Source organism: Metamycoplasma canadense, from assembly GCF_000828855.1.
Lineage (GTDB): Bacteria > Bacillota_I > Bacilli_A > Mycoplasmatales > Metamycoplasmataceae > Metamycoplasma > Metamycoplasma canadense.
In genome coordinates this window covers 346,029-403,699 of sequence record NZ_AP014631.1, presented here as the reverse complement: position 1 = coordinate 403,699, position 57,671 = coordinate 346,029, and the positions used below count along the sequence as shown (strand labels likewise).

Annotated in this window: 40 protein-coding genes and 5 tRNA genes (2 of these 45 cut by a window edge); 12 read left to right on the top strand and 33 right to left on the bottom strand. The window is 22.7% G+C overall.

From position 1 onward, the window contains the following. The 4 genes from topA to prfA form a co-directional block, all read right to left on the bottom strand. Positions 1-1,696, bottom strand: the 5' portion of a protein-coding gene (topA, locus tag MCAN360_RS01575) for a type I DNA topoisomerase (RefSeq protein WP_045433809.1). Its footprint begins 140 nt before the window's first position; the window shows 1,696 of its 1,836 coding nt (coding positions 1-1,696); the start codon lies at positions 1,694-1,696; its stop codon lies off the left edge, out of view. Between the two features lie 99 nt (positions 1,697-1,795). Then, positions 1,796-2,902 (bottom strand): molecular chaperone DnaJ, encoded by a 1,107-nt coding sequence (gene dnaJ, locus MCAN360_RS01570; protein ID WP_045433806.1) that lies wholly within the window; start codon positions 2,900-2,902, stop codon positions 1,796-1,798. A 35-nt stretch (positions 2,903-2,937) separates the two neighbouring features. After that, positions 2,938-3,654 (bottom strand): peptide chain release factor N(5)-glutamine methyltransferase, encoded by a 717-nt coding sequence (gene prmC / locus MCAN360_RS01565; protein WP_045433803.1) that lies wholly within the window; start codon positions 3,652-3,654, stop codon positions 2,938-2,940. A gap of 1 nt (position 3,655) precedes the next feature. Beyond that, positions 3,656-4,735 (bottom strand): peptide chain release factor 1, encoded by a 1,080-nt coding sequence (prfA, locus tag MCAN360_RS01560; protein WP_045434405.1) that lies wholly within the window; start codon positions 4,733-4,735, stop codon positions 3,656-3,658. An 82-nt stretch (positions 4,736-4,817) separates the two neighbouring features. Here prfA and MCAN360_RS01555 point away from each other — a divergent pair. Further along, positions 4,818-4,892 (top strand) — tRNA-Thr (locus MCAN360_RS01555). 117 nt (positions 4,893-5,009) lie between these two features. Here the strand turns inward: MCAN360_RS01555 and MCAN360_RS05425 are convergent. The 5 genes from MCAN360_RS05425 to MCAN360_RS01530 form a co-directional block, all read right to left on the bottom strand. Then, positions 5,010-5,084: transfer RNA gene (locus MCAN360_RS05425), tRNA-Trp, on the bottom strand. A 36-nt stretch (positions 5,085-5,120) separates the two neighbouring features. Continuing rightward, positions 5,121-5,345 (bottom strand): acyl carrier protein, encoded by a 225-nt coding sequence (locus MCAN360_RS01545; protein WP_045433800.1) that lies wholly within the window; start codon positions 5,343-5,345, stop codon positions 5,121-5,123. Positions 5,346-5,353: 8 nt separating this feature from the next. Continuing rightward, a complete protein-coding gene (locus MCAN360_RS05420; RefSeq protein WP_045433797.1) occupies positions 5,354-5,893 on the bottom strand; it encodes an MHO_1590 family protein in 540 nt (179 codons plus the stop codon). Further along, on the bottom strand, positions 5,894-7,027 hold the full coding sequence (locus MCAN360_RS05415; protein WP_045433794.1) for an MHO_1580 family protein: 1,134 nt from the start codon (positions 7,025-7,027) through the stop codon (positions 5,894-5,896). It abuts the gene before it with no gap. After that, positions 7,011-7,319 carry an MG284/MPN403 family protein gene (locus MCAN360_RS01530; RefSeq protein WP_045433792.1) on the bottom strand — a complete coding sequence of 103 codons (309 nt, stop codon included), beginning with the start codon at positions 7,317-7,319 and terminating at the stop codon, positions 7,011-7,013. Before MCAN360_RS01530 ends, MCAN360_RS05415 begins: the two co-directional genes overlap by 17 nt. 157 nt (positions 7,320-7,476) lie before the next feature. On the opposite strand from MCAN360_RS01530, the gene MCAN360_RS01525 reads away from it, so the two are divergent. Beyond that, a complete protein-coding gene (locus MCAN360_RS01525) occupies positions 7,477-8,202 on the top strand; it encodes a pseudouridine synthase (protein ID WP_045433789.1) in 726 nt (241 codons plus the stop codon). Positions 8,203-8,239: 37 nt separating this feature from the next. Here the strand turns inward: MCAN360_RS01525 and MCAN360_RS05410 are convergent, their stop codons facing one another. The 5 genes from MCAN360_RS05410 to efp form a co-directional block, all read right to left on the bottom strand. Next, complete coding sequence (locus MCAN360_RS05410; RefSeq protein ID WP_045433787.1) at positions 8,240-13,885, bottom strand: MGA_1079 family surface serine endopeptidase; 5,646 nt, start codon at positions 13,883-13,885, stop codon at positions 8,240-8,242. A 66-nt stretch (positions 13,886-13,951) separates the two neighbouring features. Then, on the bottom strand, positions 13,952-14,560 hold the full coding sequence (locus tag MCAN360_RS05405; protein WP_148310077.1) for a hypothetical protein: 609 nt from the start codon (positions 14,558-14,560) through the stop codon (positions 13,952-13,954). A 166-nt stretch (positions 14,561-14,726) separates the two neighbouring features. Next, positions 14,727-16,577 (bottom strand): transketolase family protein, encoded by a 1,851-nt coding sequence (locus MCAN360_RS05400; protein ID WP_045433782.1) that lies wholly within the window; start codon positions 16,575-16,577, stop codon positions 14,727-14,729. Continuing rightward, the gene (locus MCAN360_RS01505) at positions 16,567-16,878 is read right to left on the bottom strand and encodes an MMB_0454 family protein (protein ID WP_045433779.1); all 312 of its coding nucleotides are present in this window, start codon (positions 16,876-16,878) and stop codon (positions 16,567-16,569) included. The genes MCAN360_RS05400 and MCAN360_RS01505 overlap by 11 nt, the downstream gene beginning before the upstream one ends. A 2-nt stretch (positions 16,879-16,880) precedes the next feature. Beyond that, complete coding sequence (efp, locus tag MCAN360_RS05395; RefSeq protein ID WP_045433776.1) at positions 16,881-17,438, bottom strand: elongation factor P; 558 nt, start codon at positions 17,436-17,438, stop codon at positions 16,881-16,883. Between the two features lie 172 nt (positions 17,439-17,610). Between efp and nadE the strand changes: the two genes are divergently transcribed. After that, entirely contained in the window at positions 17,611-18,378 is a 768-nt protein-coding gene (gene nadE / locus MCAN360_RS01495) for an NAD(+) synthase (RefSeq protein ID WP_045433773.1), read from the top strand. 219 nt (positions 18,379-18,597) lie between these two features. Then, positions 18,598-18,930, top strand: a complete 333-nt coding sequence (locus MCAN360_RS01490) for a coiled-coil domain-containing protein (RefSeq protein ID WP_045433771.1) — start codon at positions 18,598-18,600, stop codon at positions 18,928-18,930. A 782-nt stretch (positions 18,931-19,712) separates the two neighbouring features. Here the strand turns inward: MCAN360_RS01490 and MCAN360_RS05390 are convergent. Both MCAN360_RS05390 and MCAN360_RS05385 read right to left on the bottom strand, forming a co-directional pair. After that, positions 19,713-19,883, bottom strand: a complete 171-nt coding sequence (locus MCAN360_RS05390; RefSeq protein ID WP_158423319.1) for a hypothetical protein — start codon at positions 19,881-19,883, stop codon at positions 19,713-19,715. A 269-nt stretch (positions 19,884-20,152) separates the two neighbouring features. Next, on the bottom strand, positions 20,153-21,865 hold the full coding sequence (locus tag MCAN360_RS05385; protein WP_045433769.1) for a hypothetical protein: 1,713 nt from the start codon (positions 21,863-21,865) through the stop codon (positions 20,153-20,155). 753 nt (positions 21,866-22,618) lie between these two features. Between MCAN360_RS05385 and MCAN360_RS05380 the strand changes: the two genes are divergently transcribed. Both MCAN360_RS05380 and MCAN360_RS05830 read left to right on the top strand, forming a co-directional pair. After that, positions 22,619-22,804 carry a hypothetical protein gene (locus tag MCAN360_RS05380; protein ID WP_045433767.1) on the top strand — a complete coding sequence of 62 codons (186 nt, stop codon included), beginning with the start codon at positions 22,619-22,621 and terminating at the stop codon, positions 22,802-22,804. A 416-nt stretch (positions 22,805-23,220) separates the two neighbouring features. After that, positions 23,221-23,364, top strand: coding sequence for an IS3 family transposase (locus MCAN360_RS05830; protein WP_102032227.1), 144 nt, complete (start codon positions 23,221-23,223; stop codon positions 23,362-23,364). Between the two features lie 41 nt (positions 23,365-23,405). Here MCAN360_RS05830 and MCAN360_RS01475 read toward each other — a convergent pair whose 3' ends face one another. Then, positions 23,406-24,122, bottom strand: a complete 717-nt coding sequence (locus MCAN360_RS01475) for a variable surface lipoprotein (RefSeq protein WP_045433765.1) — start codon at positions 24,120-24,122, stop codon at positions 23,406-23,408. A 573-nt stretch (positions 24,123-24,695) separates the two neighbouring features. Here MCAN360_RS01475 and MCAN360_RS05825 point away from each other — a divergent pair. Beyond that, positions 24,696-24,809 carry an IS3 family transposase gene (locus MCAN360_RS05825; RefSeq protein WP_084111381.1) on the top strand — a complete coding sequence of 38 codons (114 nt, stop codon included), beginning with the start codon at positions 24,696-24,698 and terminating at the stop codon, positions 24,807-24,809. Between the two features lie 202 nt (positions 24,810-25,011). Here MCAN360_RS05825 and MCAN360_RS05375 read toward each other — a convergent pair whose 3' ends face one another. The 6 genes from MCAN360_RS05375 to MCAN360_RS01445 form a co-directional block, all read right to left on the bottom strand. Then, positions 25,012-33,729 carry a hypothetical protein gene (locus MCAN360_RS05375; RefSeq protein WP_045433763.1) on the bottom strand — a complete coding sequence of 2,906 codons (8,718 nt, stop codon included), beginning with the start codon at positions 33,727-33,729 and terminating at the stop codon, positions 25,012-25,014. 1 nt (position 33,730) lies between these two features. Beyond that, positions 33,731-40,015, bottom strand: a complete 6,285-nt coding sequence (locus MCAN360_RS05370; RefSeq protein WP_045433760.1) for a coiled-coil domain-containing protein — start codon at positions 40,013-40,015, stop codon at positions 33,731-33,733. Between the two features lie 131 nt (positions 40,016-40,146). Beyond that, the gene (locus tag MCAN360_RS05365) at positions 40,147-42,393 is read right to left on the bottom strand and encodes a hypothetical protein (RefSeq protein ID WP_045433757.1); all 2,247 of its coding nucleotides are present in this window, start codon (positions 42,391-42,393) and stop codon (positions 40,147-40,149) included. 20 nt (positions 42,394-42,413) lie between these two features. After that, positions 42,414-42,635 carry a hypothetical protein gene (locus tag MCAN360_RS01455; protein WP_045433754.1) on the bottom strand — a complete coding sequence of 74 codons (222 nt, stop codon included), beginning with the start codon at positions 42,633-42,635 and terminating at the stop codon, positions 42,414-42,416. Positions 42,636-42,815: 180 nt separating this feature from the next. Further along, a complete protein-coding gene (gene tig, locus MCAN360_RS01450; RefSeq protein WP_045433752.1) occupies positions 42,816-44,234 on the bottom strand; it encodes a trigger factor in 1,419 nt (472 codons plus the stop codon). A gap of 42 nt (positions 44,235-44,276) precedes the next feature. Further along, positions 44,277-44,987, bottom strand: coding sequence for a hypothetical protein (locus tag MCAN360_RS01445; protein ID WP_045433749.1), 711 nt, complete (start codon positions 44,985-44,987; stop codon positions 44,277-44,279). Between the two features lie 180 nt (positions 44,988-45,167). Between MCAN360_RS01445 and eno the strand changes: the two genes are divergently transcribed. Continuing rightward, positions 45,168-46,544, top strand: coding sequence for a phosphopyruvate hydratase (gene eno, locus MCAN360_RS01440; RefSeq protein WP_045433746.1), 1,377 nt, complete (start codon positions 45,168-45,170; stop codon positions 46,542-46,544). A gap of 39 nt (positions 46,545-46,583) precedes the next feature. Here eno and rplA read toward each other — a convergent pair whose 3' ends face one another. From rplA to MCAN360_RS01410, 6 genes are all read right to left on the bottom strand, one after another. Next, the gene (rplA, locus tag MCAN360_RS01435; RefSeq protein ID WP_045433743.1) at positions 46,584-47,276 is read right to left on the bottom strand and encodes a 50S ribosomal protein L1; all 693 of its coding nucleotides are present in this window, start codon (positions 47,274-47,276) and stop codon (positions 46,584-46,586) included. Continuing rightward, positions 47,276-47,719 carry a 50S ribosomal protein L11 gene (rplK, locus tag MCAN360_RS01430; protein WP_045433740.1) on the bottom strand — a complete coding sequence of 148 codons (444 nt, stop codon included), beginning with the start codon at positions 47,717-47,719 and terminating at the stop codon, positions 47,276-47,278. Before rplK ends, rplA begins: the two co-directional genes overlap by 1 nt. 281 nt (positions 47,720-48,000) lie before the next feature. Then, positions 48,001-48,600: an FMN-dependent NADH-azoreductase gene (locus MCAN360_RS01425; RefSeq protein ID WP_045433737.1), complete on the bottom strand. Its 600-nt coding sequence runs from the start codon at positions 48,598-48,600 to the stop codon at positions 48,001-48,003. A gap of 123 nt (positions 48,601-48,723) precedes the next feature. Further along, positions 48,724-48,797, bottom strand: a tRNA-Gly gene (locus MCAN360_RS01420). A 2-nt stretch (positions 48,798-48,799) separates the two neighbouring features. Continuing rightward, positions 48,800-48,873: transfer RNA gene (locus tag MCAN360_RS01415), tRNA-Gly, on the bottom strand. 105 nt (positions 48,874-48,978) lie between these two features. Continuing rightward, positions 48,979-49,054, bottom strand: a tRNA-Arg gene (locus tag MCAN360_RS01410). A gap of 378 nt (positions 49,055-49,432) precedes the next feature. Between MCAN360_RS01410 and MCAN360_RS01405 the strand changes: the two genes are divergently transcribed. Then, positions 49,433-50,902 carry a S41 family peptidase gene (locus MCAN360_RS01405; protein WP_045433734.1) on the top strand — a complete coding sequence of 490 codons (1,470 nt, stop codon included), beginning with the start codon at positions 49,433-49,435 and terminating at the stop codon, positions 50,900-50,902. Between the two features lie 26 nt (positions 50,903-50,928). Here the strand turns inward: MCAN360_RS01405 and MCAN360_RS01400 are convergent, their stop codons facing one another. Both MCAN360_RS01400 and MCAN360_RS05360 read right to left on the bottom strand, forming a co-directional pair. After that, complete coding sequence (locus tag MCAN360_RS01400) at positions 50,929-52,629, bottom strand: GIY-YIG nuclease family protein (RefSeq protein ID WP_231852586.1); 1,701 nt, start codon at positions 52,627-52,629, stop codon at positions 50,929-50,931. After that, a complete protein-coding gene (locus MCAN360_RS05360) occupies positions 52,610-53,548 on the bottom strand; it encodes a gamma-glutamylcyclotransferase family protein (RefSeq protein ID WP_045433728.1) in 939 nt (312 codons plus the stop codon). Before MCAN360_RS05360 ends, MCAN360_RS01400 begins: the two co-directional genes overlap by 20 nt. A 369-nt stretch (positions 53,549-53,917) precedes the next feature. Between MCAN360_RS05360 and truB the strand changes: the two genes are divergently transcribed. From truB to MCAN360_RS01380, 3 genes are read left to right on the top strand one after another with little or no spacing between them, the layout of a single operon-like run. Then, the gene (gene truB / locus MCAN360_RS01390; RefSeq protein ID WP_045433726.1) at positions 53,918-54,757 is read left to right on the top strand and encodes a tRNA pseudouridine(55) synthase TruB; all 840 of its coding nucleotides are present in this window, start codon (positions 53,918-53,920) and stop codon (positions 54,755-54,757) included. A gap of 21 nt (positions 54,758-54,778) precedes the next feature. Beyond that, positions 54,779-55,582, top strand: a complete 804-nt coding sequence (locus MCAN360_RS01385; RefSeq protein WP_045433723.1) for a YcsE-related riboflavin metabolism phosphatase — start codon at positions 54,779-54,781, stop codon at positions 55,580-55,582. Positions 55,583-55,642: 60 nt separating this feature from the next. Then, positions 55,643-56,494, top strand: coding sequence for an FAD synthase (locus MCAN360_RS01380; RefSeq protein ID WP_045433721.1), 852 nt, complete (start codon positions 55,643-55,645; stop codon positions 56,492-56,494). A gap of 30 nt (positions 56,495-56,524) precedes the next feature. On the opposite strand, the gene MCAN360_RS01375 is transcribed toward MCAN360_RS01380, so the two are convergent. Together MCAN360_RS01375 and MCAN360_RS05355 are read right to left on the bottom strand one after the other, a co-directional pair. After that, a complete protein-coding gene (locus MCAN360_RS01375; protein WP_045433719.1) occupies positions 56,525-57,256 on the bottom strand; it encodes a triose-phosphate isomerase in 732 nt (243 codons plus the stop codon). Between the two features lie 37 nt (positions 57,257-57,293). Further along, positions 57,294-57,671, bottom strand: the 3' portion of a protein-coding gene (locus tag MCAN360_RS05355) for a hypothetical protein (RefSeq protein ID WP_045433717.1). The gene runs 132 nt beyond the window's last position; 378 of the gene's 510 nt are visible here — the last part of the coding sequence; its start codon lies beyond the right edge, outside the window; the stop codon is at positions 57,294-57,296.

Genomic DNA, 57,671 nt, shown 5'->3' with positions numbered 1-57,671 from the left:
CAGGACATTTTTCGTCTAACATATTAGGTTCTAAAATTGTTATATTTAACTCGTCCTTAATATCATTGTATCTTTGGTTAAAACTATTTCAGAATTTTTGCATAACATTCTTGTAATCTTCATTTCCTTCTGAAATTAAGTCTAATTTTCCTTCTATTTTAGCCGTATATTCTTCGTTAATTGTTTTAGGGAAACTAGTTAAAAGTTTTTCTAAAACAATTTTTCCAAATTCACTCGGCACTAAATAACCATCATTTAATTCAACAAATAGTCTTTGTTTAATAACAGAAATTGTTGATGCAAATGTTGAAGGTCTACCAACTTTTATATCATCTAATTTTTTAATTAATGAACCTTCAGAATATCTACTTGGAGGAAGTGTTTGTTTATCTTCTTTAATAAATTCTTTAGCCTTAATAACATCACCTTTTTTAAATGAAGGAATATTAATAATTTCTTCAGTTCCTAAATAGGCATAATATCCATCAAAAATAACTTTACTAAATGACATTCTAAAGTATTTTCCATCTTGTTTTAAGTTGAATTTATGAATTTCTTTTTCAGGTGTTGTCATTAATGAAAGTATTGTTTTATCATAAATAATTTTATAAATATAAGCATCAACATCATTTAAATTGTATTTTACTTTAGCGTCTTCAGGTGTTAAATCAATCTGTGTTGGTCTTATTGCTTCATGAGCATCCTGTGTTCCTGAGAAACCCTTAATTTCTTTAGCTATATATTTTTCACCAAAGCGATTCTCAATATATTTTCTCGCTTTTAAAATAAACCCTTCGCTTAATCGTGTTGAATCTGTTCTTGGATAAGAAATTAATCCACTTTCAAATAATTTTTGCGCTGAAACTTGAACGACTTGTGAGTTATATTTAGCTTCTTTATACAAAATTGATTGTTTAAAAGGAGTGTATGCGCTTTCTTTTCTTTTTGTAATTGAAATTTCATCAACAATTAATTCATAATTACTTTTTAATAATTGGTTTAAAATTAAATCAGCATTATCACGAGATAGCCAAGTATTATCATCAAAATCCTTATTTTGTTTTAAATATAAACTAGCGTTTAAATTATTTTCTAAATTTACGTTTATTTTTGAATATAAAATAGGATTAAAATTTTCAATTTCTTTTTCACGATCACAAACTAATTTTAAGGCAATAGATTGTACTCTACCGGCAGAAGGATAAGTAGGAGCATTTTTAATTTTTTGTTGCATAAGTTGAGATAATCTAAAACCTATAATGCGATCAAGCATTCTTCTAGATTTTTGTGCATTAACTAGATTATTATCAATTTCTAAAGGATTTTCAATTGCAAATTTTATTGCTTCTTCAGTAATTTCATTATATTTAATTCTTTTGTATTTATTATCTAATTTTAAAGTAGTAACCAGATTATTAGCAATTGCTTCACCTTCACGATCAGGGTCAGTTGCAATTAATACTTGATCAGCTGGTTTAGTTATTTTTTTTAATTCCGAAATAATATTTTTTTTCAAAGGATCAGGAACCATTTTAGGTTCTCAATTTTCAAAATCTATACCTAAATTATTTAGTCCAGTAGTCGAAAGTTTTAAAATATGACCCACACTTGCTACAACTCTAATTTCATCACCAACTATTTTTTGTATTGTGTGAACTTTATTTGGTGATTCGACAATCATTATTTTATTCATCATATTGCCTCTTATTTTAAATATTTAATTTTGTAATTTATATAATTTATAAACAATAATAATAACACAAATAAAAGTGAAAAATTTAAATTAAAAAAACGACTAGAATTTTTTTAATCATTCTTCTCGTTTTATATCATTTTTGTTTTTAAATATATTTTTTATTGCTGATTCTTCATCACGACTTAGTTTTGGTATATATAAATCTAAATTGATGTATAAATCACCTTTATGATTTGAATTTTTATAAGGATATCCGCAATTTTTGATTTTAATTGGTTCATTTATTTTTAAATTATTATCTAATCTAAAATCTTTAAATCCGTATGGAGTTGGAATTGATATAGTTTCTTCTAATAAAATGCTTTTTATCGAAAGTGGCATTTGTAAAAATAAATCATTATTATTCTTTTTATAAAGTTTACTTGGATTTATTGAAAAAACAATATATAAATCTCCGGGTATATGACCGTTTTCAGAAGGTTTACCAAATCCTGAAACCTTGATTGAATCACCGTTATCAACACCTGGGATAATTTGGATTTTTTTATTAACAGATTTTTTGACACTTTTTTTACCTTTACATTGATGGCATGATTTATTAATTCTTTTGCCTTGTCCGTTACATAAAGGGCAGGGTTTAACAGTTGTAAAAATAGCTATTTTTTGTTGAATTTTTCCACTACCATGACAATTATTACATTTAACTATCTCATTAGGATTTTCAGCGCCACTACCATTACAAAAATCACAAGGTTCATACCTATCTAATTTAAGATCAACTTCTTTCCCAAAAATAGCATCTTCAAAACTAATATTTAAAACTAATTGAAGGTCGTAGCCCCTTTTATTATTTTGATTTTCAAAACCACCAAATGAACCGAAAATGTCATCAAAAAATCCTGATTGTGAAAAACCAGATCCAAAATTTTCAAAAAAACTTGAAAAAATATCTTCTGAATTTCCAAAAGAATATCCGTTAGGATCGAATGCATTGTGTCCAAATTTATCATATTTAGCTCTTTTGTTTTCATCTGATAAAATTTCGTATGCTTCAGATACTTCCTTAAATTTTTCTTCAGCATCTGGGGCGCTATTTTTATCAGGATGATATTGCATTGCTAATTTTCTATATGCAGTTTTTATTTCTTTTTCAGTAGCATTTTTTGATATGCCTAATACTTCATAATAATCTCTTTTGTTTGACATAATAAAAAAATTTTAGCACATTTTTAATAAGAGTGCTATTTTTTTAAAACTAAATCATTGTATTCTAAAATTGCTATTCTAAATTTTTTATTAATATCTTTTTTAAAGATAGCATTTTTGTAATTTTCTTCAATTCATTTTTTAGAAAACTCATCTATTTCTAAAACTAAATATCCATTTTTATTTAAATATTTTTTTGCTTCAGACAAAATTTTTTTATAGAAAAAAAGACCTTTTTGTTTTGCATATAAGGCTTTTTTTGGTTCTCATTTTAATGATTTAGAAAATTTATTTTTTTTATTTAAATAAGGTGGATTTGAAACAATTAGATCATATTTTTTAGTTATTTTATTAAAAAGATTACTTTTAATAACTTCACAATTTTCTAAATTATTAATTTTAATATTTAATTTAGTTTGTTTAATTGCAGAACGCGAAATATCCGATAAAGTTACATTGCATTTTTTATTTTTATTAATAGCAAGTCCAATAAATCCTGAACCACAGCACAAATCAAGAACATTTGAATTTTCATTTATGTAATTATAAGTCTCGATAATAACCTCTTCAGTTTCATATCTCGGAATCAAAACATTGTATCTAATATCTATGTGAACATTTTGCATTGTTTGATAACCAATAATTTTTTGTACTGGATAATCTTTTTTTAAAAGTTTTTCTTCTTTTTTTGAAATAAAAAGAGGTAGCTCATACCTTCTTTTTTCTTGTAGCAATACCTCTTTGTCAATCATTTTATAAACCTGCTTCTTGAATCTTCTTAGCTTTTTCATCAGCTATTAAGGCTTCAATAATTTTATCTAATTCGCCTTCCATAACTACTTTTAACGATGTTGAAAACCCGATTCTATGATCGGTAACACGATCTTGAGGGTAATTATATGTTCTTATTTTTTCACTTCTATCGCCAGTACCAGCAAGCTTTCTTAATCCGCTTTCTTCATCTTCTCTTTTTTGTATTTCTATTTGATATAATCTACTTTTTAAAACTTTCAAAGCAGTTTCCTTATTTTGAATTTGACTTCTTTCGTCTTGAGAAGTAACAACAATTCCTGAAGGTTTATGGGTGATTCTGACAGCTGAATCTGTTGTATTAACCGATTGGCCACCAGCCCCAGAAGATCTAAATACATCAATTTCAATATCGTCTGGTTTTATAACAATATTAACATCATCATCAATTTCGGGTAAAACAGTTACTGTTGATGTTGAAGTGTGTACTCTTCCTTGTGTTTCGGTTGCCGGAACTCTTTGTACTCTATGAACTCCTCTTTCAAATTTCATTTTAGAAAAAACCTTTTCACCTTTTATACTAAAAACAATTTGACTAAATCCGCCAGCTGAACCGTAAGTATAATCAATAATTTTAATTTTAAATCCTTTATCTTCACAATATTTTTGATACATTTTATAAAGATCACCAGAAAAAATATTTGCTTCATCCCCTCCGGCAGCGCCTCTTATTTCAACAATAACATCACGCTTATCATTTTCATCAACGGGTATTAATAATTCTTTTATTTTTTCTTCTAATTCTTTTAATTGTTCAATTTGATTATCAATATCATTTCTTGCTAATTCTACTAATTCAATATCTTTTTCATTTGCTAAAATATCTTTTGATAATAAATAAAGTTCTTCAATATTTTGATATTTAGTAAAGTTTAAATAAATATCTTCAATTTCTGCTTTTTCTTTTGAAATTTTTGTATATTGCTTAATATTGTTATAAACTTCAGGATCATTTAATTTTTGTTCTAATTCTAAATATTGTTTTTTAATTGAACACAAAGATTCATACATTGTTTTTTCCATATGTATATAAGTATATTTTAAATAATATAAAATTATTAAAAATAATGAGCATTTTTTTATATAATAATTATCGATAATAAAAGCCGTCATAGCTCAGGGGCAGAGCACTTCCATGGTAAGGAAGGGGTCGCTGGTTCAATTCCAGTTGACGGCACCATATACTTTTAAATAAGTTTAAATCTAGGTCAAAAAGATCTAGATTTTATTTTTATATAAAACTAATAATAAAAATAAGTAGCTAAAATTTAACTACTTATTACATTAAATAATGATATGGCACGGGTAGCAAGACTCGAACTCACAACACACGGGGTTGAAGCCCGTTGTTCTACCATTGAACTATACCCGTATAAACGATACGATAAATATTTTACCTTATTTATATTTATTTTGAGTTTTTTTGTTCAATTATATTTATGATATCGTTAATAGTTTTTAATTCCATTAATTCATCATCAGATATTTCTATTTTTAATTTACTTTCTAATTCTGAAACTAAAAGGACTAAATCTAAACTATCAATATTTAAATCTTTTATTTTAGTATCTAAATCAAATGATTTCTTTGTTAATTTTTTTAATTCTTTAAAAACTAATTCTTTAAAATTCATAATTAATATTATAACTTATTTGTGCTTATTTTATAGGTTACAACACTTTTTTCTTTTTCATTTTTTCATTTAAAAGTTATCATTAAATTTTGATCATCAAGTTGTTTATAAGCATAATCAACCTCACCGTTAGTAACTAACATTCGATTTAAAATATCCTTAATAATATAAACTATCATATCTTCATCGATTAGTGCTTGGCCATCTTTATAATTTAATTTTTCATAATAATCTGAACTTTTAATTTCAGGAAATACTTCTTTTCAAGGTAAATTTTTAATTTCTGGCTTTTCTAAAATATTTTCGTTTTCTTCAGAGCGGGTATTCTCATTTTCATTTATTATTTCAGCGCTTTCAATACGTTTATCGTTATTTATTTTTATATTATTAGATTGATTCTGATTTTTATTTTTATTATCTATATTTTTTGAATTTTTTGTAGTTTGTTGCAATACTACAAAAGTTGTAGCAACAGCGATTGATGCTAATAAAATAGTTCCAACACCTGTTCATAAAAATATTTTTTTAACTCTGTTTTTATTTTTCATTTATTTTACTCCTGTATTTTTTATATATTCCAAAGAATTTGCATTATTTATAATATCAACAAAATTCTTATACTTGATTTTGTAATATTTTTCATCAGTTAATCAACCATTTATTGATTTTGTTTTTATTTTTATCAAGCCATTATTTATATCAAAAAATGGTTTTTTAATATCTTGAGCATATGACAATTTAAAATTTTTTAAATTCTTTCCAATATCTAAATTAATTTCATGACCAAAAATTCCGCTATATTTTAGAGGGATCAAAAGACCTAATTTAGCGTTTAAGTGTTGTGCATTAACAACAACACTATCAACATATTTATCGTAATAACTATATGAATCAACAACTAATTCGCAATCATTAAATGATTTATAATTTAGTTTTACTTCATATTTATCTTTTGTTGAACCAAAAATAGAAGCTGGACTAAAAGACAAATTATAAACATCAGAATTACTTATTAAATATTCATCATTCGTATTTTTATCTAATTTTAAAATTTTTAAATCATATAATTTTTGATTATGAAAACCTTGCTTTAAATTATTCGGTTTAAAAATTAAGGTTATGTATTTTGTTTTAAAATCATGATTAATAATATTTTTATCAATTCGATCAGGTAACGAAACAATTTCTATTTCACTTAAAATTTCAATATTCGTTTCTTTATTTATTAACAAATTCTTAGATTTTTGGTTTCTTTTAATTCAATAAGTAAAACTTTTTGTTTGATACCAAAGCCCATTTACTTTATATTCAATTTCAAAATTTATATTAATAATATCCTTAAAATCTAAACTATTTTTAATATCGAGATCACTATTATAACTAAAAATAAATTTTCCTGAATTAATATCATAAATAGGTTTAAAATCCATTTTATTGTTATTTATTAACCCGGTTATTTTTATATCCTCAATTTCTTTCAATGCATTATAGTGTTCAAAAAAAATAATAAATTTGTCACTTTGAATAATTCTTTTTATTTTTAATTTAGTTAATTCATTTGTACTCAATCAATTTTCTAAATATTTATTTCTTTTAGCATTAATTAAAAACTCTTCAGTTCAAATATTTCTTTTTTCAACTAAATCAGTTTTATTTAAATTTTGATTATAAACAGCAAACATAATCAATAAATAAATTAACTAAATAATTAAGTTTTTTATAATATGCATTTTTAGATCAATTATCTAAATATCAAAATGTATCCTTTTCATTTTGAATAAAATCATGAATAAAAATTTTTTTATAATCTTCACTTAATGAATTAACAAAAAAATCTAATAAATTAATATTTTTTGAATATTTCTTCTCATGTTGAATTGTTTTTAATTTCTGATTTAAGCAAAAATCAGTAATAAATTCTCTTTTCTTTTGTAAGCTTAAATTTTTTAAATTATCAATTTTATTTTCAATCATTTTTTTATTTCTCCTAACACAATTAAATAAGATATCATAAGAAAAAAAACATAATGAAACGTAACCAAAAAAATATTTATATAATATATAAATATTAGTTTTTTAATAGTATCAAATAAATTCTGAAAAATAAAGAAAAGAAGGGTTATAGATAGATATGGAAGAAAAAATAAAACTACAAAAAATTATTTCAAATTATGGTTTTTGTTCAAGAAGGGAAGCTGAAAAATTAATTGAACAAAAAAGAGTTTTAGTTAATAATAAAATAGCCACTATCGGTTTAAGAGTAAACGAACATGACACAATAATAATTGATAATAAAATAATAAGAAATCAGGATAAAAAATTTTATTTCGTTTTAAATAAACCAAAAAATACTATTTGTAGTTTAAAAGATCCGCAAAAAAGAAAAACAATATATGAATGAATGAAAATTGAAAAATATTGTTTTTCAATTGGGCGCTTAGATTTTAATACAACTGGTGTTATTATAATTACTAATGATGGCGAATTTGCTAATTTTATTGCTCATCCTTCTTCAGAAATAGAAAGGGAATATATTGTTAATTTAGAAAAACCATTAACAGATAAAGATTTAATTTTTTTAAATTCCAATTTTGTTAAATTAAATGGTATTTTTTCAAAACAAAAAGTTACAAAAATAAATGATTTAAATTATTCAGTTGTTTTATCTGAAGGAAGAAATCACCATGTTAAAAATTTATTTTTATTAGTTAATAATTTTGTAAAAAAATTGCATCGTAAAAGATATGGTTGCATTAATGATCAAAATTTAAAAATAGGTTATTTCAGAGAATTAACCTCAATTGAAATAAATTGATTTAAAAATTTAGCTAAAAAATCTAAAGTTGAAAAAATTTAAAATTAATAAAAAACGCCCTTAAGAGGCGTTTTGTTATTTATTTTGAGTTGATTTTTTTATAAAATCAAGGAATTTGATATTTAAAAGGATGGTTTAATGCTTGTCTTAAAATCATATGACCAACAGAATTTTTGAATGATTTTGAATCAAGCGGATTTTCGTTATTTCAATTAATTCCAAAAAAGTTATTTTTGTCATTATCAAAAAATTGACCATTTGAAAAAGCGCCTTTTGCACCAGATCTTCAAACTGCCGTATATTCGCCATCACGACTAAATATTGCAGAACCGGAATTCCCATTACCAATTAAAATTGGAGAGTAATTAGGATATTGATAAATTTTGAATGTTTCTTTAGTATTTTCAGGTCTAAAATTAACATAACCACTCATAAAACCTCATCCAGGAAAACCAATATGAGCAAGAGGATTTAAAACGGGTACAATTTGATAATTTTTATCTGATGATTGATCCATTCTAATTGGTTTAGCTTCTAATTGATTTTTTAAATAATTTATAATATCATCTCTAAAACCTTTTTTTGCATGATCAATTGAAGTTTCAAAATTACTATGAACAATTTGAAAATCATAAGTTGCTGATGATTTTTTTCCATCTTTGTTTACCAATTCTTCAACTGATTTACCAATATTATTTTCTTTATTTCAACCAACATAAATTACTTTAGTTTCATTAGGCGACATTTGTAATGATGAAAGTAAAGATCATCATTCACTTGTTTTATATTCATAACCTCTATATAAATCTGAATCTCACTTATTTAAAGGCAAGGACATAACAGGATTACCGATTGTTGGAGGTTCTTTTCGATTTTTTCCATAAATCCCGTTATCATTTGCCTCAATATTAGGAAAAAATTCTCCTACATGTCAGTTAGAAGTGTAATAAATATTTAAATTACTTGGATCGTCATTTATTTTAGAAAGAATTCCACCAGACCCCGGGTGACGGTTATATGTTGAATATTTTATTGAATTATCACGGACGCGATTAATCAAATTTCAATCTCGATTCGTTGTTCCTCATTCATCCCTTATTCATTGTATATTTGGTATAAAACCATCATTATGCTTTCAATAAACATTTTGATTTGGGTTATAAATTTTTTTAGCATAATATGAGGCGTCATTATAAAGTAAATGTACTTGTCCTGAAGCTGATGTTCCAGCTTTATTATAATCGTATAAGTTAGTTTTACCTAAACCAAAGTCACTTTCATTTTGAATATGATTAATATAAGACATACTCATTTTTAAGGGTGCATATGGTATTAATATCGCTCTTTCAGAATCAAATTTTTCGTTATTTTCTTGTCTTTGATTTCAAGGATAACCTAATTTAATTTTAAAAGGAGATTTAGTTAAAAAAGAAAAATTTAAGCTATTATCGTTTTTATCAAAATAAATTGTTAAAGTATAGTCTATTCTAATATTTTTCGAATCTATTACTTCATTAAAGCTTGATTTATAAGTTAAAGGTGAAAGCAATACTTTATCAAAATCTAAATTAATTTTAATAGTTTTATTAGGATTAATTATACGATCATTTTTTTGTGAATCAAAAACAAGCATACCGGCATATAATTCTAAATCAATAGTTCTTAACTTAGCATTTGGAGATAATAAAGTGTGTTTTAAATATTTATTATTCATTTTTCAAATTGCTTCATTAGCTGATTTTAAACTTCATTCTGCATCTTCGATAAAAGGTTCGATTTCACGTTGTCTTCAAACTTCTTTATTATCAAAATAAATAGTTTTAAGTTTATCTTCTTTTAATCATGAAGGATCTTCAAATAAAGAATTATCATCTTTAAAATTTGAAATTAAATATCAATTTTTTCCTAAAACTCATTTATTTTCATAATTTAAAACTTCGAATCTAATAAATGCTTTATTAGTATCTCACTGCTTAATTTCACCTACTTTGAAATAATTTTTATCTAATTTAAAATTTTTATAACTTATAAAGTTACTATCTATTTCCAAGTCTTTATTATTTTTTGAATTTATTAATAAAATATGATTATTAATTAAATCAAGATTATTTTTTCATTCATTAACTGTTTTTGTAGATAAGGTATTTGTGTCAATTTTTAAATTTTCATATGTTATATTGTTAAGCATAACCTCAGGATATAAATTTTGTTCAAAGTCATTAACAATGTTATGTAATGTAAATATTTTATTAGGAGAATATCTTTTGTTTCTATCTCTATTGGATACAAAACCTAATTTAAATGTTATTGTATTATTTTTTGTTTCTTTAATATCATAAAAATAATAAAAAGTTGAATTTTTAATTAAGTTATTATCGGCAGATGAAGCTAAAGTGTTTTTAGGAATATAACCTAAATTTGAATTAACGTAATGTCCTTCTTGTGCAATAATATTTGCAATTTTTAAATTATCATTATTTTGTTTTTCTTTATTATCTTTTATTTTTAAAAAATAATTCATTTTTAAAAATGCTTTTTGAGCAATTAATTCTCTAGGATTTAAATTTCTATATAAAGTAAATGAATTTTCATTTTCAGCTTTCCCAATTACTTTTCTAAAATCTAAATCACTTTCATTTAATAAATCAATTTGTTTTTTTAAATCTAAATCAAAGGTATTATTGTTTTCAAAATCTAATGAAGTTAAAAATTCATTATTTTTAGGCTTAATAAAGTCATAGTATTGATATCTTTTAAAATGATCAATATTATGAATTACTTCCGATTCTGTATTTTCAACTCACTTTCAATCTACTTTTCCGTTTTCATTAGTAATTTTTTCTTGAACTGCCCAAATAGTTCGAGCGATACCACCTCATTTAGCTTCTTCATAATCTAAAGATTCTAATATTTTTTTTGGGGCAACACGGTATTTACCAAAAGTTGGTAAATCGTATAATTCTGGTAATTTAGTTAAAATCTCTTCTGGATAAATATCTTGATGTGTTATTTTAGAATCCTTTTTAAGATATAAATTAGTTAAAATTAAATCTCGATTATTAACTATTGATTTAGCTTTTTCTAAATCAATAACATCATCATCTGATTGAGTTGCAAAATTATTTTGAAATACAATATTTTTTTCACTTTCAAGCTCTTTTTCAAAAAATACGTTACCATTAAAAAGAAAAGAAACAGTAGCATAAAGTCTTGAATTTTCATATCTTGGAATATTTTTAATTTTATACTCAAAACTTTCATGAATATATTTAGTTTTCTTAGTTATTGTTTGTAAATCAAAATTAGCATAAAATTGAATTCCTAAAATTTCATTAGTTTTTTGTAAATTAAAGTTACTTTTAAATTCATTATAAGACATTTTTGATAATGAATGATAGTCAATATTAAAATATGAATCTAGGTTTTTACTTTGCTCAATAGCTTTAATTTTAGGAATAATATTATCATTTGGTAATTCAATACTTAATTCTCTTGTTGAATTTAAATTTGGATTAAATTTATGTGTTATTTTATATGTAATAACTGACGCACTTTTATCATTCGAAAATTTTATATTTTCAATTTCAAAATCAAGAAAATCAGTATCTAAGTCCTTAAGCATAATATTGCTAGTTTGACTATTCAAAGAGGCGATATTCATGAATCTTTCTAAATCTAAATTTCTTCATCTTTCGATGTTTTCGTTCTTAATTCTAGTAGGATCAAAAACTTTTTCAACTTCCTTATTAAAAATTGAAACATTTGGTTCATTATCATTTTCTAAAATTAGTCAATTTTTTAATTCAAATAAAAAAAGATCTAAATTTTCATTCGATAAAATTAAACTTGATTTTCTTGAATAAATATTTTTATATTTTACTAATAATTTATACAAAATATTAGCTTTATTTCCACCTATTTTGTTATTTTTAATTTCTTCAAAACTTTTGTTAATAATATTTATAATTGAATTTGCATTATTTAAAATTTGATTTATTTCTTGTGAAATTAAATCTAACTTTTCATAATTATCGATTAAATTAATTTTTAAAAGTAAATAAGATTTTAAGGGATTCCCAATAAATGTATTTGTTAAAATTTTATTTTTAATTTCATTTATTTTAAGTTTTGTTTCTATTTTTAAATTGGTTAATTTTAAATAAATGTCAGATATTAAAAAATAAGATTTTTCTAAACCATCTATTAATATTTTTTTATCATTATCTGACAATAAATTTTCATTTCTAATTTTATTTTTAAAAATTTCTTTAAAATCATTTATTGAAGGATCATTTTTAATTAAATTTTCAAAATCATTAATATTTTTCTTTAATTCGTTTAATTTTGAATATTCAAGTATATTATTTTTAATTTTTTCTATAATTTCATTTTTTAAATTATTTTTATATTCATTTTCAAAATTAAAATCTTTAAAATTTTCAATTAAAAACTCAGCATTTAAAATTAAATGATCAATTTCAATTATTTTATTATTGTCAAATTCATTTAATTTTTCGTAAGTTAATTTTTTATGAATATTACTTAAAATTTTATATGTATTTTTAGCTTTATAGTTAAAATGATTCACTCTGTCAAAAAATGATTTTAAAATTATTTTTTTTGCACTATATTGATTTATATCTAAATTTTTTAAATTTATTTTGATGTTGCTATTAATATTCTCAATATTATTTTTTTTAATAATAAGAATGTATTTATTTAATAAAAAATTATTTTCATTAAAGGTTTTGATTACAAATTCTTTTGATATTAATGTTTTGATTTTTTGGTTTGTAAAAGTTTCACTTAGTAAAGAGATTGAATAATTAATATTAGGATTATTAAATTTTATTTTTATTTTGTTTTCTATATTATTTAAATTATATTTTTCATCTGAATTAGTTATTTCAAAAACTTGTTTCTCATTGTTGAATATTAAATTGGTTTTATATTCTTCTTTATCAAGCGATACGGCATTAATCGAATCATCTATAATAGATCATTTAATATTTGGATCTTTTTCTATTTCATCGTATACATTAAAAATTGTCTTAACTTTATACTCTTTATTATTAAAAATAAATTTACCTTCAACTTCAGAAAACATATTTGTTGAAGTTCTCTTTTTAATAATTAAATTATTTCATTCAACCGGTAATAAAACATTTCTCTTAGCAAAAGTAACTAATATTTTTTTAGGAAGTTTTTTAGTTAAATCTTTTTCGTTTTTTGAAATCTTAATTACTATATTATCAAAATCTGGATAGTAATTTGTTTGAATTAAATTATCGATGTCAAAGTTGTTATTAAGAATATCTTTATCTAAAATAGGTTCTTTTATTTCTTGTATTGATTTTTGATTTTGATTTATTTTATTTAAATTTAAATCAAACTTTTTTTCAACTTCTTGTTTAAAATTATTAACTATTTGATAGTAGTCGTCAAATGATTTTTCACTTTTTAAGTATGAAAAATTAGTATACGACTCCAATAAATCGTTACTAATTTTTTTAAATTTAACTGCTGTAGTCTTATCTAATAAATTTCAATTAATATCATTTAATTTTGTAACTCAGATAGATAATTCTTTTAATTTTTGACTTTTATTTTGATGTTTAATATCTATTTTCTGATCTATTTTACATGAAATTAATTGTATAGATACTGACGAAGTTAATAAAAACAATGAAGTTGATAATAAAATAGCTTTTTTCTTTGTGCCCATAATATTCAAATCCTTAACATTAATAAATTGAAATATTTTTTTATTTTAAAATAGTTTTAAAATCATTTACTTTTTTTCTTTAAGCTCTTTTTCTAAAATACTTATTTTTTTAAGAAGTTCTTCAAAGCCTATTCTTGTTTTTAAAGAACTTTTTTCATTAAATAATAATTTTTCAATATTAAATTTTAATTGCATTATTTCATCATATTTTTCACTCAATCATAAGTTTGTATTATATTTATTTGATTCTTTCAATTTATTATAATTTTGAATAAGTTCATTAAAACTTGACAATAATATATTTTGATTTAAAATTATCGTATCGTTTAAGGTTTTTAATATTGCATTAATTTTAAATATAACTAAATTTAAAATCTCATAATTTTTTGCATCTTTTAAACTTTTTAAGTTTACTAATTCTTTTTCAATTTGATTTACTGTTTGAAACAAATCATTAGGGACTAAAGAATATCAATTTTTTAATTTTTGCTTAACTATTGGGATCTTATTTTCAATTTCAGTAACTTTTAAATCATAGTTTTTTATTTCTTGATTACTTAACTTATTTGAATAATTTTTTGCACAAGAAATAGCGATTCCAGAAATAGCGATTCCAGAAATAGCGAGCATTATGGGCATATTTATAACATAAGATAAAATTTTCATCTTTTTCATATCGCTTACCCACCTTATTTAAATAAAAAATGTATTTAAGACATTTCAATAATTAAATTTTATAAAAATTAATAAATTTTTAAACTAAAAACAAAAAACAAATTCTACAAAAAATAAAACTTTTAACTATTTTTTAAAACAAAAACACGAAAAAAATTTTCGTGTTTTAGCTGTTATTTTTTTTGTTTAAAATAGTTTTTATTGATTTTTCAACATTATTAAAATCAGATTTAAGTTTATTATTAGAATTGTTAATATTTAAATTATATTTAGCATAACGCATTCAACCGTCTGCAATATCCTTAGTAAAAGTAATTGCTAATTTTTTATTATAATCTAATTTGTTTAAATTTTCATCGTTAGAAATAGAAATTAAATTTAGGTTGTGTTTACTTGCAATCTTATAAGCGGTTGGTAAATCCGAACCTTTAGCTAACAAACTAAATTCAGAGTTATTTTTTAAAACAAAATAAGAACCAGAAATAAAATTGTATTTAGAAGTATTTTCACAACTTCAATTACTTGAAAAATTAGTAATAATTACAACAGGAGTTTTTGCTTTATTTAAATAATATTCAATTGAGCCAGTTAATTCTTTTAAATCTGCGGGATATAAAATTTTTAATCCTTCAATTTGAGAAAGCATACTTATTTGTTCTTCCTCTTGATATGAAATATTAGAATTTTCAATTGTATTTAAATCATTTTTTAAAATAAATAAAATTTTTAAATTATTAAAAACTGCATCTCTTAAACTTGGTATTAATGTCTCTGCATTAGATAAAGTATTAAATACAAATGGTTTAATGTTAGAATGAATATAAAGACCATTAGCGATTAATCCCATAGCATTTTTTTTCATTCCTAATAATAAATTTCTGCCATCTAAATGATTAGGTGCATATACACCGTTTGCATTTTTAATTTTGGTTAATGTTAATAGAAATGAAGAAAGGGCAAATGTATTTTTATATTTATCAAAAATATTATTAATAATTGTGAATAAATTAGAATCTATATTGTTATTATTTGAAAGAAAATTATCGTTAACATTTTCTTTTAATTCTTCATTTAGGAAATTAATTAATTGATCTGATGCTGTTCATTTTTTATACAAATTATTATTTTTATAAAAAACTTTTTTATATTCTTCAAAAACCTCAGGATATAAGTCAAATGAATCACTTTTTTTAAAATTACTTTTTTCTTTAAATTCATCAATTTGTTCAAATGTTAAATTAGATGTTTCAGTGTAGTAATTTTTAATATTATTTAAGCTTAATTCACCTAATGATGTTTTTATTTCGATAAATGTTGGTTTATTACTTTTTTTTGCTTTTGAAATTGCTTTTACAATATTTTTATAATTAGCATTATTTATTTTTATATATTTAAAACCAAAAGATTCATAAGTTTTTTGAATATTTAAATTATTTTTTTGATTTTTAAAACTACTTAATAAAGAATTTGAATCAAACAAAATAATTAGTTTATTTAAATTTATTGACCCTGCATATTGTAATGCTTCGTTTGCAATCCCGCTTTCTAAATCTTTTGTAGAAACAAATAAATATGTATAATGGCTAATTTCTTTAAAATTATTTGATAAATAAGATTCAGCAATTGCAATACCAACTGCCTCAGCTACACCATAGCCAGGTTTAGATGAAGAGATTTCAATTCCTAGTTTATTATTTCTTTTTAAAAAATTATTATATTCAGAAATAGGTTTATTAATATTTTTAATTTGACTTTTATCGATTAATCCCAATAAATAAAGCATTGAATAATAAGTTGGATTAGCCTCTGATGTACTTAAAATAAATCTATCTCTTGAAACTCAGTGAGGATTTTTTAAATCAAATTTATAATGAAATCCAAAAAGTGCATGAAATATTTTAGCAGCACTTATGTTAATTGCAATGTTAGTTGTTTTTGAATTAGCAATTTGTGCCAATGAGTTAACCTTAATATTATCAATTACTAAATTATTAATTCTTTTATTTTTAAATGTCATAAAAACCTTCAAAAACCATATTAATATTATTAGGTTTTACATTGATTAATGATTGCAAAGCTTGCTGCAACATAAAAATCATTTTTTTAGTTTCAAAAGACAAAATCGCATCTTTTTTTAATTTATATTTTATAAAAATATCTAAATTACTTTTATTATCATTAATAACAACTATTGGTTCGGAACTTAAAATAATTGCTTCTTGATTATTAAAAAAAGAATTAATTGCGTCATATATTGCATTTATTTCAACTTTAAAATCAAAGTTAATCTTTGTATTAACTGATATATAATTACGCATAATTATGCTCTTCCTACATACTTACCAGTTTCTGTTGAAACTAAAATAGTTTCACCTTCTTTTATAAAAAGAGGTGTTTCAAGAACAAAATTTGTTTCTAAAGTTACTTTCTTTTGCGCAGCTTGGGCTGTATTACCTTTAACCGCATCTGGAGCCTCAATCACTTCTAAAGCAACATTAGCAGGTAATTCAATATCTAAAACTTCAGATTCATATTTTCTAACAATAATTTTCATTCCTTCTTTTAAGAAATTAAGTTCTCATTTTAAATTTTCAACTGGTATTTCAATTTGTTCAAATGTTTCCTGATCCATTAAAACAACAACTTCACCTGCATTATATAAATAATCCATTGAAACCTTGTCGATCATAGCTTTTTCTACTTTTTCACCACCAGTAAAAGATTTTATTGTTGTTGATCCTGTTCTTAAATCTTTTGCTTTTGCTTTAACGTTAGCTTGTCCTCTACCTTGTTTTGAATGTTGAGCCTCTAAAACAACATAAATATTTCCATCTAATTTAAAAGTGACTCCTGGTTTTAAATCATTAACATTTATCATAATTTATTTCTCCTTAAATTTAATTTAATAGTTTTAATTTAATTTTATTAAACGATATTTTTAATAGACATTATATTTTTTAAATAATAAAAATTATAAATTAATTACCAAAAGCAAATATAAAAATAAAATAAAAAGTTTTTTATTATTTTAATAATACAATATATTTAATATGAAAAATGGTTGATATAACTTTGATATAAAAAATAAAAATGAAGTCTTGAAATACGAAAATTTAGTTAAAAGAATTAAAAAATGAATATATAAAAAAGTTAGAAATGCAAACTCACAAGGAATTACTTTGGGCATTTCTGGAGGTATAGATAGTTGTGCGCTAGCTTTAATTTCTTATCAATTATTTAAAGAAAATGCTCATTTTTATTATTTAAAAACTAAAAAAGATTTAGAAAATGAAAAACATATCAAAAAACTTAATAAACTTTTAAATAATTCAATAAAAACTATTAATTTGACTAAAGAATTTAATTTATTTTCTAAAAAATTTAATTTAGAAAATAATTGAATAAAAGCTAATTGCAAATCTAGATTTTTTATGAATGTTTTATATACTGAGGCTCAAAAAAATAATTCACTAGTTTTAGGTACCGATAATTTCAATGAGTATTTTTTAGGTTATTTTACCAAATGAGGTGATGGGGCGTGCGATTTATTACCATTTGCTAATTTATTTAAAAGTGATATTTATAAAATAGCTGAAATTTTAAATGCACCTCACGAGATAATAAATAAACGCCCAAGTGCTAATTTAATTGAAAATCAATTTGACGAAGATGAACTTGGTTTTAGTTATGAACAATTTGAAAACTATTTTAAAAATAAAAATCTAGTTTCATATGAAATAATAAAAAAAATAGAAATACAAATCAAAAAAACTGAACATAAAAGAAAAATGATTCCTAAAGGTCCAAAACTAATTTAGATTAATTTTTAACTTAGAAAAAATAAAAAAATTTACAACTTAAATAACTGGTTGTAAATTTTATTTTTTAAATTTTAAATCAAAATAATAGTCAATAATATAATCTAAAAATTAAATTTGAGTGTTTTTAACCTATTATATATAACTTATAAAAAGTTAATAATAGAATTAAATTACACAAGAAATAATAACAATTAAATTTAGTTTTAAAGATAATAAATGAAAAAAATTAAAAAAATTTTATTAACTATTGCATCCTCAATTGCAATAACAAGTTTGCCCATATCCTTAGCATCATGCAATGATAAAAATGAATTAATAAATGAAAAAGAAGTTTTAAAAGAAGAATATAATAACAAAAAAGATGAACTTTTGAAAATAATTTCTTCTTTAGAAAATAAAATTGAAGATTTAGAAAATTTAAATAAAAATATAAAAAACGAAATAGATAAAAAAATAAATGAAATTAGCGCATTAGAACAAAAAATGAACAAATTAAATGAACCTGGTAACAAAAATATAGAAAATCCAAAATATCAAACTCGCCAATAACAACAAAACCTAGTAAATCAACAAATGATAATCCAGAAAAAAAAGAAAAAGATCAATCATCTGATGAAACATCACCAACTGCTCCTCAAAAAACTCCTGATGATTCAAAACAAGAAGAAATTGCAGAAAAAATTAAAAATAAAAATATTCACTGGTAAATTAGTACAAAAAACAAACAAATGATATTAAAAAAATACTATCTGAAGAAAACGAAACTGATTAAAAATATTTTGAAAAAATTAAACCTAGTAAAAAATCTAAAAAATATGTTTTAAAATTTGGAACAAAAAGATCGGATAAAGAACTTAAAAATCTAACTTTTGATAACGAATTTATCGAATTATTAAAAAATAATGAAATAGTTTCTACAAATAACAAAAATGATTATTTATCATTTTTAAAAAAAGAAGATGGGACAATAGTTATACCGTTTAAATTTAAAAATAAAGATACAATATATGAAATAGAATTATTTAAGTTTTAACAAAATAAAAATTAAATAGGTATTATATTAGTGTCTATCTAATTTTTATATTTAAATTTATAAAAAAAACTAAGATTTTTTCTCAATATAATGAACCAAAAAGTTGGACTAACAAAATTATTTTAAATTATTTTTTACGGAATGATATCTATATTTTTTAGGTGTCATTCTTTTTAATTTTGTAATTATTCTTTTATTGCAAATTTAACAAGCTTTTAACATATTGTTATAATATTGATTTAATGATTGTGTTTTGTTATTATTTAATACTTCATTAATATAAGAATTAGTTACTTCTTTAATTTATTACATATTTTTCTAACCCTTGAACTAATCATTTGATCGTTTCAAATTTGCTTTCAAATCTTCAGCTGGGTTTTTTAGCTTTAATAACATCTTTAATGTCTTGACTATCAACAAATTTATATCCAACACCAGCTAATGCCTCATCAATTTTTATTAATTTCATCTTTATCTACTAAACTTTTGACAATAAAATGTGAATTAGTTAAATTATCAATTTTAGTTAATATCACTTCATTTTCTAGTTCCTTTTTTATAATTGAAGGGACAAAATCTAATAATTCTTTTTTGTATAATTCACGGTTGTTAAGTTAATATTGAGCATATTGCTCTTTAGTATATATAATACGTCCATGGTTTTATAACCTATTTAATAAAGGATTTCGTTATACCTTATTTAACAAATATTGATTACATAATAAAAAATAACACTAATTAAGCGTTATTTTTTTTATACTTTTCTAACTTTTGTTTTATTTCATTTTGATAGTCAAAATAACCGTCGGTTTGATCTTTATCTATCACTTCTAATAATAATTGATCTTTTATTTCAGGACTTAATTCATAATCAGAGCTTTTAAATATTTCATTAACTAATCATTCAATTGTTTTTAGTTTTATTTGCTCACTAACCAACTTTTCTTTTAATACATCAATAAGTTTTCTGTTTGTAGTAAATGTGTAATCCACATCGCCGCTTAATCATTCATCAATTTTTTGATGGCTTTTATACGTGTCTAAATCACTAAGTGCCATAAATTGAACATTTAATAAGTTACTGATTTTGGTGTCTATTTCATCAGTAAGATTTTTATTTTCAAATAATTTTCATATTTCATTGAATGATGTTGCAATATGTTTTTTAATAAACTCGTCGTATTTATCTTGATCAGAAGTTGGAAGTGTTTTATACTGTACATATTGATTTCGGGTATGTAATAAAGTATCGATTGTTTTTAAAAGTTTATTTAGATAAATAACTTTTTTATCTATTTTATCTTTTTCTTTACCACCTTTTTGATATGCTTCTTTTAGATCTTTAATTACATCATTTAAGTTGGTTTTATTATCAACATTTATTGCATAATTATAATCCTTAGCAATTAACTGTTTAAATTCTGCAACTTGCTCGCGCGTAGTGCCAATTGATATTCCGGTAATAATTTCCTTGTCTTCATATTTAATTTGCTCTGCTCATTTAGTTGTCATAGGCACTGAAACTTTAAATTCATCATTATAAAAATCAACAGTAGTTGGTGGAATCAATGAATTAGTCTCTAAACGTGTATATAGATGTAAAACTTGCTCTTCAGCATCAACAATATTTTTTTCACTTATCAATTGTTTTGTAGCTGGATCAAAATATTCACTACCTTCTTCAATTAAAGGAGATGATGAATATACTTTTAATCCATATTTTTCACTGGTGATATATTCTTTGATTTTAGCTATTTTTGCTGAATCTCCGCTTAAAGTAAATGATAAGTCTACTTTGTTAGTTTCATAATTCGAAAGTGTAATGCCTTTGAATAACTCTTGCAACTCTTGTTTAACTTGTGCTGCTTGATGCGCTTTTAGCACTATTTGCTCAATTTCAGGTATTTTTGAAACACTATCAATGAAACTAAGCATTTGGTTATATTCATTTTGTTCCACTTTACTTAATGAATCTATTTGGCTAATTTCTTGTCTAGCTTTTTCAAGTGCCTCTTGTAATAATTTATTATCTCGTTCCAACTTGGGTGAAGCTACAGCTTTAATATTTTCATAAATTTGTTCTCATATTTCGCTTTTAGCGTTTTCACTAATGCGTTTCAAAATACTTGGCACTTTTTTATTATTAGTAATTTCGCTAATCTTGATAAAAGGTTTATTTGGGATAATTTTATAAGTGTCTATTTTAGTAATTGGCACTTGTTTTTTCGCTTTAATAATCTTAGTAGGATCAATAGTGCCTAATGGTTGTGTTTTTTTAGGTAAAGGTTGTGGTTTTTTATTTTTGATAATTTTATTTTCATCAATTTTTGCAATTGGCACTTGCTTTTTCTTTTTAACATTTACTACACTTGCTACTGTAGCGGCTATTGCTACTATTACAGTTGCCGCAATTGCACCTGTCACTAAAATTTTTTTAGTTCTTTTTTTCATAAATTTACTCCTCTTATTTTTTTATTTAGTTTTAGATCCAAAAAATTAAAGACATAAAATAATAAGATTTCCAATTTTTTAAATTTTTAATTTTTCTACTAACATAATTATTAACTTCTTTTTTTTTTTTTTAAATTGGCAACATTTAATACTAAAATAGTAAAAAAATGTATTTTAAGATATAAGTTAAATAGTTAAAAAAATTCTAAAAACAATTTTTCTTTTTATTTTAGGCGATTTTGAAATAAGACAAGTAAGAAATTTAAAATTGTTAAATCATATTTATTAACGATTTAAAAAATTTACAAATAATTAAGAACAGCATAAGTTTTGTGATTTTCTTTTTGATTTAGTATTAGAAAAAGTAAGAGTTTAATAATAATAAAGATTTATTAACGGTAAAGTTGCATTTATTTGCATTAAGAATAACTAAAACAAAAATAAATTTTCGTTTGAAGCAACGCAATACCATGAAAGATTAGAATGTTAACTTATATAAAAAGTAAGCAAAACCTTTTTATGTCTCAATTACGCTAATTACACGTTTTTATAGTGATAAATACATATCTGACTATGTCCCTAACATTAGCAAAAATAAATAGTTTTTTTATTTCTATATTGCTAAATAAAATTAACCCTAAAAGTTAGAGTAAGTAAATTAGAAAAACTTTAGGGTTTTTATATGAAATTAAAATTAGAAGATATATTAAATATAATTAAATTATTAAAAAATAGTGAGACATAAAATATGTAATGAATTTGTACAAAATTTGAAAAACAACATTAAACACTATTTATTCTTTATATAAAATTCATAGAAATGAAGATTTAATTAAAAAACATAAAAATAATAAATATTCATATGATTTTAAGATTAAAATTATCAAAAAAAATAAAAGCAGTAATTCTTTGAGTAATATTGCTAAAAAATTAAAATAAATGTTAGTTTAATTTATTCATGAGTAAAAAAATATTTAAATTTAGATTATAAAAGCCTTAAAATAAAACAAGTAACGCCTAGAAAAATGAAAACTAAAATAAGAAATAACAGCAAAATAATTTAAATAAAATGCATTTAAAAATTAAAGAACTATAAGAACATAGTACTAAATTAAAAATAAAAATGATCTACTAAAAAATTGAGAGTCTTAGTACTACAAAGGAAATGCAACAAGAAAAGAAAAAGTAACTGTAGTGATGAATCAAGGTATAAATATTTATTAAAAATATGCTCTTATTCTTTAAATTATCAAAATAAATAATTTTTATATTTTGCAAAACATGTCTAGAAAAGGTAATTGTTATGACAATTGTATAATTGAAATTTTCTTTAGTACAATGAAAAATGAAATGTTTTATTAGTTTCACTCATTAGAAAAGTTAAAAAAGTTATCCATAAATATATAAAGTATTATAATGAAAAAAGAATAATTACAAAATTAAAAGGAATGACACCTAAAAAATATAGATATCATTCCGTAAAAAACAATTTAAAATAATTTTTTTAGTCAAACTTCTGTGCTTGATTATATTGATTCGTTTATTTTTTCTTTTTTTCTATATTTTGACCGTCTTTAGTAAATGAACCATCTTCACTATCGGTTCCAAGTTCATCTTCTTCAGAGTCATTGAATGAACCATCTTCTTTATCTTCACCTAGTTCTGGATATTCAGCAAAACCATCTTTAAGAGCATCTGCTAAACCTAAGTATTGATCATTAAGTTTCTTTAATTCTTCTAGTTTTTTTGTTTTTCTATCTTTTTCTATATTTTGACCGTCATTAGTAAATGAACCATCTTCACTATCGGTTCCAAGTTCATCTTCTTCAGAGTCATTGAATGAACCATCTTCTTTATCTTCACCTAGTTCTGGATATTCAGCAAAACCATCTTTAAGAGCATCTGCTAAACCTAAGTATTGATTATTAAGTTTCTTTAATTCTTCTAGTTTTTTTGTTTTTCTTTCTTTTTCTTCTAATTTATTAATTTCTTTTTCTAAATCTGCAATTTTTTTAGTATTATCATCTAAAAGTTTTTGTAAATCTTTTTCTTTCTTTTCTTTTTCTGATGTTGAAGAAATTAATAAATTAGTTTTTTTCTGTAAATCTTCATATTCTTTTTTTATTTTGTTAATTTCTTCATTTATATCTTTTGAATTTTCTTCTTTTTTATTATCACAAGCTGCCGATATTACTGGTAATGTTGTTAAGGGAGCTAAAAAACCAAAAGTTAATAAAATTTTTTTTAGTTTTTTCATCTTTTTTTCCTTCTTCTACTAATTTATTTAATTTTCAAATTTTTATTTTTTATAAAAAAATTTTATTCTTTTTTTTTTTTTTTTGAATTTGGCAAATTGGCAAGAATTAATGTCAAAATTCAAAATAATTACACGTTTTTATAGTAATAAATACATATCTGTCGATGTCCCTAACATTAAATATCAATAACATAAATAAAGAGTTTTTTTATTACTATATTTCTAAATAAAATTAACCCTAAAAAAGAACATAATACTAAATTATGATCTACTAAAAAAATTGAGAGTCTTAGCTCTACAAAGGAAATGCAACAAGAAAAGAAAAAGTAACTGTAGTGACGAATCAAGGTATAAATATTTATTAAAAAATATGCTCTTATTCTTTAAATTATCAAAATAAACAATTTTTATATTTTAAAATCTTTAAATAAAGAAAATAAGGATGACAATATCAAATGGATTAATATCTCAAGATTTTAAAATAAAAAAATATTTTGCAAAACATGTATAAAAAGGCAATTGCCATGACAATTGTACAATTAAAATTTTCTTTAGTACAATAAAAAATGAAGTATTTTATTAGTTTCGCTCATTAGAAAAGTTAAAAAAGTTATCCATAAATATATAAAGTATTACAATGAAAAAAGAATAATTACAAAATTAAAAGGAATGACATCTAAAAAATAGATATCATTCCGTAAAAAACAATTTAAAATAATTTTTTTAGTCCAACTTTTGGGGTTAACTATAAACTAAATGTTTTCGTTATTTTTTATCTTATAAAAATAAAAAACTAATAATAAAAACCCCAAAAGCTTTTCCAATTTACTTGGTTTAACTTTTAGGGTTTGTTATAAAATTAAATAAAACTTTAAATTAATTTTTTATTTTATTCATTTTTTATATCAGTTAATTCAAAAAATTCAATTCCTGAATTGTAAATATTCATTGCGTCCGGTCCGGTTGCCGAAACTTGATTACCGTTTGATTCTGTTCTTATATATACACCTGTAAATCTAGGATTTTTAACAATTATTTTATTGTCTTTTTCCTCACCTGGATAATCATTGTTAGGATTAGTATCTCTAGTGTAAATAGGAGGATTAGAATTATTTCCTTCAGGTGTTTTTCATATTTGGTTGTTTAAAATTAATCATTTTGCAAAATTATCAGAACTTCAAACATAAGCATCATAATTGCCTTCATGTGTTGTATATTTAAATTCGTCATTAATTCATTTTTTTTGTTCTTCAGTGGCTTTTAATTGTTTATGTTTTGCAACATGATAGGTTTCATATCTAGTTATAAACATTGATAAATCTTTTGTTGCATCATCTCAATCAAATTCAAATTTAATCGTTGTTAAGAGTGCAGTAGGCATTGATAATTTTTGATCAGGAACACCGTTAATAAGTTCAATTGTATTTTTATTAGCTTGATAATTCAAACTACCTACAACAAGTTGTGCAGGAGATGCGATTTCAGCAACTAAACGTTTCTCTTCTTCAAATTTTAGTCTAATAAACTGCTTACTTGTATCACCTTTAACTTGTGTTGATTGTTGATAAATAAACACTTGTGGAAGAATAAATTTTAGTTTAAAATCTGAATTAAGTTCCTCAGTTCCAATAATGCTATTATTATTTATTTTATATATTTTATTATTTATAGAATCAATAATAACTTCACTTGAATCACCAAATTTTGAAGCCTTTTTGAATTTTTCAATAAATTTTTTAATAGCTTCTTCTTTATTAGATACAACTCATCCTAAACGTTCTGTGTTTGCGATTTTTTGTTTAGCATTTTTTCCTATTGAATCTTGTTTATAATCCTTGTAAAAAATATCTTTTGATTTTGGTTTTAGACTTATTTTTTTATCAGTAGTAAATGAAATATCTTTAGAAATTTCATGACTAAAACCTTTATAATTGCTGAATATAAATAAACTAGATGGCTTATATTCATAACGTAATTTCAATTTAATTGTTTTTTGTGATTCATTAGCATTCATCTCGGTAAATCACTTGCTCGTATCATTATCAATAACTAAATAAGTACGAACATTAACTGGATTAAATTTATTTTCTAAATCTATCTGTGTATTTCCAAACATTTCAAACATTGGTAATAATAAATCGTTATTTGTTATATCTATTTCTTTTTTACCATTAATATCTTTAGTAATTTCCTCTAATTTTTCTTTAAAATCTTCAAGCGTATATTTTTCTTTTGTTTTTATATCACTATTAATTGAATTAATAAAGAATTTATTAAATTCTGTATCATTAACAAAATCATAAAAAGTATTAAGATTAGTTAATAAATTAGATATAGTATTTGAATCAATGTTTATAAATGATGATTTTACAAATTCACTCAATTCAACTTTTTGTAACTGGTCTAATATTGTTTTAACTAAATTATGTTTTTTGTCATATTCTGCAACAATATTATTCTTATCATCTCCGGTTGGAGATTTTAAAACACCATTTAATATTTCGTTAATATTACTACGATTTTCAATTAAATTAGTTATATTTACTTTTAATTTTTCAACAAAAATATCAAAATTATTAATATGTTTATTAACATTTGTTATATTTTCAGCTAATTTATTTGCTTTATTTTCAGATTCACTATTTAAATTAGTTAAAATCGCTTTTAATCTTTCATGTTCTTTCTTTAAGTTTTCAAAATCAATCTTAATTTCAGATAAACCTAATTTTTCAAATAAGTTTGATAATGAATTTATTGAATCAGAGTTAATATTAATAGAATTATCAATAGATTTTATTAAAGTGCCTATCTTACCGTTATTTTCACCTAATATTTCTTTAATGTTATTTGAAATGGATTCAATAAAATTGTTTTTAGATTTATTAGCTTCGTTAACTAGTTTATTATTTTCAATATAATACTGTTCAATATAATTATTTTGATTTTCAAAATTTGCAAACTCACTTAAACGTTTTTCATCGTAAATATTATTTTTTATAAAAATATTTATTTTATTTATTGATTCTTTTAATAAATCGAATTTAGTTTTTGTTTCTTTTATTCATATATTATCTGATAATATTGCAACACTATATTCATTTAAATCATTTAAAGTTTGAGATATTACCTCATTTTGTTTATTATAAATTTCTTTAATTTGCAACAAATAGTTATCCCTAGCATCAATAATTAATTTGTCAATTGTTTCAATTATTTCTTTTTTATTATCTGAAATTGGTAAATTGTAACTCTTTAAATTATCAATTGATACTTTTTTAAATTCAGTAAGTTCCTCATTATTTCTTAAATTATCGTCTTTTATTAACTCATTATAAAGTTCTTTTGATTTTGATGCCAGGATTTCCATAGCTTCTTTTTTAGCACTAACAATTTGATCAATATGAGAAGAAAAATTATTTGTTATTTCTTTACGTTTTAATAATGTTGCACTTTCAGCATTTTTAATTAAATCTTCTGCATCAGTAATATCATTTATTAATAAATCATAAGCAGCTTTTATTTTTGCTGATGTAACATCTTGACCGTTAAGAGGGGTAGAAGTTGCATTAACATTTTTAGCATTATTTAAAGATTCTTGAAAATTAATAGCTTCTTGAAGTAAATAAGGGATAGAAGTTTCCGTTTGACCTTTTAATCATTTATTGCCAACATTTTCAAATTCTAAAGCTTTTGTATCATCGTTAAATTTAACACTATTAATTTCTTGTGCAAAGGTTTTCATTTTGTTTAATAATGCATTTTTTTCTGTCGACAAAATAGTAGATGTTTCAACCTTTTCTTTAATGTTAGTTCAACTTTTAAATACATCTAAACGAGATTTGTGTAAATCTAAAATATCTATTTGCTTTGCTAAATTATTTTTACGTGTTTCTAATTCTTCGGCAGTTTCTGGAGTTTCTTTTTCTAATCAGTTATTACTTTCTTGAATTTTTAAAACAAACTCATCTTTTTTATTCGAAACTTCGCTGTCTAAATCTAGTGTAGAAATATATTGTTTTGAAGAATTGATTTTTTCAGCTAATTTTATTTCTTCGACTAAAAGTTCTTTTAATCTAGTAAATTGATCATTAATATCTTTAATTTGATTAAAATTTTTCGCATCTAAAATCTTAGAACCTATTTTTTTAATTCTTTTTAAAACAATTTCTTTTAAAACAGGATTACTATCTAATGATAAAAACGCTTCTGTTATTTCAAAATCCTTAATATCAATAAGTAATTTAACTCTTTGATTTCTTATTTCAGATTTTTCTAAATAATTTTGATTAAGAGTTTCAATTTTCTTTCTAATTTCTTCTGTTGATAAATTATTACTTGCACTTGATGGCACAGCATCTCACATTGATTGAGTTAATAATTCTTCATCTTTTTCAGTTTGTTCTAGAATGTCAGATTTTAAACTGCGTTCACGTTTTCATTTTTCGATTTCGTTTGAAATTTCTTTAATTTTAGCAATTAAATCATATGCTGCATTAATTTTTTCATAAGTATAATCAAGTCTTTGTTGATTATCAGTTATATTTTTATCGTAATTAGATGTAGTAGCTATATTATCTAATCATTTTTTAATAATATCTTTTTTATAATCAGCAGTTTGGTTGTTTACAGAAAAATAATTTGTATTTAAATTAAGTTCTTGAGCTTTTAAAAGCTGAGATTTAATTTCTTTTGTTTTTTTAATATTTTCTTTTGAATTTTCAATTTTTATAATACTTTGTTTAATAGCTTCTATAGATTTTTTAGCAATTTCCTCAGTATCTTGTCCGTCGAAATTATTGATATAAAGATCGCGTGATTCGTTAATCAAAACTTTTAACTCATTATCAATAAAAGAACGCACTAGTGGGTCGTTTTCTGCATCATTATTACTTATAAAATAAAGCGATGAACCAATTTCTAAAGCTAATGCATTAATATATGGTTTTATTTCTTCAATAGCCTTAAGTTTTTGCTCTATTTTTTTTACTTCTTCTATGGTTTCAGCTTTTTTATTTTCTTCTTTTATTTTGTTTAATTTTTCTTCAACTATTTTTGATACGTTTGGATCTACCGAAATTCCTAAATCTACATCTTTTTGAAGTATTTCATTTAAAACCTTATTAACTAATGCACGATCATTATTTTGGCTATCTTCTAGCTCTAATTCTGGGTTGGATCTAAAATTATCAATACTATTGAATATTTTATTTATTAAAATCTTGTTTTCGCTTTTTTTGGTTTGCTTTTCATCAATCTTCTTTAATTCTACTAATAATATTTTTTGTTTATTATCAATATCTTCTTTTGCATATGGTGCAACAGGTATAAATTTTTGACTAAACAATTTTTTTGCTTCTTTTATAGCAGTTTCAGCTTCAATCATATCAGAATTATTTTTTTGTTTTTCTTCTAAATCCTTGATAAAATCATGAATATCTTTTTGAACATCATTAAAAGAAGTCATAGTTTGAATAAGATTAATAAAATTATTTGCATCATTTGTACTAAAGCTTTCTTTTAATCTTTTTTCAATTTGATCTTTAAAGCTTTCTGCTAATTTATTAATTTCAGGTATATTAGTAGTTTTTGATGTTATTTCGTCCTCAATAAATTTTTTATATTTAATAGCAGCATTGAAAGCTCTATCTTTTTGATATGCTTGTTTTAATTCAAGTTGTTTTTGTTTTAAATCTTCAATATTAGCTCCTAATGAATTTTCCAATAAAGCTTGATACTCTTTTTTTACTTTGTCAAAGTTTTCAAATTTAAATTGATTATTATTTTCTAAATCTGATGCAACTCTTTCTTCTATAGTTCTAAGAATATCATCAGTTGCTATTTTAACTTCGTCAAACTCTTTTAATAATCTAGCTTTTTCATCTTTCATTTTTTTAATAGCTTGTTCTAAAGATTTTTTAGCTTGTTTTATTGTATCTTCCGAATATGTTCCTAATTTTGCATTTATTATAGCTTCATTATTAGCAATTTGCTTTTCTAACTCAGCATTAACAGTTGCAAGAGCTTTATTAACTTTTTCTTTATCATTAAGAATTAATTTAAGATCACTTTCTATTAATTTTGATAGTTCATGCTTTTCTTTTGATTCTTTAATAGCATTTTTTACATTTGAAATCTTAGTTTCGATCAACTGTGTTGAATCAATTGGCTCGGATGTCAAATTAGGCATATTATTTTTAATAATTTCATCTAAATCAGCAACATTTTTACCTTTAATTTCTTCTTTCAATCCGGTATCAGAATTTATTGCTTCTTTTTCACTAATCGCTTTATTCAAAGTATCAATTAACTCATTTTGTTTTAAAACTAAGGTTCTAGTATTTTGTAAGTCAACTAATGATTCTGAATTTAGTTTTTCTTTTGCATAATGTGTAATATCTTCAATAGCTTTATCAAATTGAAGCTTTGTAGCATCAGTTTTATCATCATCAAGATTATACTTTTTAGTTTCTAAATTACGTGTTAAAGTTTCTAATTTATCTTTATTATATGAAATTTCTAAATCTTGTTTTCTTTGATTAAGTTCATTAATTTTATTTTGAAACTTATCTATAGTCGGAATTTCTTCAGCAATAATAATTTCATTAATCAATAATTTCATTTGATTAATCGTTTTATCATTAGTTGTAGCTATTGATTCTGGAACTCTAGTTAAAATTTCACTATCATCTCTATATTCATCAGATTTTTTATTGAAACTATCTATATTTTCTTCAAATTCCTTAACTTTTTCTATTATTCCATTTAATGATTCAGCTTCATTTAAAAGTTCAAGTTTTTTTTCTTTTGTTAATCCTGGTTTTTCTGATTCTTTTAAAATTTTACTCAATCGCTCACGTAGATTTTTCTCACCGACGCTTTGTTCTTTATTATCATTATTTGGAAATACATTATTAATTTTTTCATTTATTTTTTTAATTTTAACCGCAATAGATCCTTCTTTTTTCTTTGCAGCTGTTTTATTAAAAATATTTTGAATTTGTTGTGTTAATTTATTAATTTTTTCAACATTTGCATTATTTTCTAATTCTTTATAAATTTCTTGTTTGATTTTTTCAATTTGTTCTTTTTCTTCTAAAAAATCATCTAAATTTCCATATTCTTTTGTAATTTCAATAAATAACTTATCAATTTGATCAATTGATTTATCCGCCTGTTCAATTGCTTTAGCGGTTTGTTGATTGCTTTTAATAAATTCATTAACTTTATTATAGGATTCCAAACTTTCAAAACTATTCAATATTTCTGAATTTTCGATTTTTTGTTTATCTACATTGCTCAATGTTGTTTTTGAAATAAATAAATTTAACAAATTATTTATGTTATTTGCGTTGTTTTTTAAGTCATTTTGTTTTGAAATTATTTTATTTATATGAAGTTGTGCATTTGCTGAGTATTTATGCGAAATTTCTTTTGTTGGATTAAAAGCGGTTTCTGCATATTGTTTTGATTTTTCAAGACTTAAAATTGATTCATTTTGTTTTTGAGAAACCGATAGTAAATTAACAATGAATTTGTATTTTTTAATTTGTTCAAGTAAATCTTTAGAAATAATTGGGTTAAATTTTTTAGAAGTTATCTTTCTAGTTTCAATATTAATTTCATCAACAATTTTCTTAAGAATATCAACATTTATATATTTATCTTGTAGTTCGTTTTGTACGTTTTTTGGAAGAGATAAAAATTGAATTTTATAATCCTCATATAATTTATCAAAATTAGCTTTCGTTGTTTTTTCTAAATGATCTAAAACAATTTTTTCAATATCACGTAATTTTTCACTATTTATAAGTTTATTTTCAGTTATTTTATTAATTTTAAATTTATCTTTTTGGAAAAAGATTGTAATTTCATTTAACAGGTTTGTAGCAAGTTGTTTAGCATTTTTGCTTAAGTATTCATTAATAATTTCTTCATTAAAATTATTTAATTTAAGAATATCTTCTTCAATTTCATTTTGTATTTTTCTTAATTCATATCTAGAAATAATCATTGATTGAAATGTTTTTTCTACTTCGTGCAATTTGCTTACAACATCAAAAACTGTATTTGTTGAATTATTAAAAATTTTATCAATTTCATCATTATATTGATGAGCTTCATCTACAGAAATTAATTTATTATTATCATTCAAAATTTCAAGAACAAGTTTTTTAAGTCTTAAAGCGTTTCTTTCTGCATTTTTAATTGTATTGATATCGTTTCTATATTTACTAATTGCTGTTGTTAAAACAGATTTATTAAATTTATCAAATTTAGTTGCATTAACAATTTCTTTATAACTAGAATTATCAAATATTTTGTTTAATATTTCTTTACCTAAATTAATTTCATTTTTTTGTAATTGAACAAATTTTATAAATTCTTTAATAATTTTTTCATTAGTTAATTCGCTATCAAGAGTCATTATCTTAAAGGTTTTTAAATTTGCTAAAGCATCTTCGATATCTTCTATACTTATAGATGAATCTAATTTATATTTAATACCAGTTAAAAAATATTCACTTATCTTGTCATAAGCATAAACTTGTTTATGATTTAGTAATGTATTTAATTCATTTTTTGAAAATATTTTAGCATTCTTTGCAATATTAATTAGTTGATCAAAAATTTTTCTATTAAATATTGGTAATTTATTTATATCTACAGAATTTTTTAATTGTTTTACAGTCCAAATATATTTAGAATCATTAGGAAGGGATTTTAAAATCGCATTAGCAATAATATTAATAACATTTTGTGAATCAGAATTTACAATCTCATTCATTTCAGAACTTGCAGAATTAAATTTATCAATTATTGCTTGGTTAAAATTTTTTGAATAATCAACTATTATTTCTTCAATAAATTCTTTATTCTTTGCAATATCATTAATTCTAAATGATGGTTCAAATAGCATTCATTCAATTTGTTGAGAAATAGAATCAAATTTGTATCTTAATGATTTTGTTGGCATTAAATAATTAGCTTTAATAATATTATCATCTAAAGAATTATCTTTCTGCATTAAGTATTTTTCAACTAATTGATATTGTTCTTTAATTTTATTATTAAAAAATTCTTTATATAAATTAATAAATTCTTCTTGTTTACTTTTTTGAAGATTTTCAAAGTTTTTTAAAGCTAATTTTAAATTTGTTACTTCATTGTATTTAAATTGAGATTTTATATCTTTTTCTTGTATACGATTAGATTGTGAAACAAGTAACTCTTCAAGTTTTCTAACGGCAGAATTTGTTAAAGCTTCATTTTTTATTAATTCAGATACTCAATCAAAAATAACGTTATTTTGTAAATCACCTAACTTATTAAGAGCTTTTCATTTTTCTAAAGGAGAAATAGTTGAATCAAAAATTCTTGATTCAAGTTCACTAATTTTTTGAATAATACTATTATTTTTTGAATTATTCAATAGTATTAAGTCTTTATGTTTATTAAAGGCATTATTAAAATCATTATATCTAGAAATAATTTGATCATTTTTGATATTCTTATTCTTTTGAAAATCAAAAAATGTTATCCAAGCTGCTATTGCACCAGTTGTAACAACTCCAACTTCTAATAAACTAAGTATTGTTTTTTTATGCATATTATTCTACCTCCTTATTTTCTTCTCTAATTCTTACAAAAATGTTAAATTTACCAACTTGTTGTCAAAATGAATTATTAGTTTTTAAAGAATTATCATAAAAATATTTATTACGTAATTTTCCTAAATATTGCTTATCTGTGTAGTGTTTAGCCATTTCTTGAGCAAGTAAATTAGCTTTTACCTCATTTAATTCTTTTTCACTTAAATTAGTAAATTCAGCTGAATTTTTATTAACCTCATTAAGAATATTAAAATCTAGTCTATTTTTATTCATTATGTATCATCTACCGTTATCTACACTAGATTTTGGTACAAACGAAAATTTGTATTCATAATTATTTCCAGCTCAAGGAACTTGGAAATTTTCTTGATATGAAATATGTAACACAGTAAAATCCTTACCATCTTCACTTATAAGTGGTATATAAATAAAATATGGAATTCACATGCTAATTTGACTATTACTAATATTTTTCATATCAGTATCAGCTTGATCTCAATACATAAATTGTTTTTGACCAAATTTTGCAAGTTTATATTTTTTATTATTTACAACAAAAGTTTCGTCTTTAAGTTTAATCTTATATTTAAAATTCTTTGAACTTGTTGAAAAATCAACTAATGAATTTTCTTGCATTTTGCTTTGTTCAAATAATTCTTTGTTATTTCAAGCATAGAAATTATTTTCTGGTTGTTTTAATTCACTATTTAAACTCTTGTCTCAATTTTCATCGTCAAATGTTATATCTTCTCTAAAAAGTGATATTTGTTTTTCACTCTTAAAATCAGCTGCTGCTGAAAATGCATTTAAAAAATGAGAGCTAAAAGTCTTATTATTTCATCCTGCTTCATTTCCTATAAAAATTGTTTTTGTTTTTCAATAATCTTCTGGTTTTTGATTAGGAGAATAAACATGTTCTAATTTTGTATTAAATGTTGTTAGGGTATTAAAAGTAACTCAAATATCGTTGAATTTAAGTTCGAATTTTTCTACATCACCAAAAAATGAATTATCGGTTGTTTTATTATATACAACTTTAAAGTTTAATTTTGTTTTCTTAATTGATGTATCTGCTTGAACAAATTCAGGCGCAAAATCATCACTAGTATTTTCACGAGTTAAATAAACCTTAATATTATTTAAATTAAATGGCATTATATTATTTTTAAGGAATATAAAACGCTTAAATAATTTAAGAATATCATCATTTTCTGTTATTTCAATTTCCTTTGTAGAACTATTACTTTGAATTTTTTTGTCTATTGCTTTTTTAAATTCTTCATATAGTGTTTTATGGTTAGGAACTATATCTTTCATATTCTTTTGCTCATTAGAAATTAAATAACTTAACACTAATTGTTGGTTCTCAGATTTATTAAATCACTCTAATAAATGAACTGAAGGTTCAAAAACTCCTTTTAGTACTTTAAGTTTTAAATCTAATAAACTTGTTAGATCATTTAAAATCTTATCTGCTGAACTTTTACTATCTAATTTTAAGGAATCTTGCAATGGTTTATATGCACTTATTAATGTTCTAAAAGGTTCATTTTTTATAACATCATCAGAACGATATTGATCAGAAGAAACTAAATTTAAAAAGTTCGATATAGTTCTATTTTCAACAAAATGCGTATAAATACCTTGTAAGCTATCTAAATCGTTTGTATCTTTATTTTTACCTTTTATTAAAGTATCAATGCTTGCTAGTCCTTCTAAAATTTTATTAATTACTTCATAATATTCTTTAAACTCATTGTCAACATTTGTTTGAACTTCTGATATTTTTGAATCATTATAATTATTTTCAAAATATTCAGCAGGAGTTATTTTTTCTAAATCTTGAGGTAAATTTTTTGTTTTTTCATCAACATCTTTTAGTCTTGTAAATAATTCACTATTTTCAATATCCGTTTTGTTTGAATTATTAATTATGTAAATTTTTTTAATTAAATCAAATAATGTTGATTTGCTATCTGATTCTTGTTTTATTTTTACTTCATTATTAAAGACTTCAATACTATTTTTAATTAATGAAAACGCTGTTTTTGATTTTGATTTTAATTCTTTATAGTCATTTTCAATTAATTTGTATTTATCATTAATTAATCTTGAATCTTGAATATATGAATTTTCATTAAAATTACTTGAATCTAAAAATTCTTGTACTTCATTTATATGATCTTTATAAATATTAATTAATGCTTCAATTCCAATATATTTAACTAATGTTTGACTATCGTTTTTTGAGATTTGTTTAAGGTCTGTACTTGTATTAAATTCTTCTCCAGAAAGTAATTTAACGTATTTTTCAAATTGATTTTTCATTATTTCAAGACGGTTTTTATTAAAATCAAAAATAGATTTTTTTTGTTCTTGAATTTTAACTTTTGTTGCATTAATTTCAGTAGTAATATTTTTTATTTCCTCTAGTGTATTAAATTCGGTATCTTTTTTATTTCTAATTTCTAAGGTATTAAAGTCATCCAATTTTGGAGAATTATTTTCTTCATAATTGCTACTAATATAATTATCAATAGCTTCTAATTCTTTAATTATTGAATCTTTTTCACGTTTCTTTTCAAATTTAATCTTAGCAATAATTCCATATGATGGATTATTGATGTCATTTATTAATTTAGATCTATCTGATATTAATCTATTATCTTTATAAAGTTCTTCTGTATCTAACAAACGAACAGCTTCGTTTATTTTTATATTTAACTCATCATAAAGTTTTTTCATTAGTAAGGTTTCTTTGATATAGTATTCATCCGATGATTCAACTTTAATTTTTTTTGCTTCTTCAATAACAGTAAGTAATTGTTTTGAAGATTCAAAAACCTTGTTGAATGAAAGTAAACCACCGTCTATATATTGAGTTTCTAAATCTTTAATTCTAATTTTGTCCGCAGTATCTAACAATTTAATAGATAGAGAGAAATCTTTTAAAATAGCATCTAAAATTTTTCTTGCATTTTTGTCTTTTAATATGGATTCTTCAAGTTTATTTTTAGCTTCTAAATGTTTAAGTAATAAATCTAATTTAGCATTGTGAACTTCAATTTTATTAATTTCATTATTAATTTCAGAAGCTTTTAAATTATAAAAATAAATATTTTCGTTTCACTTGGTTTTACCTTGTTTTTCAATGGATTCAACCATTTGATCAATTTTATCGATTGCTTCTTTTAGTTCCGAGTTATTTTCTACAATATTTTTAGCATTAATATTTTGTTTTTTATCTTTAATTCTTTTTACTGCATTAGCTAGTTCAATAAAATTATCCGTCATTGAATGAGCTAATTCAATATTTTGACTATGTATATCTATTTCAGATTTTTTTTCATAACTATCAACTAATTTAATTTTGTTTAAAATATCCTTATAGAAAATTAATTGATCATTTTTTAGTTCTTCAAACGCTTTATCTAAAACTTTTGCTTCTATTTTCGCAACGTCTTCTTTAAAATATTTATCAGCTTTTTCAAATTCGGCTTTACGTAAATTATATAAAATATTAGCCTTTAAAGCCTTTTCTTCAGCGGCTTCTTTTAGTTTCTTTAATTCAGTTGTTAAATTAATTGGTTCAAATTTCTCACCAGGAATATTTGGTACTGTAGAAAGAGTAGATTCAGCAATATTTTTTTGATCTCATTCATATCCGTATTTTTCATTTTGAAAATTAAATTCAGTTAAATTGTATTTATCTAATATTTTTTTATGAGTTTCAATTAATGACTTAGTTGAAATAATTACTGATCCTAATAAATTTACGTTGCTTATATTATTTTTAACTTCATCAGAACTTGAAAAATCTTTTAATTTATTTATAAAGCCTTGTAGTTGTTCTTTTTTAGTTTGAGATTGATCTTGTTCATTAAGTCCTTGTTTATACTCAATAGTTTTAAATAATTCATTTAATTCATTAAATTGACTTTCAACTTTTTGTGAAGCTTGAATTAAAGCAGTTACTTCTTTAATTTGGTTTTTTATATCATCATATGATTGAAAATCGGTATATTTTTCTTTAGCGTTTAAAACTATTTGATCTAATTTTTCTTTAAATGAGTTTAAGGCATCATTTCCACTAGTTGAACCTATTTCTTTTGAAAGCTCGTCAGCTTTTTTTATAACTTTAGCAAATTCAAAAATATCATCTAATTTGTTATCGATATTATTTGCTTTATTTTCATATTTTATTACTTCATTTTTAGATCCATTTAAATCAGATGGGTTAAGTTTAACTAAATTTAATTCACTTTCAAATTTATCTAGTAAAGCTTGAATTTTTCCATTAGCATCTTGATCAATTAAATCATTGCTTAATTTATCCTTAACTTTTTCTTTTACTAATTTTATTTTTTCATTTGAGCTTTGAACAATGTCGGCAAATTCACGAGAATTATTATATTCTTCTGATATTTGTTCATACATTTTAAAAATCTCGCTATTAGTTGGGGTTGACAAAGTAGGTTCTATATTTGAAAAAGTTGATTTTTTAAGAATATTAACTAATGTTTCTTTGCTATTGTTATTTAATTTATTTTCAATTATTTTGTCAGCAATTTCTTCTTGTTTTTCTAGTAAATCTTCAATTGAATTTAATTTTTCAAATTGTCCAATAATTTGCGAAACTTCTGATAGTTTAGTTTTAGAATTAATATCTGCTTTTAATAAATGAACTAATTCAGTAATTTTATCTAATGGGTTTTCAGAATTATTATTTTTCATTAGATCAGGAATTTGTAGAAACTTTTCTTTAACAGAATTTAGTTTATTTAAAATTGAATTTTGTTTATTATTAAATTTATCTTTATTGTAAGCTAATTCTAAATTATCTTTTAAATTATTTATTTGCATTAAAGTAGTTTGATCATCTTTAATAAGCTTGTTATATTTATCAATTAATTTTTGAATTTCAGTGCCCTCAGATAAATTATCGTCATTAATACCATAAAATTTATTAGCTTTTTCATCAGAAAGAAATTCCTGAGATTTAGTATTAAAATCATCTTTTGCTGCTTCGAATTCTTTATTTATAAAATCTTTTGCTAATGTATATTTACTAATAGCTTGTTCGATTATAGCTGCTGAAACGTTTAATTGAGATAATGTCGATTCGGGATTAGAGATAATAGCTAATTGTTGATCAATAACTCCTTGAATTTCTTCATCAACTTCTTTAAAGATTTTTCTTTGTTCAAAATTATTTTCTTCTTTATATTGATTTTGCTTTACTTTAATTAATTCATTTAATTTATTCTTAGCTTGTTTTGAAGAATCGATTTTCGCTATTGAGTCATCAATTATTTTTAATTTTTTATTTATTTCACCAAGATCATCTGAACTAAACATACGGTTGGCTTCAATTATTTCTTTTAAATTTTTACTTAATTCTGGATAATCAGTTGCATTTATATTTTTTAATGCTTTTGCTGCTTCATTAACTTTTTTAGCTAAAACTTGTAATTTTTCAAAATTTCCAAATTGTTTTTCAATACTTTCTTTTGATTCAGCTAGTTTTTCTTGTAATTCATTATTTATTTTTTTGCTTTCTTCTTCTAATTTTTGAATTTCTTCCAGATTTAATTCTTTTTTATCATCTTCTAGCAATGAAACATTTTCTGTTCACAATTTTTGTAATTGTTCGTTTATTTCTTTATTTTTTTCTCTTAAAACTTCAATTTCACTTTTTGTTTTTTCAAAATTATCAAGCACATCTTTTTTTGCTTTATTTAGTGAATCGAAATCATTTTTAAGTAGTGAATAAGGTTCTTGATTAATTACACCACCAAATTCATTATTATCGACAACACTTTGGTTTAAAATTAAACTTTCTTTTTCTAATTTAGCACTAGCCAGATTTATAGCCATTTCTTTTTTTAATAATTCAATTTTATTATTAAGTGATTGAACATAATCTTTGTTGTGCTTTAAAGGATCGAATAAATTATTTTGCTCATTAATAAGATTTTCTAATTCTTTTTCAATTTTTGCATTCTCGATATTTAGTTTTTTAACTGCAGAAGAAAATTTATCCTTAATTTCTATATCAATATCTTTTAAGTTTTCATTTAAGACATTAGTTGCATTTTTAACTTCTTCAAATTCTTCTTTAAAAATTTCTAGTTCTTTTTCGAAGTTGCTTAATACAGGAATTGATTGATGTAAAATATTCATTTTATTTTGAGTTTTCCTATTCTCATCTGTTTTTTTAACATCATCATCTAATTTATTATTTACCTTAATTTCGTTTCTTAATTTTTCTAGTGATTTCATCAATATAGATTCTAAAGGAGTTATTGCTTGTCCAGATTTACGTTGAGATGTAAAAGTATCAATAATTTGTTCTTCAATTTTATTAGCAATTCTTTCCCCATCAGCGTTATCAACACTATCAGAAAGTTCTTTTAATTGTGTTGATAAATTTTATTTAATTTTCTAAAATCAGAAGAAATATCTATTGGATTATTTAAAATATCTTCAGCTTCATTTCTTAATTCTGAAACATTTTTAATTTCATTAGCAAAATAAATTTTTGCATTTTCGTTATCTTTGTATCTGTTTAAAATTTCACCTGTTTTATTTTTAATTTCAGCTAATTTTGCAAGATCGTGCATATTTTTACTTAATTGTTCTTGTTTTTGTGCAATTTCTTTTAATTTAGATATTTTTTGTTCTTCAGTAAGATTTTTATCAATTGAAATATTTTTGGCATTTGAAAGTAATGACTGTACCTTATTTTCAAAAATAGCTTTTTCTTTATATAAGCTACTAAATTCTTTTTCAATTTCATTTAGCAAAATGGTATTTTTATCACTTATCGAATTAACAAAATTAGCTAACCTTGCTTCTGTTAGTAATCTTATGGCATTATATTTATTAGAATTATTTTCCTTAATTTGCTCATTCAGTTCATTTCTTGTGGCGGTAGAAAAATCATCTGTTAAATCTGTTAAAATAGGTAATAAATCTTTATTTCAAATTGAAACTAAATTAGGTGAATTTTTAATTGTTTGTTTTGAAAATTCTTCTTCAAGTAATTTAATAATATGTTTTAACTCTTGTTTATTTATTAAACGTTCCTCATTTATTAATGTTTCAAATTGATTAATATATTGATCAAACGTAACTTTATTTTGTTTTAAATTATTTATTTTTTTAATATTCTCATCAATCTTTAAAATTTGTTTTTTATTTAAACCTGTTTTAATAGCATTAGTTTTTGAAAATTCATATTGTTTTTTTAAATTATTTAATCTTTCACTTACAAAATTTCTAATTAAAGATAAATATTCAAAATCTGACATTATTTCATTAGATTTTAGGAAATAATCTAAAGCATTATCATATGGTAATGCTTTTAATTCGTTAATATATTTATCTTTTTCTTGATTGTTCAAAACATTTGAAGAATTAACTTTTCTAATATTTTCTTTTAATAAAGTTGATGCAATAAATATTAATTGAGTACTTTTTACAAAATCTGAATAAAGTTCATAAATTTTTAAATTATTTTTATCTTCTTTGATTTTTAATTCAGTTTGACTAATAATATTTTTTAGTCAAGTTCTAAATTGCGCCTCAAGATTGTTAATTTTTTGTTTTGTTTCAGTAATATTTTTTTGTAAATTACTTACAACTTCGTCATAACCTTTGAAATATTGAGAAGTTTTAGCGAAAAATGAAGAAATATATTTAATAATAAATTCCTTGAAGTCTATATTTTTACTATCCTCATTAATTATTTTAAAGCTTAAATTACCTTTAACCGCCTTAACAAAATTTTTTAAATTTCTAAGTTCTAATTGAAGCATTTTTTTAGATTCTGAATTAATTTGCATTTGTTCAACTTTATAAATTGAATCATCTATAAGTTTATAAAGTTCTTTAACCAATTTAGCATTATTCTTAGATTCCACTTCATATAATTCATTTGAAACATTTTTGAAAAAAATCTCATATTCCTTTATAACATCTCTTGATGATTTAGAAATGGTTCTTGATTCTATAAAAGTTGCAACTTTATCAAGTGCACTTGACTTAAATAAAATATTTAAATCATCTATATTATTTAAAATTTTAAATCTAAAAATATTAATGTCAAGTTCAACATTAAAAGTAATACTTTTTTGTTTATCTAATAGTTCAATACTTTTTTTAATTAAAGAATTTTTATCAATTTTTTTTCTTAAAAAATTATTAGCATACATTTTAAATTCAACTAATACATCATATGATAATAAATATTTTTCGACTTCATTTATAGCTTCATTAGTATCTTTATCAGTTGTTAAATCTTCTTTTAATAAAGCAGTTGCTAAAAGAAGATTTAATTTATGTCTACTATCAATTAAGCTAGTAACAACAGATTTTGCATCTCTTTCATTTCTATTTATCCAGTCATTACCAATTTGCTTTGCATGTATAATTGCTTCTTCAATTTCTTGTCTGCTTTTAATTTTAATATTAGGATATTTTTTTAAAAAATAAGTTGAATTATCAATTGTATTTTTTAATTTATTAAGAGCATCGATTTTTTCCTTATTTTTTATCTTATTTGATGTTGAATGTAAAAAAGGCAGAGCAATTGCTAATGCAGCGGCTGGTAAACCTGTTAATAATAATGCAGCTGTTAATTTAGATTTTTTAGACATGTTTTTTCTCCCTTACATTTTTATTTATTTCAAAAATTAAATAATCCGTGTTTTCTTTGGTCAACAGTTCACAATAAACCATTTTTTAAAGTGCCGTTGAATCTAATAAAATCAGCTACATAAGCAATCAAAATCGCTAATATAACTAAAAATAAAACAATAAAGAATATAGCAACAATTGTCGTTTTTTTGAAAGTCTTTTTGTTTTTTGATTCTTTATTTTTATTTAAATATTGTTTCATATGGACCTCCATATTATTATTATTATTATTATTACTTTATTATAATTAAATATATTAAAATTAATCATTTAAAGCGAAATTTATACAATATTTTTACTTTTATAAAATTTAAAAACACAACTATGAAGTTTGCCATAATTGTGTTTTTGCTTTAAAATTTAACTTAATTTTTATAATAAATTATTTTTCTTTTGTCATTTCTTCAACTTGTTTTTTTGATTTAACCTTAGCGTCTTCAATTAAAATATTTTGAACTTTTGATTCATATTCTTTAACTTCTTTATTGATTTCTAAATATTTTTTAAATCCTTCAGGATTATTTAATTCTGCTAATCTTTCAAAAATTCTAATTGACATTTGCTCTTGATCAAATCTTTGTTTTGTTAAAAATGTTTTAATTTGTTCTTCTTTTAAACCATATAAATCTGATAATTCTTTAACTTTAGAATTAAATTCTTCATCAGTAACACCTAAGTTTTCAACTTCAACTATTTTACCCATAACAAATGATGAAGATAAGTTTTTATTTGCTTCTTTTTTGTATAATGATAAAATATCATCTTTTGATGTATTAGCAAATTCAAAGTAGTCTTTTTCATTAATACCTTTTTGTTTTAATTCTTTTACAAAACCGTTGTAATATTTTTCAGCTTCAGCAGCTTCAATCAACGAAGACATTTTAATTTCTGATTTAGATGAAATTTCTGCAATAGCTGATTGAACAAAGTTTGAATTATTTACAAACATTTTTTCTTTTAAAGCAACTATTTTTAAGTATTGATTAAATGTTTCTAAGTCATTAACAAGCGGGTTAACTTTAACTTCTTTTAAAAATTGTTCATTAATTTCTGGATAATTAGGTGTTTGAACTTTATTAATTGTAACTCTAAAAATAACATCTTTTCCTGCTAAATCCTTAGCATGATAGTTTTCTGGGAATTTTAAATTAAGATCTTTTGTTTCACCTTTTTTAAGTCCAATCATTTGTTCTTCAAAACCCGGAATAAATTGTTTTGATCCGATTACTAAGTCAAATTTTTCAGCTTCTCCGCCTTCAAATTTTTCACCATTGATAAATCCAATAAAATCGAAATTAACTTTATCACCTAATTTAATAGGTTCTTCTGAATCTAACATAACCATATAGTTATCTAAAATACTCTTTTTAGCTTGTTCAAAATCTTCATCAGTTAAATCATAGCTTAATAATTTAGTTTCTAATTTTTTAAAATCACCTAATTTTACCGAAGGAAATAGAGCGTATGTAAATTCAAAAACTATTTTTTGTTCGTTAACTTCTTTTAAATCCAAGACTGGTTCAAAGTTTTCTAAAATTTTATCCTCATCTTTTAATTGAGAAATAATTTCTTTTGAATAAATATCATTAATATTATTTTTAATTACTTTATTTAAGACCTTTAAATGATCAATGCGTTTTAAAGCTTCTTTTAATGGTGCTTTACCTTTTCTAAAACCAGGAACAATAACATCACTAGCTAGTGATCTTTGAGCTTTTTCAATAGCTTTTGATAATTGTTCACCTTCAAAAATATAATCAATAATTAATTCTGTATTTTCTTTATTAAACTTTCTTGACATTTTTTCTCCTTGTTTAAAAATATGTAAATATTATAACATTATTTATTTGAATAATGCATATAAGATTTTTTGTTCTTTGCTAAGATCATTTTCATTTTTTTCACCAAATAAGACCTGTGTTACTGAAACAATATCTTGATACTCATTAAATGTTTTATTTTTTAATATTTTAATTCAATTTTGAAATAAATAACCACTAAAAACCTGTCTAGCAATCTTACTTTTTGCAACGTCTTCTTTAAAAAGATTTAGTATTTCTTTTTCAAGTTTTGCTATTGATTCATTTTTTAAAAATGACCCATCTTTTTTAGGATTAATAACATCATTTTTTACTTTATAATCAAAGTCAATATTTTTAGATTGTAAAAGATCATAAATTAATGTTTGAAATCCTGAGTTATCAAAACCATCACCATTAAAAAAATACTGAAATTCTGAAGAAAATTCATTTAAACTACGATTTTTAAGTTCATTATAATTAAGCATAAAAATATAATCCATTTTCTTGTTTTTTAATGAATTAATCAAACTTAATGTATCTAAATTAGTTTTTGTTTTAAGATTATTTTTTTTAATTTGAAATAAAATATTGTTTCTAAATGCATCAATTTCATTTTGCATTGCTGAAACTTGAAATTGTTTTTTTCCTTCATCTAAAAGATATATAGCTCTTAAAGGATCTTCGTATCTAATTTTATTAATTTCATCGATAAATTGATCAAATTCTTTTTCTAATAATTCATTTTTAAGCATAATTAGAATTTTACACTATTTAAATAATCGTTTGATTTTAATAATCATTTTTTATATAATTAATTTATAATTTTATTTATATATAAAATTCAAAAAATCATTTTAAAATAAAGTTAAAGAAATTAAATTTTAATTTTTAAATCATAATTTTTATTGAATTATTAAATTAAGGAGTTAAAAATGTCTAAAATTAAAAAAATATATGCATATGAGGTTTTAGATAGTAGAGGAAATCCTACAGTTAAAGTAGAGGTTCAAACTAAGAAAGCATTTGCAGAAGCATTGGTGCCTTCAGGAGCATCAACTGGATCAAAAGAAGCTTTAGAATTAAGAGATAAAAATACTGTATATGAAAACAACTGATTTGGTGGAAAAGGTGTCCAGACTGCTTGTGATCATATTAACAATGAAATTTCAAAATTACTTATTGGTATTGATGTTAAAAAACAAGATCTTATTGATAACTTAATGATTGAAGTTGATGGAACTGATACTAAATCAAGATTTGGTGCTAACGCTATTTTAGCTGTATCTTTAGCTTGTGCAAAAGCTGCAGCTTTAGAAAGTAAAAAACCATTATATGAATACTTAGCTTCGTTAAAAAAAATAGATAACAATTTATTTACCCTTCCTGTTCCAATGCTTAATGTTATTAACGGTGGAGAGCATGCCTCAAACACAATTGACTTTCAAGAATTTATGATTATGCCTTTAGGTGCAAAAACATTTAAACAAGCACTTCAAATGGCAAATAAAGTTTTTCACACGTTAGCTAAATTACTTAAAAAAGCTGGACATGGTACACAAGTAGGTGATGAAGGCGGATTCGCTCCTAACTTACATACTCATGAAGAAGCTTTAGATTTTTTAGTTAATGCAATCAAAGAAGCTGGTTTTAATCCTTCAACATCAGAAGAAAATGCAATTGCAATTTGTTTAGATGCAGCAAGCTCAGAATTATATAATGTTGAAACCAAAACGTATATTTTTAAAAAATTTAAACAAGCTTTATTAGAAAAAAGAGCAGGATTTGATAAATATTCAAAAAACAAATATGAATTTACTTCTGATGAATTAGTTGATTACTATGGAAAATTAATTGATAAATATCCAATTATTTCAATCGAAGATTCTCACCACGAAGATGATTGAAATGGATTTATAAAAATGAAAAAAGAATTTGGTAAAAAAGTTCAATTAGTTGGAGATGACTTAATTGTTACAAATCCTAAATATATTGAAATGGCTATTGAAAAAGATGCTATTAATGCTTCGCTAATTAAAATAAATCAAATTGGTTCATTAACAGAAACTATTAAAGCTATTCAAATGTCACAAAATGCTAACTTTGTTCCCGTTATTTCACACCGTTCAGGTGAAACAGAAGATACGTTTATTGCTGACTTAGCTGTTGCGTTTAGCACAAATGAAATTAAAACTGGTTCTATGTCAAGAACTGATAGAATAGCAAAATATAATAGATTATTAAAAATTGAAGATGAACTTAAAGAAAGAGGAGTTTATCTAGGTTTAAAAGCTTTTACAAATCTTAAATAATTTTAAATATTAAAAAACTCGGTTTCCCGAGTTTTTTAATTAATCGATTTTAACTTTTACAGCAGCACCCATAGAAGTTGAAACAACAATATTTAAAACGTATGTTCCTTTAACAGTTTGAGGTTTTAATCTTTTTACTGTTTGTATTAATGTTTCGGCATTTTGTACTAATAAAGCTGTTTCCATTGATTTCTTACCAACTGAAGCGTGGATAATACCACCTTTATCAGCACGGTAATTTGCTTTACCTTTTTTAAGTTCTTCAACTGCCTTTGCAGGGTTAGTTGTAACTGTTCCAGTCTTTGGGTTTGGCATTAAGCCTTTTGGCCCAAGCTTTTTACCATACTTACCTAAAACTAACATCATTTTAGGATCGGCTACAATAACATCAAAATCATATTTATCTTGATTTAAAACTTCTGGTAATTCTGAAGATGAGTAAACTAAATCAGCTCCTGCTTCTAAAGCAGATTTTTGTGCTGAAACTTCATCTGTTGCTACTAAAACTTTAATAGTTTTACCTGTTCCGTTAGGTAAAACTACAGCACCACGTAATTGTTGGTCAGATTTTCTTGTATCTAGGTTTAATTTTATAGCTATATCTAATGATTCATCAAATTTTGCAAACGAAGCTTTTTTTGCTAAATCGATTGCTTCTGATAATGAATAAACATCATTTTTGTTAACTAATGTTTTTAAAACTTTAGCATTTTTTGTAACTCTTTTAGCCATTAGTTAGCACCGCCTTTTAATCATTCTTCATAGCCATCAATTGTGATACCCATATTTTTTGCTGTTCCAGCAACTTGACGCATTGCTGCTTCAACTGTGTTAGCATTCATATCTGGCATTTTATATTCAGCAATTTCTTTTAATTGTTCTAATGAAATTGAACCAACTTTTTCTTTATTTGGAACTCCACTTCCTTTTTTAACTTTTGAAGCTTGAATTAATTTAAATGATGTTGGTGAAGTAAAAAGTTTAAACTCAAATGATTTATCTTTGTATACTGTAATTAGAACAGGAACTGGTTCAGCTCCTCTGTCTCTTGTTTGGTCGTTAAATGCCTTTGTAAATTCAGGCATGTTAATTCCAACACCAGCCAATGCTGGTCCTGGTTTAGCTTGACCGGCCATAAATTGTAATTTAGCTTTTTTTGCTATTTCTTTTGCCATTTTACTAAAATCCTTTCGATAATTGTGGTTCTAGCGAATTAATACATATTTTAATTCTTCCACTGTGGCAATTTACATTGCATATGCAATTATAACAAAAAGATTATTTTTTTAAAAAATAATAAATAAAAAATAAATTTAAGCAAGCTAATTTCAAATAATTTACTCAAATTTATTTTAAAAACATTATTTTTATAAGGTACTAAAATAGTCTGATCAAATAAATTAAAAACTTCCATAATTTACTATATTTCTTCTTATTTTAAGATAATTTCTTTTTTTTAAAAAACCAAAGCAGAAGAAATAATTAAATCTTTTTTAGTTTCGATTATTTCTTCTGGTTTTTGTGAAATAAATGGTTCAACCTTAATTCCATCAATTAAAAGTGTTTTAGCTAAACTGGCTCCAAAAAAGTCTCAAACACCTTCTAAATAAGAAACATGACTAGCTCAAGTATATCAACCTACAGGAGCACCTTGTGTAGCAATAATTTGAACTTTTAAATTATTCAATAATCCAATTGAAGAACCTTTTTTTGCATATTTATAAGAAAATGTTTTGTTTGCAACAGCAACTCTATCAATAAAATTTTTTAAAACAGTTGGAACATTAAAATTAATCATAGGTGCAGCAATTATTAATTTATTAGTTTCTTTTAATATTTCAATATATTTGTTTGAGAGATCTTCGTTATAAAAGCTACTAAAATTATTAGAATTCATGCTATTAATTGACATTTCAAGATTATTTAAATCAAACTCAATAATTTCATCATTAAGATTATTTTTTTTATATTCTTTAATAAATTCTTTTGTTGCTAATGATGATATTGATTTTTCACCTGGTAATGGTGATGAATATAAAACTAAAACTTTATTCATTTTTTCTCCTTAATTTTAATTTAAAATAAATTATATTTAAATTATAGCTAATAATAAAAAATCTTAAAACTGAATTTTATTTTTAAAATAAAAAAACTTGGGTTTTACCAAGTTTTTTTAATATGGTGCGGATGAAGGGAATCGGACCCTCGTATTCAGATTGGCAACCTGATGTTCTACCATTGAACTACATCCGCAATGGTGCAAGTGATGGGAATCGAACCCACGTAGTTAGCTTGGAAGGCTAAAGTTCTACCATTAAACTACACTCGCAATAGCGATATATATTATAAACTAAAAAATATTAATTTATTTAAAAAATATTAAAACTTAAATAAAAAAACATATTTTTTAATATAAAAAAGAAATAAAAAAAAATGGCGATCGTGGCAGGATTCGAACCTGCGACCACATGCTTAGAAGGCACGTACTCTATCCCCTGAGCTACACGACCGTTGCAATAATATTGTAACACATTTTTATTTTAGAAATTAATTTTTTAAAAAATAATTTTATTAAGTGTATTATTATAAAATTATTATAAAAACTAAATAATAATATACAGGATAAAAATGAAAAAAATGAAACTTATTATAACTTTAATCCCAGCTTTTTTTTACCTATAAGCACTATTTCATGCATTGGTGCTAATAAAAAAAATGTTTTAGATATAAAAGATGAACAAACAAATGAAAATGGCCAAGATTTAGAATTTAAAAGAGAAGAAAAAGTTTTTGCTAACCTTGCTTTTAATGATTACAATATTAAAAAGAAAAAAATAAACCTTTATTTTAAAAAAAATGAATCTCAACCTTATGTTTCGATTGAAGAAATGATAAAAGATTTAAATGGTTTTTTTAATGCAAAAAAAATTAACAAGATTAAAAAATATGATGATAAAGAAAAAGTTGTCATTTTATCAAATGAAAATCAAAACATGATTATTGATTTTAAACATAATAAAATATCTATAACTGACAAATCTTTTTTTCATTTTATTAATGATTCAACAGGAACAAATTATTCAAGAGGAATTAAATTATCTGAAACAAAGATTGAAAATCCTAATGAAATAAAACCAAATTTAGTTTTTGATTTAAAAGCTTATAACATAAATATTTATAATCAACAAAATAAAAGTCTAATACCATTAAGTATTTTTAATATTTTATTTTGTAGTCCCAATTATTACAGTCTATATTATAATGGTGTTGAAGTTTTTGGAACACATTTACTTTTACAAGAAAAAACCGACGAATCTAATTTATTTTTAACAGCTACTAATGAAAAACAAAAAGAAACCATTATTGACAGGAAAAATAATTTAAATAATTTTTTATTTATTTTAGATCATTTTTATGGATTAAAAAGACACTTTGGAATATCAACATTTAAAGAATATATAAAAGATATTCAAAAAGACTTACTTAGCGTAGATCCAAATAAATACAATTACGCATATTCAGAACTAGTTTACAAAAAATTAGATGAATTGCACACTAGTTTGACAATGCTTTCAATAAATACAGATCAAGAAAAAATAATTCATGATTATGCTAAAAGATATATTGGAAAACAACGATTAGAACACAAGAAGGTTTCTGATTTATTAAATGAAAAAAGAAATATTTTAAAAAAGAATTTAAATACTGATGGATATTTAATAAAGGGAAATACAGCATATATTATTTTAAGTGCTTTCTTAGCCGGTACAAATGAAGATATTGAAAAAAATAATTATTTAAATGATTCATTTAGTTTTCTAAAAAGAAATCTTGAAGAAATTTCAAAAAATAAAAATGTTAAAAATATTATTATTGATATTTCAAGAAATCCTGGCGGTAATGTTGGTTCAATGCTTAAAGTTTTAGGATTACTAACTAATAAAGATATTATTCAAAGATCGCAAGATACACAAAATAAATTCAAAGTAACCACAAAATATAAAATTGATGCTAATAATAATGGTGATTTCAATGATAATGATGCTTTTGATCAATTTAATTATTACATTTTAACAAGTAAAAATACATTTAGTGCTGCCAATTTATTCGCCGGAATTGCTAAGGAAATGAATATTGCAAAAATAATTGGACAAAAAAGCGGCGGTGGTGGCTCACCTATTTTTCCTGTTGTTTTAAATGATCAAACCTCCATGTTAGTTAGTGGTCCTTTAGTTTTTTTAAATAAAATTAATAATATAGAGCAAAATTTAGAAAACGGCGTTGAAGTTGATATAAAAATAGACTATAAAGATTTTTATGATATTGACTATTTGTTAAAAAATATTATTAAAAAATAGCATTGTTTATTAACCGATGCTATTTTTTAATTTAAATTTTGCCTTATTTTTTTAGCAATATTTTTAGAAGTAATTTTGCTTAATTCTTGATCACCTGCCTCGAAAATAGCTTCATATGTTCCAAAATGATTCAATAATTTATTAATAGTTTGATAACCAATTCCTTTAATTTGATAAATAGAATCAAAAAAAAGATCTTTTGAATGTCTTTTATTAAATCATTCTTTTGCAAATTTATCAACCTTATTTTGAATAATCGTTAAAAAATTAAATACTTCAGTATCTTGAAATTCAATAACATTATTATTACTATCAATTATTTTTTCAAATGTATGTTTTGAGTTTTTAACTAAACCAAAAATAGGAACTGAAATATTTAAATCATTAATTGCTTTTTTTACTGCATTAATTTGGCTAATACTACCATCAACAAAAATTAAATTAATTAATTCTGAATTATTTTTTAAAAATTTTTGTGCACTTTGTTGCATAAAAAAAGTATCATCTTTTTTAAATTCATTTTTAGTTAAAATATATGCTCGAGATAAACTAGTGTTTAATTTTCCGTTTTCATAAAAACAACATCCACCAACAATTTGATTAACATTCGACATAAAAGAATTATCAAAAATTACAAACTTGGTGGCATCTTGTTTTAAAATTACACCTAATTTATCAATCGTTTTTTGTAAATTATTTTCTTTTTCTAATTTTATTATTTTATTTAAAATATCATTTTTAGCATTTTCATAAGCAATATTTAATATTTTTTTATAAACTTCATTATTTTTAAAATTTATTAGATTTTTTATTTCCTTATTTATAAAAATATTTTGATATTCAACAGGCAAAAGTATCTCATTTGGAATTTGATTTATTGAATAATATTCTTCAATAAAATTACTTATAAAATCCTCTAAAAAGCCGCTTATTTCAAATTGAAAATCACTTTTTTTAATTAAATTTGAAAAGCGATAATGTAATATTGAAATAAAAATTTTCCCATTTTCATTATAAAAACCAAAAACATCAAAATTTTCATTTTTTTCTAAAATAATATTTTGATTATTTTCTTTACTATAAACTAAATCTAAAATATCCTTATAATCTTTTGCTAGTTGGTATTCCTCATTTTCAGAAGCTCAACTAATTTTTTTTAATAAATTATTTCTAAAATCTTTATCAAATTTAAGGATTTTTTTTGCTTTTAAAAAAGCTGTTTCAATATCATCGGGATTCATTTTTTTTAAAATTAATCCATTTTTTGACTTTAAAAGATGATTTAAATATTTTATTAACTTAGTATATTTAGAACTTTTTATAAGTGGACCATAATAAATAGCATTCGGTGCCTTTTTAAATTTATTTTCAAGCTTAATTGATAAATTATTTGCATTTTTAGAAATGCAAATATAGGGAAAATTAGCCTGTGTCGGTAAAAGAACATTATAAAAAGGCTTATATTTAGAAATGCATCTTCTTTCATAAATAAAGGCTTCTGCCTCAGTTTCAAAAACAGTTGTTTCAAACGAAGCTATTTTCGACAACATTGTAGAAGTTTTATAAGAATTTTGCATATTTATATCGAAATACTGAGCCATGCGAGCTCTTAAGTTTTTAGCTTTACCAACATAAATAATGTTATTATTTACATCTTTTCAAAAATAAACACCAGGTTTAGTTGATACATTTTCAATACTTTTTTTATTAATCATGTTTTTGTTCAATATTATCTTCTAAAGTCTTAATCATTATATCTAATCTTTTAAAATGATCAATATCAAAATCATTCAAAATAATTTCATAAGCCTTATCTTCAAAAATACCAAATTTTGGTTCATCAATACCCAAATCTCTTCTAATATTTATATATTTAATTGGAGTTTTGTTGTTTAAAAAATCTAAACTAAAATCGTAAAATGGTTTAAAAAATTTATCTATTTTAGCATTTTCAATTTTATTTTCAAATGCATGATAGTAGAATATACTATTCATATTATTCTTTTGTGCAAATGTTACTAATAAAGCATAATGTTTATTATTGTTATTATTTGAAAAAGCCAAGATTGTATATGGTTCTACTAGATAATTTTTATTTTCTTTATCATCTAAAATTAACGCTAAATAAGGATGAGGTAATGATTTGATTTTTTCAAGTTCTTCTTGATTTATTTCATATAAAATACCATTATCCAACAATGGTAAAAACTCAGTCATTTTTTCTTTTTGAATAAATGCATTTAAATTTTCTTCTGTTTCATAAGGTGATTTTGAAAAGCCTAAATTATCATCAGCTAAATAATATTGACCAAATTCTAATTTTGTATAAACGTAAACATCCTCAACGATTTCATTTGTATCTTCAAGAATAACATTCGCTTGAAATCTTTGGTATTGTGGAAAATTTTCTCATCTATCAATCATAAACAATTCATCTTTTGTGATCTCAAAAAGCGTTCCTTTTACTTGATAAGCTATATCTTTTTTTAATAAAAAATAATTTGATTCATCAACGCATTTTGCATAACCATTTAAAATAGCTTTTTTTCTTAAAGTAGATGGCGATAAAAGATTTTTATAAAATAGTTCATCTTGAATTGTTCCGTATGAGAATACATATACTTTATTGTCTTTTTTATTATTCATTATTACCTTCCTAAATATAAAAATAATTCTTTTATAAATTATATTTGTTATCTTTTATAAATTATATTTATTATTTATTTTTTTAAACAAAATTTAAAAATTAAAAACATTGAATTAAAAACATATTTAAACTTAAATAAACTAATTAAATAGGGATTTATTTTAATTGGATATTAGTTTAAAATTTTAAGGTTTTATTTAAAAATCAAATTTAGTATATTTAACTATAAAATTCCTTCAATTTTTGTTTTTGTTAAATTTAAGTAAAAAATATTTTATTTTTAGTATATTTATCAACAAAATCAATTTTTCAATAAAAATTGATATAATAAATCAGCAATTTTTAAACTAAATTAGGTAGGTAATAATATGTTTTATGCAATAAATAAAAAACGAGGTGAATCAAGTTTTTTTGCAATTAAAAAATTTGCAAAAAATAATAATATTAAAAAAATTGGACATAGCGGAACGCTTGATCCTCTTGCTGAAGGCCTTTTAATTGTTGCAACTGATGAAGATACTAAAACATTATCTTATTTAACTAATGATACAAAAGAATATTTTGTAAAAGCTACATTACATTGCCAATCAAGAAGTTATGACGAAGGTGAAGAAATTAAATATTTGCAAAATAAAAATAAAATAACATTAGAAGAACTAAAATATGCCTTAGAAAAAATAAAAAAGCAAACAAAACAAACACCTCCTATTTTTTCAGCTAAAAAAATTAATGGAAAAAGAAGCTATGAACTAGCTAGAAATAATATTGAAATAGAACTTAAACAATGTGATATCAAAATATATGACTTAGTTCTAGATTCTTTTGATTTTGAAAAACAAGAGTTTACTTTAAAAACTAAGGTTTCTAAAGGTACATATATTAGATCTTTAATTCATGACATAGGGATTTTATTAAAAACAGATGCAGTTGTTAATATTTTAAAAAGAACTGCAATTGGAAATATAAAATTAGACAATAATTATGAATATAAGCAAATAGTTGACATAAAAACACTTTTTAATGTAGAATTATATTTGCTAGACGATTTGGAAATAAAAAATATCAAATCAAAAATAGTATATTTAAAACGTTTAAAAAACATAAATAATAATGGCCTATTTATTTATAATAATCAAATAATAGGCTGAGGGAAAATAAAAGACGGTTTAATAACCTTTGAAAAGGTTTTATTCAACCGTATATTTTAAAACCCTTAATATGGAGGTAAAATGAATAATTTTAAAATGGTAGTTTTTGATATTGATGGAACATTATTACCTTTCGGTATTGATGAATTAAGTCCAAGAATGAAAGAAATGTTTCGCAAATTAAAAGAAAATGGATATATTAATGTTCTTTGTTCAGGTAGAGATATTTTTACAGTTGGGAAGCAAATTCATAATCCATATGTAGATTACTTTATTGGTGCAAACGGTACATTTATTCTTGATTTAAAAACTAATGAATACATTTTTGAACAAACAATTGATTACAAAGATTTTGTAAAATTTAGAGAATTTGCTAATGAACACAAACTTTCATTTTCTTTTGTTGGAGAAAAATGAGGTTACTATAATGAATTATTCAATATTGATCATTGATTTTACTTACCTTATAAAGATAAATTTATTTCTGAAAAAGATTTTGAATCAATGAACGATAAAAATTATTTAATTACAGTAAGCACAAACAAGCCAGAAGAATGAGCAAAAAAAATAAATGATTTTTTTGCTAAAAATAAAATGAATATGTGGGTTTTAGCAACATGAAACGGAGGAATTTTTCTTTCTTCAAAAGGAATAACAAAGGCTGTAGGTTTAGATATACTTGGAAAATTACTTAATATTAAACCTAAAGAAATGGTTGCTTTTGGCGATTCTGAAAATGATATTGAAATGTTACAACACGTTGGTTTAGGTGTTGCAATGGGAAATGGAGAAGATGTTACAAAAAATGTTGCCAATGAAATTTGCTTACCTGTAACTGAAGATGGTCCATATTTTAAACTAAAAGAAAAGGGATTCTATGAGTAATTCATAGAATTTTTATTTTTTTAAAATAACCATTTTTATTTTATGAGTAAAATTATTAATATGAAAATTTTAGATTGAAGTTTTAAAGAAAATTTTAATATAGATAAAGATTTAACAATTATTTTAGGTTCTTTCGAAACACTACATTTAGGACATTATGAACTTTTTAAATTAGCAAAAGATTTAAAAAATAATAATAGAGAAAACAAGATTGCTATTATGATGTTTAATACTCCCTTTAAGTTACTTAAAAGCAAACAAAAAAAGGCATTTCAAACAAAAATAAGATTATATACGTTATACAATCTTCAATTTGATTACGTTTTTTTAGTTAACAAAAATACAAATAATGCACATATTACTGCGGAAGAATTTTGTAAAAATCTTAAACTTAACAACGTTAAAAATGTTATTTGCGGGGAAGATTTTAAATTTGGTTTTAATCGCAAAGGTGATATAAATTATTTAAAAAAATTTTTTAATCTTATAGTAGCTAATGAAAGAAAAATTCAAAAGAAAAAAATATCATCTACTTTAATAAAGGAATTTATTGAAGAGGGGAATATTTCAGCAATTAATAGTTTATTAATTGAAAAATATAGTTTTATTACTAATCTCGAAAAATTTAATTTTAAATATCCAGAAAATATAAAAAAAATTAAGTCAGGTATATATATTACAAATTTTGTTATAAGTGATATTGAATATCATGGCTTAATTAAAATAAGCAATAATCCAGAAATTGTTTTAGACAACGAAGCTTATTTATTTGATTTAGAATTAATTCCAAGTAAATATGAAGAAGTTTTTATTGAATTTGAAGCATTAATTAGATATATTAATTTAGATTTTGAAAATAAAATTACTGAAAATGATATTAATACAGCAAAAAACTGGTTTTTACAAAAATAAAAGCCATTTTTTAGCAAAACGGCCTTTATTTTATTTATTAAATAATTTAGCTAGATTTACAAAATCATCAGGATTTAAAGAAGCTTTTCCAACTAAAAAACCACTTAAATTGCTTACTTTTTTCAAATCCTTTATATTATCACAGCAAACTGAACCACCATATAAAATAGGTACTTTATTAGGGACAATTGTGTAAATAAAATCAATAACTTTTTGAATATGATTTATTTTTGGAATATTACCATTTCCAATACAATAAACTGGTTCATATGAAATTAATATGTTATCATAACTTTTAACATTTTTTAATGCATTATTAATTTGAGATTTTAAAACATCAAATGTTAAATTATTTTCAAATTCATCAATTGATTCGCCAATGCAAAGAATTGATTTAATATTATTTTTTTGTAAACTTATAATTTTTTTATTAATAAGTTCATCTGTTTCATTAAATAAATTTCTTCTTTCACTATGACCTAATAAAATAAAATCAACTTTTGCTTCTTTAGCAACATTTAATGAAATCTCACCAGTATAAGCTCCATTTAACTCGTGGAATATATTTTGCATTCCAAATAAGAAATTTCGGTTTGGATTCAAATAAGATAAATAAACGCTATCAAATGAGGGGGCGATACCAATTTTTATGTTTTTTAATTCATCATTAAAAGTGTTTATCAATTTTGATATTTTTTTTACGTATTCATCTGTTTCTAAAAATGTTTTATTCATTTTAAAATTACCAATTAAGAATTTCATTTGTTAAATCTCCTTAAAAATTAAATTAATATATTTTTTATGACAAATGGATTGCTAATAATCCAATTGTTAATGTAACTAAAGAAATAGAAATTAATAAATAAGATGATAAGTTAGTTACTTCATTTTTTGCTTTTTCTATACTTTTTTTGCTTTGTTCATTTTCGTATAAACTTCTTTCTCTTGCAATAATTTTATCTTTTTGATGCTGCGTCATTGTTGAACTTCATTTACCCTTAGCACGAGACATTATACGTTGATTATGATAAAAAGATGAAAATGGTTTAATAATATTCTTGCCAAGTCCTTTCCGAACTAAAATTACAATCGTTGACAATCCAAAAATAGTTACACATCCAGCTGTTATTGCATTTGATCATGTTATTCTTTCGGTTGACTGTTTTTTTAAAAAACC